This window comes from Enterobacter sp. KBR-315C3_2022, from assembly GCF_041399425.1.
Taxonomy (GTDB): domain Bacteria; phylum Pseudomonadota; class Gammaproteobacteria; order Enterobacterales; family Enterobacteriaceae; genus Enterobacter.
This window is the reverse complement of sequence record NZ_JBGKEB010000005.1, coordinates 1-57,671: the sequence shown is the minus strand read 5'-3', so window position 1 is coordinate 57,671 and position 57,671 is coordinate 1. Positions and strand designations below refer to the sequence as shown.

The 57,671-nt window shown below is 57.1% G+C and carries 49 protein-coding genes and 1 tRNA gene (1 of these 50 running past the window's edge); 29 read left to right on the top strand and 21 right to left on the bottom strand.

Features of this window, described 5'->3' with window-relative positions; genetic code table 11:
• The 4 genes from ytfR to AB8804_RS07330 all read left to right on the top strand — a co-directional run.
• On the top strand, positions 1-587 hold the end of the coding sequence (ytfR, locus tag AB8804_RS07345; protein WP_371184726.1) for a galactofuranose ABC transporter, ATP-binding protein YtfR. It extends 916 nt beyond the left edge of the window; 587 of the gene's 1,503 nt are visible here — the last part of the coding sequence; the start codon falls outside the window, past its left edge; it ends in the stop codon at positions 585-587.
• Between the two features lie 10 nt (positions 588-597).
• Positions 598-1,623 (top strand): galactofuranose ABC transporter, ATP-binding protein YtfT, encoded by a 1,026-nt coding sequence (gene ytfT, locus AB8804_RS07340; protein WP_371184724.1) that lies wholly within the window; start codon positions 598-600, stop codon positions 1,621-1,623.
• The gene (yjfF, locus tag AB8804_RS07335) at positions 1,610-2,590 is read left to right on the top strand and encodes a galactofuranose ABC transporter, permease protein YjfF (protein ID WP_371184721.1); all 981 of its coding nucleotides are present in this window, start codon (positions 1,610-1,612) and stop codon (positions 2,588-2,590) included. Before ytfT ends, yjfF begins: the two co-directional genes overlap by 14 nt.
• Before the next feature lie 68 nt (positions 2,591-2,658).
• Positions 2,659-4,227, top strand: a complete 1,569-nt coding sequence (locus AB8804_RS07330) for a methyl-accepting chemotaxis protein (RefSeq protein ID WP_371184719.1) — start codon at positions 2,659-2,661, stop codon at positions 4,225-4,227.
• A 44-nt stretch (positions 4,228-4,271) separates the two neighbouring features.
• Here the strand turns inward: AB8804_RS07330 and fbp are convergent, their stop codons facing one another.
• Positions 4,272-5,270: a class 1 fructose-bisphosphatase gene (gene fbp / locus AB8804_RS07325; protein ID WP_371184717.1), complete on the bottom strand. Its 999-nt coding sequence runs from the start codon at positions 5,268-5,270 to the stop codon at positions 4,272-4,274.
• Positions 5,271-5,449: 179 nt separating this feature from the next.
• Here fbp and mpl point away from each other — a divergent pair, with 179 nt between their 5' ends.
• Complete coding sequence (gene mpl, locus AB8804_RS07320; protein WP_371184714.1) at positions 5,450-6,826, top strand: UDP-N-acetylmuramate:L-alanyl-gamma-D-glutamyl-meso-diaminopimelate ligase; 1,377 nt, start codon at positions 5,450-5,452, stop codon at positions 6,824-6,826.
• Between the two features lie 94 nt (positions 6,827-6,920).
• Here the strand turns inward: mpl and yjgA are convergent, their stop codons facing one another.
• Positions 6,921-7,472: a ribosome biogenesis factor YjgA gene (gene yjgA, locus AB8804_RS07315; protein ID WP_371184712.1), complete on the bottom strand. Its 552-nt coding sequence runs from the start codon at positions 7,470-7,472 to the stop codon at positions 6,921-6,923.
• Between the two features lie 95 nt (positions 7,473-7,567).
• Between yjgA and pmbA the strand changes: the two genes are divergently transcribed.
• The 12 genes from pmbA (at position 7,568) to AB8804_RS07255 (ending at position 18,335) form a co-directional block, all read left to right on the top strand.
• Positions 7,568-8,920: a metalloprotease PmbA gene (gene pmbA / locus AB8804_RS07310; RefSeq protein ID WP_371184710.1), complete on the top strand. Its 1,353-nt coding sequence runs from the start codon at positions 7,568-7,570 to the stop codon at positions 8,918-8,920.
• 38 nt (positions 8,921-8,958) lie between these two features.
• Complete coding sequence (cybC, locus tag AB8804_RS07305; RefSeq protein ID WP_371184708.1) at positions 8,959-9,345, top strand: cytochrome b562; 387 nt, start codon at positions 8,959-8,961, stop codon at positions 9,343-9,345.
• Between the two features lie 316 nt (positions 9,346-9,661).
• Positions 9,662-10,000, top strand: a complete 339-nt coding sequence (locus AB8804_RS07300) for a glycine dehydrogenase (RefSeq protein WP_371184706.1) — start codon at positions 9,662-9,664, stop codon at positions 9,998-10,000.
• Positions 10,001-10,010: 10 nt separating this feature from the next.
• Positions 10,011-10,373 (top strand): SFCGS family glycine-rich protein, encoded by a 363-nt coding sequence (locus AB8804_RS07295; RefSeq protein WP_003830384.1) that lies wholly within the window; start codon positions 10,011-10,013, stop codon positions 10,371-10,373.
• Positions 10,374-10,375: 2 nt separating this feature from the next.
• Entirely contained in the window at positions 10,376-10,675 is a 300-nt protein-coding gene (locus tag AB8804_RS07290; protein WP_006810338.1) for a DUF4312 family protein, read from the top strand.
• Between the two features lie 23 nt (positions 10,676-10,698).
• Positions 10,699-11,475, top strand: a complete 777-nt coding sequence (locus tag AB8804_RS07285) for a DUF4311 domain-containing protein (RefSeq protein WP_371184699.1) — start codon at positions 10,699-10,701, stop codon at positions 11,473-11,475.
• 13 nt (positions 11,476-11,488) lie between these two features.
• Positions 11,489-12,130 carry a DUF4310 family protein gene (locus AB8804_RS07280; RefSeq protein WP_014068673.1) on the top strand — a complete coding sequence of 214 codons (642 nt, stop codon included), beginning with the start codon at positions 11,489-11,491 and terminating at the stop codon, positions 12,128-12,130.
• A gap of 42 nt (positions 12,131-12,172) precedes the next feature.
• Positions 12,173-13,306 (top strand): amidohydrolase/deacetylase family metallohydrolase, encoded by a 1,134-nt coding sequence (locus AB8804_RS07275; RefSeq protein WP_371184696.1) that lies wholly within the window; start codon positions 12,173-12,175, stop codon positions 13,304-13,306.
• Complete coding sequence (locus AB8804_RS07270) at positions 13,290-14,408, top strand: DgaE family pyridoxal phosphate-dependent ammonia lyase (protein ID WP_371184694.1); 1,119 nt, start codon at positions 13,290-13,292, stop codon at positions 14,406-14,408. The genes AB8804_RS07275 and AB8804_RS07270 overlap by 17 nt, the downstream gene beginning before the upstream one ends.
• Positions 14,405-15,145, top strand: a complete 741-nt coding sequence (locus tag AB8804_RS07265; protein WP_371184692.1) for a KDGP aldolase family protein — start codon at positions 14,405-14,407, stop codon at positions 15,143-15,145. Before AB8804_RS07270 ends, AB8804_RS07265 begins: the two co-directional genes overlap by 4 nt.
• A 123-nt stretch (positions 15,146-15,268) precedes the next feature.
• Entirely contained in the window at positions 15,269-16,405 is a 1,137-nt protein-coding gene (locus AB8804_RS07260; RefSeq protein WP_371184690.1) for a lactonase family protein, read from the top strand.
• A 19-nt stretch (positions 16,406-16,424) separates the two neighbouring features.
• Positions 16,425-18,335 carry a transcription antiterminator gene (locus AB8804_RS07255; RefSeq protein ID WP_371184688.1) on the top strand — a complete coding sequence of 637 codons (1,911 nt, stop codon included), beginning with the start codon at positions 16,425-16,427 and terminating at the stop codon, positions 18,333-18,335.
• A 32-nt stretch (positions 18,336-18,367) separates the two neighbouring features.
• Here AB8804_RS07255 and nrdG read toward each other — a convergent pair whose 3' ends face one another.
• From nrdG to treR, 5 genes are all read right to left on the bottom strand, one after another.
• A complete protein-coding gene (nrdG, locus tag AB8804_RS07250) occupies positions 18,368-18,832 on the bottom strand; it encodes an anaerobic ribonucleoside-triphosphate reductase-activating protein (RefSeq protein WP_371184685.1) in 465 nt (154 codons plus the stop codon).
• Positions 18,833-18,991: 159 nt separating this feature from the next.
• Entirely contained in the window at positions 18,992-21,130 is a 2,139-nt protein-coding gene (gene nrdD, locus AB8804_RS07245) for an anaerobic ribonucleoside-triphosphate reductase (protein ID WP_371184683.1), read from the bottom strand.
• A gap of 373 nt (positions 21,131-21,503) precedes the next feature.
• Positions 21,504-23,147: an alpha,alpha-phosphotrehalase gene (gene treC / locus AB8804_RS07240; RefSeq protein ID WP_371184681.1), complete on the bottom strand. Its 1,644-nt coding sequence runs from the start codon at positions 23,145-23,147 to the stop codon at positions 21,504-21,506.
• 51 nt (positions 23,148-23,198) lie between these two features.
• A complete protein-coding gene (gene treB, locus AB8804_RS07235; RefSeq protein ID WP_371184948.1) occupies positions 23,199-24,617 on the bottom strand; it encodes a PTS trehalose transporter subunit IIBC in 1,419 nt (472 codons plus the stop codon).
• Between the two features lie 128 nt (positions 24,618-24,745).
• On the bottom strand, positions 24,746-25,693 hold the full coding sequence (treR, locus tag AB8804_RS07230; protein ID WP_371184679.1) for a trehalose operon repressor TreR: 948 nt from the start codon (positions 25,691-25,693) through the stop codon (positions 24,746-24,748).
• Between the two features lie 392 nt (positions 25,694-26,085).
• Between treR and mgtA the strand changes: the two genes are divergently transcribed.
• Entirely contained in the window at positions 26,086-28,794 is a 2,709-nt protein-coding gene (gene mgtA, locus AB8804_RS07225) for a magnesium-translocating P-type ATPase (protein ID WP_371184677.1), read from the top strand.
• 209 nt (positions 28,795-29,003) lie between these two features.
• Positions 29,004-31,388, top strand: coding sequence for a beta-N-acetylhexosaminidase (locus AB8804_RS07220; protein ID WP_371184675.1), 2,385 nt, complete (start codon positions 29,004-29,006; stop codon positions 31,386-31,388).
• Positions 31,389-31,492: 104 nt separating this feature from the next.
• On the opposite strand, the gene gbpA (AB8804_RS07215) is transcribed toward AB8804_RS07220, so the two are convergent.
• The 11 genes from gbpA (AB8804_RS07215) to arcA form a co-directional block, all read right to left on the bottom strand.
• A complete protein-coding gene (gene gbpA / locus AB8804_RS07215) occupies positions 31,493-32,944 on the bottom strand; it encodes an N-acetylglucosamine-binding protein GbpA (protein WP_371184672.1) in 1,452 nt (483 codons plus the stop codon).
• A 162-nt stretch (positions 32,945-33,106) separates the two neighbouring features.
• Entirely contained in the window at positions 33,107-34,558 is a 1,452-nt protein-coding gene (gene gbpA / locus AB8804_RS07210) for an N-acetylglucosamine-binding protein GbpA (RefSeq protein WP_371184670.1), read from the bottom strand.
• A gap of 135 nt (positions 34,559-34,693) precedes the next feature.
• The gene (ridA, locus tag AB8804_RS07205) at positions 34,694-35,080 is read right to left on the bottom strand and encodes a 2-iminobutanoate/2-iminopropanoate deaminase (protein WP_014882305.1); all 387 of its coding nucleotides are present in this window, start codon (positions 35,078-35,080) and stop codon (positions 34,694-34,696) included.
• Positions 35,081-35,153: 73 nt separating this feature from the next.
• Positions 35,154-35,615 carry an aspartate carbamoyltransferase regulatory subunit gene (gene pyrI, locus AB8804_RS07200; protein ID WP_371184667.1) on the bottom strand — a complete coding sequence of 154 codons (462 nt, stop codon included), beginning with the start codon at positions 35,613-35,615 and terminating at the stop codon, positions 35,154-35,156.
• A 12-nt stretch (positions 35,616-35,627) separates the two neighbouring features.
• A complete protein-coding gene (pyrB, locus tag AB8804_RS07195) occupies positions 35,628-36,560 on the bottom strand; it encodes an aspartate carbamoyltransferase (RefSeq protein WP_371184664.1) in 933 nt (310 codons plus the stop codon).
• A gap of 34 nt (positions 36,561-36,594) precedes the next feature.
• Positions 36,595-36,699, bottom strand: coding sequence for a pyrBI operon leader peptide (locus tag AB8804_RS07190; protein WP_181573274.1), 105 nt, complete (start codon positions 36,697-36,699; stop codon positions 36,595-36,597).
• 100 nt (positions 36,700-36,799) lie between these two features.
• On the bottom strand, positions 36,800-37,279 hold the full coding sequence (locus AB8804_RS07185) for an arginine repressor (RefSeq protein ID WP_371184947.1): 480 nt from the start codon (positions 37,277-37,279) through the stop codon (positions 36,800-36,802).
• Positions 37,280-37,358: 79 nt separating this feature from the next.
• Positions 37,359-38,762: a YfcC family protein gene (locus AB8804_RS07180; RefSeq protein WP_371184662.1), complete on the bottom strand. Its 1,404-nt coding sequence runs from the start codon at positions 38,760-38,762 to the stop codon at positions 37,359-37,361.
• A gap of 47 nt (positions 38,763-38,809) precedes the next feature.
• Positions 38,810-39,814: an ornithine carbamoyltransferase gene (gene argF / locus AB8804_RS07175; RefSeq protein WP_371184660.1), complete on the bottom strand. Its 1,005-nt coding sequence runs from the start codon at positions 39,812-39,814 to the stop codon at positions 38,810-38,812.
• A 25-nt stretch (positions 39,815-39,839) separates the two neighbouring features.
• On the bottom strand, positions 39,840-40,751 hold the full coding sequence (arcC, locus tag AB8804_RS07170; RefSeq protein ID WP_371184658.1) for a carbamate kinase: 912 nt from the start codon (positions 40,749-40,751) through the stop codon (positions 39,840-39,842).
• A 10-nt stretch (positions 40,752-40,761) separates the two neighbouring features.
• On the bottom strand, positions 40,762-41,982 hold the full coding sequence (gene arcA / locus AB8804_RS07165; RefSeq protein WP_371184656.1) for an arginine deiminase: 1,221 nt from the start codon (positions 41,980-41,982) through the stop codon (positions 40,762-40,764).
• A 675-nt stretch (positions 41,983-42,657) separates the two neighbouring features.
• On the opposite strand from arcA, the gene AB8804_RS07160 reads away from it, so the two are divergent.
• The 4 genes from AB8804_RS07160 (at position 42,658) to AB8804_RS07145 (ending at position 50,004) form a co-directional block, all read left to right on the top strand.
• Positions 42,658-43,107 (top strand): YhcH/YjgK/YiaL family protein, encoded by a 450-nt coding sequence (locus tag AB8804_RS07160; protein WP_371184653.1) that lies wholly within the window; start codon positions 42,658-42,660, stop codon positions 43,105-43,107.
• A 394-nt stretch (positions 43,108-43,501) separates the two neighbouring features.
• Entirely contained in the window at positions 43,502-44,215 is a 714-nt protein-coding gene (locus tag AB8804_RS07155) for a LuxR C-terminal-related transcriptional regulator (protein WP_371184650.1), read from the top strand.
• 474 nt (positions 44,216-44,689) lie between these two features.
• Positions 44,690-45,361, top strand: coding sequence for a helix-turn-helix transcriptional regulator (locus AB8804_RS07150; RefSeq protein WP_371184648.1), 672 nt, complete (start codon positions 44,690-44,692; stop codon positions 45,359-45,361).
• 173 nt (positions 45,362-45,534) lie between these two features.
• The gene (locus tag AB8804_RS07145; RefSeq protein ID WP_371184646.1) at positions 45,535-50,004 is read left to right on the top strand and encodes an autotransporter outer membrane beta-barrel domain-containing protein; all 4,470 of its coding nucleotides are present in this window, start codon (positions 45,535-45,537) and stop codon (positions 50,002-50,004) included.
• A gap of 63 nt (positions 50,005-50,067) precedes the next feature.
• Here AB8804_RS07145 and argF (AB8804_RS07140) read toward each other — a convergent pair whose 3' ends face one another.
• The gene (gene argF / locus AB8804_RS07140; RefSeq protein ID WP_371184644.1) at positions 50,068-51,072 is read right to left on the bottom strand and encodes an ornithine carbamoyltransferase; all 1,005 of its coding nucleotides are present in this window, start codon (positions 51,070-51,072) and stop codon (positions 50,068-50,070) included.
• A complete protein-coding gene (locus AB8804_RS07135) occupies positions 51,042-51,137 on the bottom strand; it encodes a hypothetical protein (RefSeq protein WP_213826104.1) in 96 nt (31 codons plus the stop codon). Before AB8804_RS07135 ends, argF (AB8804_RS07140) begins: the two co-directional genes overlap by 31 nt.
• A 99-nt stretch (positions 51,138-51,236) precedes the next feature.
• Between AB8804_RS07135 and rraB the strand changes: the two genes are divergently transcribed.
• From rraB to AB8804_RS07105, 6 genes are all read left to right on the top strand, one after another.
• Positions 51,237-51,662 carry a ribonuclease E inhibitor RraB gene (gene rraB / locus AB8804_RS07130; protein ID WP_112013258.1) on the top strand — a complete coding sequence of 142 codons (426 nt, stop codon included), beginning with the start codon at positions 51,237-51,239 and terminating at the stop codon, positions 51,660-51,662.
• A gap of 46 nt (positions 51,663-51,708) precedes the next feature.
• The gene (gene miaE / locus AB8804_RS07125; RefSeq protein WP_371184641.1) at positions 51,709-52,467 is read left to right on the top strand and encodes a tRNA isopentenyl-2-thiomethyl-A-37 hydroxylase MiaE; all 759 of its coding nucleotides are present in this window, start codon (positions 51,709-51,711) and stop codon (positions 52,465-52,467) included.
• 30 nt (positions 52,468-52,497) lie between these two features.
• On the top strand, positions 52,498-53,229 hold the full coding sequence (locus AB8804_RS07120) for a topoisomerase II (RefSeq protein WP_371184639.1): 732 nt from the start codon (positions 52,498-52,500) through the stop codon (positions 53,227-53,229).
• A gap of 105 nt (positions 53,230-53,334) precedes the next feature.
• Positions 53,335-53,419, top strand: a tRNA-Leu gene (locus AB8804_RS07115).
• A gap of 186 nt (positions 53,420-53,605) precedes the next feature.
• The gene (locus tag AB8804_RS07110) at positions 53,606-54,862 is read left to right on the top strand and encodes an integrase arm-type DNA-binding domain-containing protein (protein WP_217969611.1); all 1,257 of its coding nucleotides are present in this window, start codon (positions 53,606-53,608) and stop codon (positions 54,860-54,862) included.
• A 231-nt stretch (positions 54,863-55,093) separates the two neighbouring features.
• The gene (locus AB8804_RS07105; RefSeq protein WP_040170604.1) at positions 55,094-56,026 is read left to right on the top strand and encodes a COG2958 family protein; all 933 of its coding nucleotides are present in this window, start codon (positions 55,094-55,096) and stop codon (positions 56,024-56,026) included.
• Positions 56,027-56,495: 469 nt separating this feature from the next.
• On the opposite strand, the gene AB8804_RS07100 is transcribed toward AB8804_RS07105, so the two are convergent.
• Positions 56,496-57,398 (bottom strand): HNH endonuclease, encoded by a 903-nt coding sequence (locus tag AB8804_RS07100; RefSeq protein WP_371184636.1) that lies wholly within the window; start codon positions 57,396-57,398, stop codon positions 56,496-56,498.
• Positions 57,399-57,671: the final 273 nt, after the last annotated feature.

Genomic DNA, 57,671 nt, shown 5'->3' with positions numbered 1-57,671 from the left:
TTTTCGGCATCAAGCCTGCCGACAGCGGCACGGCGCTGATTAAAGGCAAGCCGCAGGCGCTGCGCTCGCCGCACCAGGCGTCGTGCCTGGGCGTCGGCTTCTGCCCTGAGGATCGTAAAACGGACGGCATTATCGCCGCCGCCTCGGTGCGGGAAAATATTATTCTGGCGCTGCAGGCCCAGCGCGGCTGGCTGCGCCCGATCCCCAGACGCGAGCAAAACGCCATCGCCGAGCGCTTTATCCGCCAGCTCGGCATTCGCACGCCGAGCGCGGAGCAGCCGATTGAATTTCTCTCCGGCGGGAATCAGCAGAAGGTGCTGCTCTCCCGCTGGCTGCTGACCAAACCGCAGTTCCTGATCCTCGACGAGCCGACGCGCGGCATCGACGTCGGGGCGCACGCGGAGATCATCCGCCTGATCGAAACGCTCTGCGCGGACGGGCTGGCGCTGCTGGTGATCTCCTCCGAGCTGGAGGAGCTGGTGGGCTATGCCGATCGCGTCATCATCATGCGCGATCGCAAACAGGTGGCAGAGATCCCGCTGGATAAGCTGTCGGTTCCGGCGATCATGAATGCCATCGCGGCATAAGGAGACACGCGTGATGCCCCGTTCGCTTTCCCACACCGAGCCGAAAAAGCGCCGCTTCAGCTGGCCGACCGGCACGCCGCAAATCGCGGCGCTGCTGCTGGTGCTGCTCGTCGATAGCCTGGTTGCGCCGCACTTCTTTCAGATTGTGGTTCAGGACGGGCGGCTGTTCGGCAGCCCGATCGATATCTTAAACCGCGCGGCCCCCGTCGCGCTGCTGGCGATCGGCATGACGCTGGTGATCGCCACCGGCGGGATCGACCTCTCCGTCGGGGCGATCATGGCGATTGCCGGGGCGACCGCCGCCTCGATGACCGTCGCCGGACACAGCCTGCCGATGGTGCTGCTAGCGGCCTTAGGCACCGGCGTGCTGGCCGGACTGTGGAACGGCATTCTGGTGGCGGTGCTTAAGATCCAGCCGTTCGTCGCCACCCTGATTTTAATGGTCGCCGGGCGCGGCGTCGCGCAGCTGATCACCTCCGGGCAGATTGTTACCTTTAACTCGCCGAGCCTGGCGTGGATCGGCAGCGGCAGGCTGTTCTTCTTCCCGACGCCGGTGATGATTGCCCTGTCCACGCTGGTCGTCTTCTGGCTGTTCACCCGCAAAACGGCGCTGGGCATGTTTATTGAAGCGGTGGGGATCAACATTCGGGCGGCGAAAAACGCCGGGGTCAACACGCGGCTGATGGTGATGCTGACCTACGTGCTGAGCGGCGTCTGCGCCGCCATCGCGGGCGTGATCGTGGCCGCCGACATTCGCGGCGCGGACGCCAACAACGCCGGGCTGTGGCTCGAGCTGGACGCCATTCTGGCGGTGGTGATCGGCGGCGGCTCGCTGATGGGCGGGCGCTTTAACCTGCTGCTGTCGGTGGTGGGCGCCCTGATCATCCAGGGCATGAACACCGGGATCTTGCTCTCCGGCTTCCAGCCGGAGCTTAATCAGGTGGTAAAAGCGGTGGTCGTGCTCTGCGTGCTGATCGTGCAGTCGCCGCGCTTTGTCAGCATCATCAAGGGGATACGCGGCCATGATAAAACGTAATTTACCGTTAACCATCACGCTGGGCGTGTTTGTGCTGGGCTATCTCTACTGCCTGACCCAGTTCCCCGGCTTTGCCTCAACGCGCGTGATCTGCAACATCCTGACCGACAACGCCTTTCTCGGCATCATCGCCGTCGGCATGACCTTCGTGATCCTCTCCGGCGGGATCGATCTCTCGGTTGGCTCGGTGATCGCCTTTACCGGCGTGTTCCTCGCGAAGGCGATTGGCTTCTGGGGCATTTCGCCGCTGCTGGCCTTCCCGCTGGTGCTGGCGATGGGCTGCGCCTTTGGCGCCTTTATGGGGCTGCTGATCGACGCGCTTAAAATCCCGGCGTTTATCATTACCCTTGCGGGGATGTTCTTCCTGCGCGGCGTGAGCTATCTGGTGTCGGAGGAGTCGATCCCGATTAACCACCCTGTCTACGACACGCTCTCCAGCCTGGCGTGGAAAATTCCCGGCGGCGGACGCCTCAGCGCGATGGGCCTGCTGATGCTGGGCGTGGTAGTCATCGGCATTTTCCTCGCCCACCGCACCCGCTTTGGCAACCAGGTGTACGCCATCGGCGGCAGCGCGACGTCGGCGAACCTGATGGGGATCTCGACCCGCAGCACGACGATCCGCATCTACATGCTCTCGACCGGCCTGGCGACGCTGGCGGGGATCGTCTTCTCCATCTATACCCAGGCGGGCTACGCGCTGGCGGGCGTCGGCGTGGAGCTGGATGCGATCGCCTCCGTGGTGATTGGCGGCACGCTGCTCAGCGGCGGGGTGGGCACGGTGCTGGGCACGCTGTTCGGCGTGGCGATACAGGGGCTGATCCAGACCTACATCAACTTCGACGGGACGCTCAGCTCGTGGTGGACAAAAATCGCCATCGGCATCCTGCTGTTTATTTTCATCGCGCTGCAGCGCGGCCTGACCGTGCTTTGGGAGAATCGGCAGAGCTCGCCCGTCACGCGCGTATAAATATTCTCCGGTAGCGGCCGATACTCTCTCTTTATGCCCAGAAATATCTCGCTACCGGAAATAACATCATGCTTAAAACGCTATCGATTCGTACCGGCTTGCTTTCGTTACTGGCCGTTATGACCCTTCTGCTGCTGATCGTCAGCGGCATCGGCATTTATGCCCTCACCCAGAGTTCCGCTTCGCTTCAGCGCATCAACCACCTTCAGGGTGAGCAGATGGTGCAGCTCAATTCTGGCTACACGCTGCTCCTGCGCGCCCGAAACGAGGCCGGACAGGCCGTTCGAATGATGGAGATCGGCCTGCTGGACGATGCCACCCGATCGGTGAAGAACATCAATCAGGAGGTCGGCCAGGCGCAGAAAACGCTTAAGCGCGTGATCGACGGCGGCGTGGCGGACGAGCAGGGGCAGGCGCTGCTCGACAAGGTGGCGGCGAGCCTCGCGGCCTATAGCCAGCAGGGGATTAATCCGATGCTGAAGGCCCTTAACGCGCAGAGCGCGGACGGCTACTACGACCTGCTGGAGAATACGCTGATCCCGGTGGCGAAGCAGTTTGACAACGACATGCAGGCGTTTCAGGCCTGGAGCGAGGCGCGCGGCAGGGCGGAAGTGAGCGCCGTGCAGTCGAGTAAAACCCGGGTGCTGATCCTCATCGTGGTGGCGGCGCTGCTCACGGCGGGCATCATCGTGCTGGCCTGGCTGGCGCTGCGCCATATGCTGCTTAAGCCGCTGTCGGCCTCCATTTCGCAGCTGGAGCAGGTGGCCGCCGGGGATTTGACCCAGGCGCTCAACGCCCCGGCAAGCCAGGAGTTTAACCGCCTGAACGCGGCGATAGAGGAGATGCGCCAGTCGCTGATGGGGTCGGTTCTGCGCGTTCGCGACGCCAGCTCGCAGATCGATACCGGCAGCCGCGAGCTGACGGCGGGGAATCAGCATCTGGCTCAGAGAACCGAATCCACCGCCACCTCGCTTGAGCAGACGGCGGCCAGCATGGAGGAGATCACCGCCACGGTGAAGCTCAACGCGGACAACGCCGAGCAGGCGCACAAGCTGGCGAAGTCGGTCTCCGACACCGCCGACCACGGCAGCGAAATGGTCTGCTACGTGATTGAGAAGATGCGCGATATCTCCGGCAGCTCGGCGCGCATCGCCGACATCCTGAGCGTGATTGACGGGATCGCCTTCCAGACCAACATTCTGGCGCTGAACGCCTCCGTCGAAGCGGCGCGCGCGGGCGAGCAGGGGCGCGGCTTTGCCGTCGTTGCGGGCGAAGTGCGTAATCTCGCCAGCCGCAGCGCCGATGCGGCAAAAGAGATCCGCGCGCTGATTAGCGATTCGCAAACCCACGTGACCGAGGGCAGCGAGCTGGCCCAGCAGGCGGGCGAGACGATGGATGAAATTGCCACCGAAGTGCTGCGCATGACGAAGCTGATGCGCGAAATTGCCACCGCCTCGCAGGAGCAGAGCCGCGGCATTGAGCAGGTGAACATCGCGGTCAATCAGATGGACGAAACCGCCCAGCAAAACGCGGCGCTGGTGCAGCAATCTTCCGCGGCAACGCGCTCGCTGGAAGCGCAGTCGCGCGAGCTGATGGAGGCCATGGCTTCGTTTAAGCTGACGGCGCAAACCGCCTGAAAGAAGAGAACGGGGGAGCCGGGCGGCTCCCCTGAGGAACGGCGTTACGCGTCCGGATATTCGCGGATCATGCGCTCAACGTCTTCGACCATGTGATCATTGCCGACGAAGAACGAGCGGCGCTGGTGCAGGCTTTCCGGCACGATGTCCAGAATGCGCTGCTTGCCGTCGCTCGCTTTGCCGCCCGCCTGCTCGGCGAGGAACGCCATCGGGTTGCACTCGTACAGCAGGCGCAGCTTGCCTTCCGGGTGGCTGGCGGTGCTAGGGTAAAGATAGATGCCGCCCTTCAGCAGGTTGCGGTGGAAATCCGCGACAAGCGAGCCGATGTAGCGGGAGGTGTACGGGCGCTGGGTGGCCTTATCCTCTTCCTGGCAGAACTTGATGTACTTCTTCACGCCGTTCGGGAAGCGGATGTAGTTGCCTTCGTTGATGGAGTAGGTGTTGCCTTTCTGCGGGAAGCGCATGCGCTCCTGGCTCAGGCAGAAGACGCCCAGCGACGGGTCGTAGGTGAAGGCGTGCACGCCGCAGCCGGTGGTGTACACCAGCATGGTGGACGAGCCGTAAACCACGTAGCCCGCGGCAACCTGCTGGCTGCCCGGCTGGAGGAAGTCTTCTTCCGTCACCGGCGTGCCGACCGGGGTCACGCGGCGGTAGATAGAGAAAATAGTCCCGACGGAGACGTTAACGTCGATGTTGGACGAGCCATCCAGAGGATCCATCAGCACGACGTATTTTGCGTGCTCGCACCCTTCGAAGACGACGATTTCGTCTTCTTCCTCAGAGGCGATACCCGCCACGATGTCGCGCGCGCGCAGTGCAGCTTTCAGTTTTTCATTGGCGAACAGGTCGAGTTTCTGCTGAACCTCGCCCTGCACGTTTTCGGCACCGCTGGCACCCAGGATATCGACCAGCCCGGCCTTGTTAATATCGCGGTGGATGATCTTGGCGCCCAGCTTTATTGCCGACAGCAAAGCAGTGAGCTCGCCGGTAGCATGAGAAAACTCGTGCTGCTTTTCGACAATAAATTCACCTAACGTTTTCATAACACTTTCCCTGCATCTTATGTTGAGTAAAGCGGTTGATGTCCAACAATCTTAACAAATATTCAAATAGTAGCGCAGAGGTGAATCGCGCCAGCAAAATACGGATTTACCTGAAATGCGTTTCACACCCGCTGACATGTGAGTAAAATGTGCGCCACATTAAAGAAGGATAGTGACGTATGCGCATTCATATATTGGGGATTTGTGGCACGTTTATGGGCGGACTGGCACTGCTGGCGCGCTCTTTGGGCCACGAGGTGACAGGTTCGGACGCCAATGTGTATCCGCCAATGAGCACGCTGCTTGAGAAAGAGGGGATCTCCCTGATTCAGGGATACGATGCCGGCCAGCTGGATCCGCAGCCGGACCTGGTCATCATTGGCAACGCCATGACCCGCGGTAATCCGTGCGTTGAGGCGGTGCTGGAACGCAACATTCCGTACATGTCCGGCCCGCAGTGGCTGCATGACTTTGTGCTGCGCGACCGCTGGGTGCTGGCCGTGGCCGGTACGCACGGCAAAACGACCACCGCCGGCATGGCGACCTGGATCCTCGAAGCGTGCGGCTACAAGCCTGGCTTCGTGATCGGCGGCGTACCGGGCAATTTCGACGTCTCTGCGCGCCTCGGCGACAGCCCGTTCTTCGTGATCGAAGCGGACGAATACGACTGCGCGTTCTTCGACAAGCGCTCCAAGTTTGTTCACTACTGCCCGCGCACGCTGATCCTCAACAACCTTGAGTTCGATCACGCGGACATCTTTGACGACCTGAAAGCCATTCAGAAGCAGTTCCACCACCTGGTGCGTATCGTGCCGGGGCAGGGACGCATCATCTACCCGGAAAACGACATCAACCTGAAGCAGACCCTGGCGATGGGCTGCTGGAGCGAGCAGGAGCTGGTGGGCGAGCAGGGCCACTGGCAGGCGAAAAAGCTGAATGCGGATGCCTCCGAGTGGGAAGTGCTGCTCGACGGTGAAAAAGTGGGTGAGGTGAAGTGGGCGCTGGTAGGCGAGCACAACATGCACAACGGCCTGATGGCGATTGCCGCCGCGCGTCACGTGGGGGTTCTGCCTGCGGACGCCGCCAGCGCGCTGGGCTCGTTCATTAACGCCCGCCGCCGCCTTGAGCTGCGCGGTGAAGCCAACGGCGTGACGGTGTATGACGATTTCGCGCACCACCCGACGGCGATCCTCGCGACGCTGGCCGCGCTGCGCGGTAAGGTCGGCGGAACGGCGCGGATCCTGGCCGTGCTGGAGCCGCGCTCGAACACCATGAAGATGGGCATCTGCAAAGACGATCTCGCGCCGTCGTTAGGGCGTGCGGATGAGGTCTTCCTGCTGCAGCCGCAGCATATTCCGTGGCAGGTGGCGGAAGTGGCCGACGCCTGCATTCAGCCTGCGCACTGGAGCGCGGACGTGGATGTTTTAGCGGATATGGTGGTGAAAGCCGCCCAGCCGGGCGATCACATTCTAGTGATGAGCAACGGCGGGTTTGGTGGCATCCATCAGAAGCTGCTGGACGGCCTGGCGAAGAAGGCGGCAGCGACAGCCGTGTAAAAAAAAGCCCGGTGGCGCTAGCGCTTACCGGGCCTACTTTTCCGTGTTTTCTCCCTCGCCCCTCCGGGGAGAGGGCCGGGGTGAGGGGAACAGATTACTCTTCGTTCTCAGACAGCTCGCGCAGGTACTGGAAAATCAGGCGCGCGGACTTCGGCGGCTTATTCCCTTCTTTCTCTTTCTTCGCGTTGCGGATCAAAGAGCGCAGCTGCTGGCGGTCGGCGTCCGGCCACAGGTTCAGCACTTCCGGCACGGCGTCATCACCTTGCTCAATCAGACGATCGCGAATTTGCTCCAGCTTGTGGAACAGCGCAACCTGCTGGTTGTGGCGGTTTTTCAGCTTGTCCAGCGCCTGGCGGATCGGTTCAACGTCGCGCTGACGCAGCATTTTCCCGATAAGCTGAAGCTGGCGACGACGGCCTTCTTTTTTGATTTTCTGTGCCAGCTCAATGGCATCACGCAGATCCTGGTCGAGCGGGATCTTATCCAGCGCGTTTTTACCCAGTTCTACCATTTCCGCGCCAAGCTGTTTTAACTCTTCGGCGTCACGTTTAATTTCACTTTTACTGACCCAGATGATCTCATCATCTTCGTCTTCGATGTCATCACCGGGAACGTCGTCGAGCCAGTCTTCGGGCTGCTTAGTCATGTCAGGCTCCTTAAAAAAAGAGGCTAATGTTACCAGTTAAGACGCGCACTGAAAAACGGTTCTCTGTTAGACTTCAGTTAACTCTCTCTTACAGTATGGCATTTGCGATGAAAGTAACCTCCCAAGTTGAAGCGCAGCGTAAGATCCTCGAAGAAGCCGTCTCCACCGCGCTGACGCTCGCGTCAGGCAAATCAGATGGCGCCGAGGTGGCGGTCAGCAAAACCACCGGCATCAGCGTGAGCACCCGCTATGGCGAAGTGGAAAACGTCGAATTTAACAGCGACGGCGCGCTGGGGATTACCGTCTATCACCAGAACCGCAAAGGCAGCGCGTCATCAACCGATCTTAGCCCGGATGCGATTGCCCGTACGGTGCAGGCCGCGCTGGATATCGCCCGCTACACCTCGCCCGACCCTTACGCGGGCGTGGCGGACAAAGATCTGCTGGCCTTCGACGCCCCGGATCTCGATCTTTTCCATCCGGCGGAAGTAACCCCGGATGAAGCCATCGAAATGGCCGCGCGCGCCGAGCAGGCCTCCCTGCAGGCCGACAAGCGCATCACCAATACCGAAGGCGGCAGCTTTAACAGCCACTACGGCATCAAGGTTTTCGGCAACAGCCACGGCATGCTGCAGGGCTACTGCTCTACGCGCCACTCGCTTTCGAGCTGCGTGATCGCGGAAGAGAACGGCGATATGGAGCGTGATTACGCCTATACCATTGGCCGCGCGCTGGGCGATTTGCAGTCTCCGGAGTGGGTCGGCAAAGAGTGCGCCGAGCGCACGCTGTCGCGCCTTTCTCCGCGCAAGCTCTCCACCATGAAGGCCCCGGTCATTTTTGCCAACGAAGTGGCGACCGGCCTGTTCGGTCACCTGGTCGGTGCCATCGCGGGCGGCTCGGTTTACCGTAAATCCACCTTCCTCCTCGACTCGCTGGGCAAGCAGATCCTGCCGGAGTGGCTGACCATCGAAGAGCATCCGCACCTGCTGAAAGGCCTGGCCTCCACGCCGTTCGACAGCGAAGGCGTTCGCACCGAGCGTCGCGACATTATTAAAGACGGCGTGCTGACCCAGTGGCTGCTCACCAACTACTCCGCGCGCAAGCTGGGGCTGAAAAGCACCGGCCACGCGGGCGGCATCCACAACTGGCGCATCGCCGGACAGGGGCTGAACTTTGAGCAGATGCTCAAAGAGATGGGCACCGGCCTGGTGGTCACTGAGCTGATGGGCCAGGGCGTCAGCGGCATCACCGGCGACTACTCGCGCGGCGCGGCGGGCTTCTGGGTGGAGAACGGTGAAATCCAGTATCCGGTGAGCGAAATTACCATCGCCGGAAACCTGAAGGACATGTGGCGCAATATCGTGACGGTCGGTAACGATATTGAAACCCGCAGCAATATACAGTGTGGTTCTGTACTTCTGCCCGAAATGAAAATTGCGGGTCAATAGCGATAGCGTTTTGTTAATAATAAAAAAGGAAGTGAGCAATGCGTAAACACCTGTTAGCGATCGTCGCCGCGTCAACGCTGGTTCTTGGCTCTTCTGCGTTTGCCGCCGATCTTGAAGACAATATGGACATCCTCAGCGAAAACCTGAAGGTGGTGCAGAAAACGGACAATGCGGCGGAAATGAAGGACGCACTGACCAAAATGCGTGAAGCGGCGCTGGATGCGCAAAAAGCCACCCCGCCGAAGCTGGAAAACAAAGCGCCGGACAGCCCTGAAATGAAGGACTTCCGCCACGGCTTTGACGTGCTGGTGGGCCAGATCGACGGCGCGCTGAAGCTCGCCAACGAAGGCAAGGTGAAGGACGCCCAGGCGGCAGCCGATCAGTTCGTCGCCACGCGCAATGCGTACCATAAAAAGTACCGCTAACCGATCGCGCATCTGACACGCATCCAGCGGGGGCCATTGGCCCCCGTTTTTTTTGCCCGGTAATAAGTAAACCCTATCGCCATCACATTTTTGCGCGATTACGCCCGAACGTTTTCATCCACGCCCCGAATGTTTTTCCGCTTGAATGCGTGATATTCATCACGCAAATACAGCGATTTATCCATATTCAGCGCATTTATGTGGCACAGATCACTAGTGCGGCTCGCCTTTCCACTTTGAAGTGGAAAACAACTCGCTACAAACAATGCGCCCCCGGCGTTAGTTTTATTCCAGAGCCATTAACGGGGTAAGACCAGTGATTAACGGAGCGGTAATGAACGACGTTGGGGAACAGGCGGTGCAAACAGAACAGCTCGCTACCACCATGCTGCAGCAGGTCTATACCCTGCTCGCCGGGCACAACATCATTCCCAATGCGGTACAGGAACAAATGCTCACCTCTCACGTTCGCGCGATGGCGCACCGGTCCGTGACCGGCGAGCCGCTGCCGGAGGTTGAAGCGGACCTGTTCGACGAAATTTCACCTGATTCAATGCAACTCGCCCGCGAAGTGGTGGCGCAGTTCGGCAACCTTCCTGATGAAGAGGCCTGGCTGCTCTCCGTTCACTTTGAAGTCGCGAAAGACAACCTTTAAGGAGCAACACATGGAACAGATTACAGTCGTGATTGGCGATCGCCTGGGCAAAGGTCAGAAAGTGGCTGCCGGTGTAGAGAAAGCAGGTGGACGCGCGGTGGTCGTGCCGGGCGTGGCGGCAGACATGAAGCTGGGCGACGTGATGAAAGCGGAAAATGCCACCTTCGGCATCTCCTTCTGCGGCAGCGGCGGCGCGGGTGCCATCACCGCGCAGACCAAATATGGCTACAAGGCTAAATACGGCATGCGTTCCGTGGACGAGGGCGTCACCGCCATCAACGAAGGCTGCAACGTGCTGGGCTTCGGTTTTATGGATAAAGAAGAGCTGGGCGAGCGTCTGGTGCAGGCGTGGCAGAAGAAGCACGGCGCGTAAGCATGAAAGAACAATTCACAACCACGGTGAGGGTGAAGGGGAAGGGCGACGCCAAAGCGCGCGCCTTTGCCGACGCGCTCAACCACGTTCAGGCCGCGGTGATGAAAGCCTCACCGCATATCTTACTGCGTATTGAGCCACAGGATGTGCAGGTCGTTCAGGCGCAAGAAGCGGTGCGCAAAGAAGCCTTTTTGTTCTTCTTTCTGCGCCGGGAAAGACGCACCTACAGCGTGGAGCTGGATGTGACCGTCAACGTGACCGCTATCAATCTCGACCAGGTGGATTTCGTCACGCAACGCTGATTCTTACTACATAGGGCAGAATAATGTTCCTGATAATTTTAATAAAATCGCTCATCATCGGCGGCCTGGTTGGCGTCGGCGTTGGGGCCGGGGCTGCACGCATGTTTCATGCGCCTACCACACAGGGTATGGGCGCGTTTCGTACGTTGGGGGAACTGAACTCCTGCGAAGGGGATCCGGCTTCTCACTTCTCCTTTGGGCTGGGCTTCTTCTTTAACGCCTGGGCCTCTTCCGTGGCCGCAGGTGCCTTCACCCAGGACGTTGACCACCGCATCATCCCGAACTGGGGCGCCGCGGCGCTGATGATCAAGAACCGCAACGTCGGCGAAACGCTGCACGATCCGCGCAAAATGGCGATTGCCTGCGGCATCATCGGCATGCTGGTCGTCACCTTCCTGAACCTGACCGCCTCCTCCGTGCCCGCCGCGCTTCAGGTCACCGCCGTGAAGGTGCTGGTGCCCGCAGCAAACCTGCTGGTGAACACCGTGATGCCGGTGATCTTCTGGCTGGCGGCCATCGACGCGGGCAAAAAATCCGGCTTCTGGGCCACCGTGTTTGGCGGCGCGGCGCAGCTGATCATGGGCAACGCCGTACCGGGCCTGGTGCTGGGGATCCTGATCGGTAAAGGCGTGGAAGAGAGCGGCTGGAACCACGTCACCAAGGTGATGATGGCGGCCATCGTCGCGCTGTTCGTGCTGAGCGGCTTCTTCCGCGGCTTCGACATGAAGATGATCGAATCCTTCCATCTGACCGTGCCGAACTGGCTCGACATGATCCACAACTCGCTCAGCGGTAAATAACAGGAGCCTCTAAATGGAACAGAATAAAGGTTTTTGGTATGCCGACTGGTCGTTCCCGATCTTCGTTGGCCTGCTCTCCTCCGGCGTCTTCGCCGGGACGCACATGTACTACCTCTACGGCATCGGCGCGTTTAACGAAGTGGCCTTCGTGGCGATGCTGAAAGCGGGTATCGATACCGGCGTGTACGGCGCGGTGGCGGCGTTCGGCGCGAGCTTCCTGTTCGCGCGCATCATCGAAGGATCGCTGGTCGGTATTCTGGATATCGGCGGCGCGATCCAGACCGGCGTGGGCCTCGGCGTTCCGGCGCTGCTGCTCGGCGCGGGCATTATGTTCCCGGTGACCAACTTCATTGCCGCGCTGATTACCGGCCTGGTGATTGGCCTGGCGATTGGCTACGTCATCATCCTGGCGCGTAAGTTCACCATCAACCAGAGCAACTCGACCTACGGCGCGGACGTGATGATGGGCGCGGGCAACGCCTCCGGCCGCTTCCTCGGGCCGTTGATCATCCTCAGCGCCATGACCGCCTCCATTCCTATCGGCGTGGGGTCACTGCTGGGTGCGCTGCTGTTCTACATCTGGCAGAAGCCGATTACCGGCGGCGCGATCCTCGGTGCCATGCTGTTAGGCTGGCTGTTCCCGGTCGCTCTTTAATACCCGCGGGCGCTGCGGCGCCCGCCTTACCAGGAGAACCCCATGTTTGATTTACTCCTGCGCCGCGCGCGCCTCTCCGACGATACCCTGACCGATATCGCCATTCAGGACGGGAAAATCGCGGCGCTGGGCGAGATTAACGCACCCGCCCGTAAAACGGTTGAGCTAAACGGCGACGTGTTCGTCAGCGCAGGCTGGATCGACTCCCACGTTCACTGCTACCCCAATTCCCCGATTTACCACGACGAGCCGGACAGCGTCGGCATCGCCACCGGCGTCACTACCGTGGTGGACGCGGGCAGCACGGGCGCTGACGACGTGGACGACTTCTACGCGATGACCCGCAAAGCCGCGACGGAGGTGTACGCGCTGCTGAACATCTCCCGCGTGGGGCTGATTGCCCAGAACGAGCTGGCCAACATGGCCAATATCGACGCCGACGCGGTGAAGCAGGCGGTGAAGCGCCACCCTGATTTTATCGTCGGCCTGAAGGCGCGCATGAGCAGCAGCGTGGTCGGTGAAAACGGCATCACGCCGCTGGAGCGCGCGAAAGCCATTCAGAAAGAGAACGGCGACCTGCCGCTGATGGTGCACATCGGCAACAACCCGCCGAACCTCGACGAAATCGCCGAGCTGCTGAGCTCTGGCGACATCATCACCCACTGCTACAACGGCAAGCCGAACCGCATCCTGACGCCGTCCGGCGAGCTGCGCGCCTCCATCACCTCCGCCCTGAAGCGCGGCGTGCGTCTGGACGTCGGCCACGGTACCGCGAGCTTCAGCTTTGAGGTGGCGAAGCGCGCCATCGCGATGGGCATTCTGCCGCACACCATCAGCTCGGATATCTACTGCCGCAACCGCATTAACGGCCCGGTAGGAAGCCTGGCGAGCGTGATGTCGAAGTTTCTCGCCATCGGCATGTCATTGCCGCAGGTGATTGAGTGCGTGACCGCCAACGCCGCCGACGGCCTGCGCCTGACGCGCAAGGGGCGCATCGCGCCGGGCCTCGACGCCGACCTGACGCTGTTCACGCTGAAGCGCCAGCCGACGCTGCTGACGGACGCTGAAAACGACAGCCTGCAGGCTGAACACATTCTGGTGCCGCTTGCCGCGATCCGCGCGGGCAAGGGCTACATGACCGAACAAGGGAGCACGGAAAATGCCTTCGATTTATGAGAAGTACCATTTAAAGCAGGTTATCAACACCTCTGGCCGCATGACGGCGCTGGGCGTCTCCACGCCGCGCCCGGAAGTGGTGCAGGCGGCGATGGACGGCATGAATCATTATTTCGAGATGAAGGATCTGGTCAATAAAACCGGTGAATACATCGCCAGGCTGCTGGACGTGGAAGGGGCGACGGTCGTCTCCTGCGCCTCGGCGGGCATTGCCCAGTCCGTGGCGGCGATGCTGGTGAAAGACAGCGACTGGCTGCTGGAAAACCTGCACGTCACCCCGATTGAAAACAATGAAATCGTGCTGCCGAAGGGCCACAACGTCAACTTTGGCGCGCCGGTCGGCACCATGGTGGCGCTGGGCGGCGGCAGGCTGGTGGAAGCGGGCTACGCTAACGAATGTTCCGCCGATCAGCTGGCGGCGGCGATCACCCCGCGCACGGCGGCGATCCTCTACATCAAGTCTCACCACTGCGTGCAGAAAAGCATGCTCAGCGTCGAGCAGGCGGCGGTCGTGGCGCGCAAGCACGATCTGCCGCTGATCGTCGACGCGGCGGCGGAGGAAGATCTGCACGCCTACTACCGCTCCGGCGCTTCTCTTGTTATCTACAGCGGCGCGAAGGCGATCGAAGGGCCAACCAGCGGGCTGGTGATCGGCAGAACCCAGTACGTTGAGTGGGTGAAGCGCCAGACGGCGGGCATTGGCCGCGCGATGAAGGTGGGCAAAGAGGGCATTCTCGGCCTGACCTGCGCCATTGAACACTACCTGACGGCGACCAAGGAGAGCGGCGACGAGATGGTGGCGAAGATGACGCCGTTTATCGACGCGCTCAACACCCTGAACGGCGTCACCGCGCGCGTGGTCTGGGACAGCGCCGGACGCGACATCGCGCGTACCGAGATTAAGTTCGACGAAGCCGCAACCGGCGTCGGCACCGGTGACCTGGTGAATAAGCTCAAGCAGGGCGAATACGCCATTTACTTCCGCGGCTACAAGGCTAACGAAGGGATTATCGAAGCGGACGTGCGCAGCGTGACCGCAGACCAGCTGAACATTGTCTATCGCCGCATTAGCGAAGTATTAGGCCAGGAGAAAAAGGCATGAAACTGACCCCGAATTTTTACCGTGACCGCGTCTGCCTGAACGTGCTGGCAGGCTCAAAAGCCAACGCCAGCGCCATCTACGAGGCGGCGGAAGGCCACGTGCTGGTGGGCGTGCTCTCTAAAAACTACCCGGACGTGGCGAGCGCGGTTGCCGACATGCGCGAGTACGCGCAGCTGATTGATAACGCGCTCTCCGTGGGCCTCGGCGCGGGCGATCCGAACCAGTCGGCGATGGTGAGTGAGATCTCCCGCCAGGTGCAGCCGCAGCATGTGAATCAGGTCTTCACCGGCGTGGCGACCAGCCGCGCGCTGCTGGGGCAGAGCGAGTCCGTGGTCAACGGCCTGGTGTCGCCAACCGGCACCGTCGGCATGGTGAAAATCTCCACCGGCCCGCTGAGCAGCGCGGCACCGGACGGCATCGTGCCGGTTGAAACGGCGATTGCGCTGCTGAAAGATTTCGGCGGCAGCTCGATCAAATACTTCCCGATGGGCGGCCTGAAGTGCCGCGACGAGTACAAAGCGGTAGCGGAAGCCTGCGCGCGTCACGACTTCTGGCTGGAGCCGACCGGCGGTATCGATCTGGAAAACTACGAGGAGATCCTGCAGATCGCCCTCGACGCGGGCGTAAGCAAAATCATCCCGCATATTTACAGCTCGATTATCGACAAGGCCAGCGGCGACACGCGCCCGGAAGACGTGCGCACGCTGCTGGACATGACGAAGAAGCTGGTTAAGTAATAAAACCAACGCCCCTCACCCCGGCCCTCTCCCCAAAGGGGAGAGGGTGTCATAGTCCCCTCTCCCCTTTGGGGAGAGGGTTAGGGTGAGGGGGACATAACGCACCCACCCCAAGGAGCCACCATGCACACCCGTAACCTGCTCGTCGCTTCACTCTCTTTGCTTGCTACCGCCGCCGTCGCGCAAACCCAGTACGCCTGGGTCGGCACCTATAACCCGAACGGCGAGGGGCTGTACCGCTTTACCGTCGACCCGAACACCGGCGCGCTCGGCGATAAAACGCTGGTCAGCAAATTGCCGAACGCCGCGCAGCTTGCCGCCTCGCACGATGGCAAGACGCTGTACGTGGCAAGCGAAGTGGAGCAGGGCGTGGTGCAGGCGCTGCGCGTGGGGGATAACGGCGAACTGAGCGAGCTTAATCAGGTGGCCTCCGGCGGTGCAGGGCCGGTGTACCTGTCGCTGACGCCGAACGGCAAGCATCTGCTGGTGGCGAACTACGTCAGCGGCTCGATTGCGGTTCTGCCGGTCAACGCGGACGGCAGCCTGGGGGACGCCACGGATACCCATCAGGACAGCGGCGAACCGGGCGCGGCAAAACCGGAAGCCGCAGCGGAAGGCAGCTTTGCCATCAGCGATCACAACGGCCCGCACGCGCACATGATCGCCGCCGATCCGAGCGGGAAGTACGTGTTCTCCACCGATCTGGGGCTGGATCGCATCTATCAGTATCATTTTGACGATCGAACCGGGAAGCTGACCCCGAACGATCCGCCGTTTATCAGTGCCTCGTCGAAGGGCGCAGGGCCGCGCCACTTCGTCTTCACGCCGAAAGGCGACGCGCTGTGGCTGATTAACGAAGAGGCCTCAATGCTGACCCACTATACCGTGGCGGCAAACGGCACGCTGAAGGAGGGCAAAACGCTCTCTTCCCTGCCGGAAGGGTACAAAGGCACCAGCTTTGCCGCCGGGCTGGCGTTAAGCGCGGACGGCAGGCAGCTGTATGTGGCTAATCGTTTGCATAACAGCATCGGGCACTTTACCGTAACAGCGGACGGTACGCTCACGCACCGGGACGACGTCTGGACGCGCGGCGACTACCCGCGCACGCTGACGCTCGATAAGCAGGGCCGCTGGCTGTACGTTATGAACCAGCGCAGCGACAACATTACCCGCTTTCGCGTCGCGCAGGACGGCAGGCTGAGCGTTGAGCCGGACTATACGCCGGTCGGCAGTCCATCCCAGATGGTTATTTCACCCTAAGCAGTAAGAGGACAACGACGTGCGATTTCCGAACCAACGTTTAGCGCAACTTTTCGATCTGTTGCAAAACGAGACGCTGCCGCAGGACGAGCTGGCGCAGCGGCTGTCGGTTTCCACGCGAACCGTCCGGGCGGACATTACCGCCCTCAACGCGCTGCTGGCGAGCCACGGCGCGCAGTTCGTGCTGAGCCGCGGCAGCGGCTATCAGCTCAAAATTGACGATGCGGCGCGCTATCAGGCCCTGCAGGATTCCCACCCGCGCGCGCTGCGCATTCCGCGCACGGGAACGGAGCGCGTCCACTATCTGGTGGTGCGTTTTCTCACCTCGGCGTTTTCGCTCAAGCTCGAAGATCTGGCGGACGAGTGGTTCGTCAGCCGCGCCACGCTGCAAAGCGATATGGTCGACGTGCGCGACTGGCTGGCCCGCTACAGCCTGACGCTGGAGACCCGGCCGCGCCACGGCATGAAGCTGTTTGGCAGCGAAATGTCGATTCGTGCCTGCCTGACCGATTTGCTGTGGGAGCTGGCGCAGCAGGACAGCCTGAACCCGCTGGTCACCGAGGTGGCGCTCAACGCGGGCGTGCCGGAGCAGATGTTGACCGTGCTGCACGACGCGCTGACGCGGCACCACATTCGCCTGACCGACGAAGGCGAGCTGTTCCTGCGCCTCTACTGCGCGGTGTCGGTGCGCCGCATCAGCGAAGGCTATCCGCTGCCGGAATTTCACGCGGAAGACGTTGAGGAGAACGTGCGCGACGCGGCGAAAGAGATCGCCGCCACAATCCAGCAGCTGGCGGACAAAGCGCTTTCGCCTTCGGAGGAGAGCTGGCTGTGCGTGCACATTGCCGCGCGGCAGATCCAGGAGATTGCGCCAAGCGCGATCAATGCCGACGATGACGAAGCGCTGGTCAACTACATCCTGCGCTACATCAACACCCACTATAATTACAACCTGCTCAGCGACGCGCAGCTGCACGCGGATCTACTGACGCATATTAAAACCATGATCACCCGCGTGCGGTATCAGATCATGATCCCCAATCCGCTGCTGGATAACATCAAGCAGCACTACCCGATGGCGTGGGACATGACCCTGGCCGCGGTGTCGAGCTGGGGGAAATACACGCCGTACGTCATCAGCGAAAACGAGATTGGTTTCCTGGTGCTGCACATCGGCGTGGGGCTGGAGCGGCACTACAACGTCGGCTATCAGCGCCAGCCGCGCGTGCTGCTGGTGTGCGATGCCGGTAATGCGATGGTGCGCATGATTGAGGCGGTGCTGCAGCGTAAATACCCGCAGATTGAGATCGCCCGCACCCTGACCCTGCGCGAGTACGAGCTGGCGGACGCGATTGGCGAAGACTTCGTCATCTCCACCGCCCGCATCAGCGAAAAAGCGAAGCCGGTGGTGACGATTGCGCCGTTCCCGACGGACTATCAGCTGGAGCAAATTGGCAAGCTGGTGCTGGTGGACCGCACCCGCCCGTGGATGCTGGATAAATATTTCGACGCCGCCCACTTTCGCATCATCAACGCGCCGGTCGACCAGCAGACCCTGTTCCGCGAGCTGTGCGAGCAGCTTGAGGGCGAAGGCTTTGTCGGCGCGGAGTTTCTGGACTCCGTGATTGAGCGCGAGGCCATCGTCAGCACCATGCTCGGCGACGGCATTGCGCTTCCGCACTCGCTTGGGCTGCTGGCGCAAAAAACCGTGGTCTATACCGTGCTGGCCCCGCAGGGCATTCCGTGGGGCGACGAAACCGCGCACGTGATTTTCCTGCTCGCCATCAGCAAAAGCGAATACGAAGAGGCGATGGCGATCTACGATATTTTCGTCACCTTCCTGCGCGAGCGCGCGATGTCGCGGCTGTGCGGCTGCAAGGATTTTACGGAATTTAAGGCGGTGGCGATGGAGAGTTTGAGCCGGTTTTGAAGAGGAGGCGGATAGAGGTTATCCGCCAAAGCTCAGCGCAAATGATGCACAACCTGGTTGCTGCTGCCGCGCCAGATCAGCGCCGGGTCTTTTAAATCCTGCACGAACTTGCCGTCGACCAGGACGTTAATCAGATCTACCACTTCCATTTGCTGCGCGTTCAGCTCATCCAGCTTATAGCCCGTCCAGACCCAAATGTCTTTTCCCGCGCACTCAGTTCGAATGCGTTTCACCAGCCTGAGTATGTCCGGCACGTTTTGCGGGTGGAGCGGATCGCCGCCGGAGAGCGAAATCCCCTGGCGGTGGATGCGCGTGTCGTTCAGGTCATTGACGATCTTGTCTTCCATCTCTTTGGTAAACGGCATGCCAGAGTTCAGACGCCAGGTGCTTTTGTTGTAGCAGCCGGGGCATTCGTGAACGCAGCCTGAAACAAACAGGGTGCAGCGGGTGCCGGGGCCGTTGACGATGTCGACGGGGTAGTATTGATGGTAATTCATTTTCGCTTCTCAATTGACGCCATTACTGCGTTGGCTGCACTCTCTCACCCGGGTCACTTACTTATGTAAGCTCCCCGGGATTCGTTCGCTTGCCGCCTTGTCCTGACGCCAATTGCTTTGCGAAAAGCAGTACACCGGCAGGCAATAAATCAGACGAACTTAACCGATCTGCCCATTCCCCAGATGCTTCACGCGGCGCTTCACCTCTTCCTGCTTGCCGGCGTTGAACGGACGCGCGTCCGGGCTGCCGAGGTAGCCGCACACGCGGCGGGTGACGGAGACGCGGGCCGCATCGTGGTTGCCGCATTTCGGACAGGTGAATCCCTTGCTGGTGCACTCAAACTCGCCGGTAAAGCCGCACTCGTAGCATTCGTCGATTGGCGTGTTGGTCCCGTAGTACGGCACGCGCTGGTAGCTATAGTCCCACACGTCTTCCAGCGCCTTCAGGTTGTGCTGGATGTTCGGGTACTCGCCGTAGCAGATGAAGCCGCCGCTGGCGATCGGCGGATAGGCCGCTTCGAAGTCGATCTTGTCGTACGGGTTCACCTTTTTCTCCACGTCCAGGTGGAAGCTGTTGGTGTAATAGCCTTTATCCGTCACCCCGTTTACCACGCCGAACTCGGCGGTATCCAGGCGGCAGAAGCGATCGCACAGGTTTTCGCTCGGCGTGCTGTAGAGGCTAAAGCCGTAGCCGGTCTCGTCTTTCCACTGGTCAACCGCGTCGCGCAGGCGCTGCACAATCGCGATGCCCTTTTCGCGCAGCATTTCGCTGTCGTACATGTGCTGGTCGCCAAACAGCGCGTTGATGGTCTCGTGAATGCCGATGTAGCCGAGCGAAATCGACGCGCGGCCGTTTTTGAAGATCTCAGACACGTCGTCGTCGGCCTTCAAACGCACGCCGCAGGCGCCTTCCATATAGAGGATCGGGGCCACGCGCGCCTTCACGCCCTCCAGGCGGGCGATGCGGGTCATCAGCGCCTTACGCGCCAGCTGCAGGCGTTCGTCCAGCAGCGTCCAGAACGCCGCTTCGTTACCTTTTGCTTCCAGCGCGATGCGCGGCAGGTTCAGGCTGATCACGCCCAGGTTATTACGCCCGTCGTGGATCTGCTCGCCGTTTTCGTCTTCGTACACGCCGAGGAAGCTGCGGCAGCCCATTGGCGTTTTAAACGAGCCGGTGACTTTAACCACCTGATCGTAGTTGAGGATATCCGGGTACATGCGCTTGCTCGCGCACTCCAGCGCCAGCTGCTTGATGTCGTAGTTCGGATCGCCAAACTTGTGGTTCAGGCCGTCGCGGATGGCGAACACCAGCTTCGGGAACACCGCGGTTTTGCGGTTTTTGCCGAGGCCGGAAATGCGGTTGCGCAGGATAGACTGCTGAATCAGGCGCGATTCCCAGCTGGTGCCGAGACCAAAACCGAAGGTCACAAACGGCGTCTGGCCGTTGGCGGTGTGCAAGGTGTTCACTTCGTACTCCAGGGACTGGAACGCGTCGTAGCACTCTTTTTCGGTGCGGGCGTGCGCGTAGCCGTCGGCGTCCGGGATCTGCCACTCTTCGGCGGTTTTGCGGTGCTTGTTGAAGCTCTCGGTCACGAACGGCGCGAGCACTTCGTCAATGCGGTTAATGGTGGTGCCGCCGTAAATATGGCTGGCAACCTGGGCGATAATCTGCGCCGTAACCGCCGTCGCGGTGGAGATCGACTTCGGCGGCTCAATCTCGGCGTTACCCATCTTAAAGCCCTGGGTCAGCATGCCTTTCAGGTCGATCAGCATGCAGTTGAACATTGGGAAGAACGGCGAGTAGTCGAGATCGTGATAGTGGATCTCGCCGCGCTCGTGCGCCGACACCACGTCGCGCGGCAGCAGGTGCTGACGGGCGTAGTGTTTAGCCACGATGCCGGCCAGCAGGTCGCGCTGGGTGGGGATCACTTTACTGTCTTTGTTGGCGTTCTCGTTGAGCAGCGCCGAGTTGGTCTGCTCGACCAGGCCGCGAATTTCCTGGTTCAAACGACCGCGCTTTTCACGCTGAACGTCGCGGTCGTGGCGGTATTCAATATAGGCGCGCGCCAGCTGCTTGTAGGGGCCGGACATCAGCTGGTTTTCGACAGCGGTCTGAATATCATTGATATCCACCTGGCTGCGCTCGTTCATCTGGCTGCTAACGACTTCTGCGACGGTGGCGCAGTAATCTGCGTCATCGACTCCCGCTGCTTTAGCTGCACGCAGAATGGCTTCTTTAATGCGCTCTGATTTAAACGGCACTTTACAGCCATCACGTTTCATCACATGCGGTGTCATGATCACTCCATTTTTAAAAACAGGTTATCCACAGAGGCGGAGAAGGCAGTGCCGGATGATTTGTCAGCCAGGCCAGAGACTTCCCTCGTTCCCAACGCCTGTTATCCACAATTCCGGCCAGCGTTGGTGCCGTCTTGTTGTTGGAATAGTAGACGATAAATACAAGATATTGGGTCGGGATGCATTTTAAGTGCTACATATAGTGATTTGCATCAAACATGTTTGCGATTTTTTTGATTCAGAACAAGGTAAAAAGACGAGAGTACAAACGGCGGGCGATACAGCGTTTGTAAATGCAGAAAGGAAAAATCTGATTAATTATTCAACAAAAACAGCAAAATAAGCCGGACGCCCGCGGGCGCCCGGCAGTCGTTTACTGCTGAAGCCACCAGGCGGCTTCAAACGGACGCAGCGTTGTCGCCTGCGGCGTCGGGTAGTTGCTCATCACGGGCTGCATCTCGCCGTTGAGCAACGCTGACGGACACGCCTGCGGTTCGCCGCTGAGGTTCGCCACCACGAGCAGCGTCTCGCCCTGCCACCGGCGGCGATAGCACCAGAGGGAAGGGTGATCCGGCAGGAGATCCTCGTAATCTCCCCACGTCAGCACCGGCAGCGTTTTGCGCAGGCGAATCAGCGACTGGTAGGTGTAAAACACCGAGTCCGGATCGTCCAGCGCCGCGCGGGCGTTGACGGTTTCATAGTTATCGCAGACGCCGATCCACGGCTCGCCCTCGGTAAAGCCCGCATTGTGCGAAGCGTCCCACTGCATCGGCGTGCGGCCGTTGTCGCGGGATTTACTCGCCAGAATGGCCAGTAATTCCTCCGGATCGCGACCGTTCGCCCGCAGTTCGGCGAACATGTTCAGGCTTTCCACGTCGCGATAGTCGGTGATGCGGCTGAAGTGCGGGTTGGTCATGCCGATCTCTTCACCCTGATAGATGTACGGCGTGCCCTGCATGCCGTGCAGCACCATGCCGAGCATCTTCGCGGCAGCAACGCGGTGCTGGCCCTCGTCGCCAAAGCGCGAGACGATGCGCGGCTGGTCGTGGTTACACCAGAACAGCGCGTTCCAGGCTCTGTTGTGCATCCCCTGTTGCCAGTGGCTGAACAGGGTTTTCAGCGCCACGAAGTCCGGCTTTGCCAGCGTCCACTTCTCGCCGCCGGGATAGTCCACCTTCAGGTGGTGGAAGTTAAAGGTCATCGACAGCTCGCTGCCGTCGAGCGCGGCGTACCGCTGGCAGTTTTCCAGCGACGTTGACGACATTTCCCCCACCGTCATCAGGTTTCGCGGGGCAAAGACGTCGCGGCTCATCTCCTGCAGATAGTCGTGAACGCGCGGCCCGTCGGTGTAAAAGCGGCGACCGTCGCCGATGTCGTCGTCAGGGAAATCCTGATTTTTCGAAATCAGGTTGATCACGTCGAGGCGCAGCCCGTCCACGCCGCGATCGGCCCAGAACTCGCAGACCTTTTTCAGCTCGGCGCGCACCGCCGGGTTTTCCCAGTTGAGGTCTGCCTGCTCCGGGGCGAACAGGTGCAGATAATACTGCTCGCTCTCGGCGTGCCAGCGCCAGGCGTTGCCGCCGAACTTGGAGCGCCAGTTGTTCGGAAGCTGCTCCGGCGTGCCGTCGCGCCAGATGTAGAACTGGCGGTACGGGCTCGTTTTGTTTAGCGACTCGCGGAACCACGCGTGCTGCGTCGAGGTATGATTCAGCACCATGTCCAGCACGATGCGAATGCCGCGCTGGTGCGCCTGGGCTACCAGCTCGTCAAAGTCGTCGAGCGTGCCGTAGGCCGGGTCGATGGCGGTATAGTTCGCCACGTCGTAGCCGTTATCCACCTGCGGAGAAATGTAGAACGGCGTCAGCCAGATGGCGTCGATGCCGAGGGTTTTCAGGTAGTCCAGGCGCTGCGTCACGCCGCGTAAATCGCCGGTGCCGCGCCCGGTGGTGTCCTGGAAGCTCTTTGGGTAAATCTGATAGATGACGCCGTTTTGCCACCAGTGAGGAAGGGTATTCATAATGCGTTCCTGCAAATGCGAAGGGGCGCAACTGCGCCCCGAAAGAGAAAGTTAAACAATCTGCAGCGTGCCCTGACGGAACTTACGCTGGTAAATCACGGTGGTGAGCGCCATCGGGACGATAATCGCCACCGCCATCGCCAGCGCAAACACCTGCCAGAAGGTCGGCTGGATGGAGAGAATGCCCGGCAGGCCGCCGACGCCAATCCCGTTTGCCATCACGCCGTTCAGGCCGCAGAGCAGGCCCGCCAGCCCGGAGCCGATCATCGCGCAGAGCATCGGGAAGCGGTATTTCAGGTTGATGCCGTACATCGCCGGTTCGGTCACGCCGAGGTAGGCGGAGATCGCCGCCGGAACGGAGATCTCACGCTCGTTGTGCTTGCGGCTGACCAGAATAATGCCGGTCACCGCCGAGGCCTGCGCAATGTTAGACAGCGCGATGACAGGCCACACCGGCGTGCCGCCGAGGCTCTGAATCATCTGCATATCAATCGCCAGCGTCGTCTGGTGTACGCCGGTAATAACCAGCGGGGCGTACAGGAAGCCGAACAGCGCGGCACCAATCGGCGCGAAGCTGCCGGTCATCAGATGACGCACCGCGAAGGCCACGCCGTCGCCAATCATGCGGCCAAACGGACCGATAAACGCGTGGGCCAGGAACACCGCCAGAATCAGCGAGCAGACCGGGACGACCACCAGATAGAGATAGTCCGGCACGATGCGCTTCAGGCGCGTTTCAATAAAGCCGAGCGTCAGGCCGGCCAGCAGCGCCGGGATCACCTGCGCCTGATAGCCCACCTTGGCGATGGTAAACAGGCCGAAGTTCCACACGTCCGGCACCTGCTGACCAAGTAAGTAAGCGTTCATTAACTGCGGAGAGACCAGCGTGACGCCCAGCACGATGCCGAGGATCGGCGTGCCGCCCATCTTGCGCACCGCCGACCAGCAGATGCCCACCGGCAGATAGAAGAAGATCGCTTCGCCAATCAGCCACAGGAAGTCGTAGATGCTTTGCAGGGCGGGATACATCTGCGCCAGCGTTTTGCCGTCGCTCATCGGCACGTCGCCGATAACGTTGCGGAAGCCCAGGATCAGGCCTCCGCTGATAAGCGCAGGCAGCAGCGGGAAGAAGATTTCCGCGAAGTGGGAAATCAGCTGCTCGTGCCACTTCATATTCTGGCGCGCCGCTTTCTTCGCCTGCTCCTTATCTGCAGACGAATGCCCGGTTGTCGCCAGCAGAGCCTGATAGTAATCGCCCACTTCGGTACCAATCACCACCTGGAACTGCCCGGCGTTGGTGAAGCAGCCTTTGACCATCTTCAGTTCTTCAATGGCCTTCGGATCGGCTTTGGTCGGATCGTTTAACACAAAGCGCAGGCGGGTAATGCAGTGGCTGACGGTCGCGATGTTCTCGCGCCCGCCCACCAGGACAATCAGCCGATCGATATCGGCCTGGTTAACTTTACTCATCATGAAACCTCATGACAGATGGGGAAGGATGTAATGACCTGAGCGCAAGCCTACGCGTTAAGCGTGACGGCGGAAATGGGAACGTTCCCGAAATCGGGCGAGGATCACACTAATTCGCTTTTCGGCGTTTACGCGAGGTGGGAGGGAACGACGATCTGGCGCGGTTCGGCGCGTCCGTTTATCTGCTCGATCAGCTGCGCGGCGGCCTGCCTGCCGGACTCGGCGTAGCCGGGATCGACGGTGATAATTTCAGGGTGCAGGAACGTCATCAGCGGCGTGCTGCCGACGCTTGCCAGCTGGAGCTCGCTGACGCGCTGCTCCTGGAGATACTTGCTCGCCCCCAGCGCCAGGGTGTCCGTGGCGCAGACCAGCGCGGTGGTCTGCGGCGTCAGCACGCTGGCGACCTGCTCGTAGCCCTGCTTCATGCCCAGCCCCGGCAGGGAGGCCACGGCGGGAAGATTATGCTGCTTGCAGAATGAAAGATACGCCTCATGGCGGCGCTTGCCGGTGGTGACGTCGGAATGCGGCACGCCCAGGTAGCTGATATGGCGATGCCCGTCGTCGAACAGGCGCTGCATCAGGGTGATTATCGCCCCTTCGTCGTCGTAGCACACCGAAGCAAACCCGCTGGCGTCACGCGCCAGCAGCACCAGCGACGGCTGCCAGGGCTTGAGCATCTCGTCCTTGATGCCGGTAAAACCAAACAGCACCACGCCGTCGATGTTGCGGCGCTGGAGCATACCGAGATGCTCTTCTACCATCTGCGGCGAGAACTGGCTCTCCATCATGATCGGGTCGTAGCCCTGCTCGTAAAAGGCGGGCAGCATGGTCTGTACGGCAAGGTTTTCAGACAGGGAATCCAGGCGCGAGACGATAATCGCCACCACTTTGTCGCTCTGGCCGCGCATGGCGCGCGCGGAGCGGGAAGGGGAAAAGCCGTGCTGGTTCATCACCGCCTCGACGCGCTCGCGCGTGCGTTCGCTGACACCGCTTTCGTTGTTCAGCACGCGCGAAACGGTGGATTTACCCACGCCGCTTAAACGCGCGATGTCTTTAATCGTAAGGCGGTTCTGCATGCTGTATTCCCTGTAACAACGACAAAGTGGTCAATTGAGCCTAATGCTATAGCGCGATTTTGCTATGGGCAAAGTCTGGTTTACGTTTGGTTTATTTACCCGGCGTTATAATACCGCCCGAATCGTCACAAACGGTATGCTTAAATCCGTATACTGCGCGCCGACATCCAACTTTATCTTACCGGAGGCTTCATGGATCCCGATCCCGCACCTCTCCTGAACGGGAGAGAACGTTCTTTCCGGTAAGCCAGCCTTCTCGCTGTCTCACCGGTGCTGTGAGGCAGCGACGTATCTAACGTTCCTGCTTTAAAAATTAAAGTGCCTGTCAGGTACGGCGTTTTTGTGCCTGATGGAAAATCTGCGTCCGCCGTTGCGGATGCGGGGGAATGACTATGCTGAAAAATATTACCCGGCAGCTGCTCGACCAGCTGAGCCGCCATCTGCCGCGCCGTCTGATCGCGCGCGATCCGCTGCCAAACGCCAACACCATTGCAGGGGCGGATATTCCCGCCGGCCTGACCGCGCGCTGCCTGAACGTGGCGGCGATGGACGAAAACGAAGTCTGGCGCGCGTTTGGCGGCCATCCTGAAGGGCTGAACGCCGCCGAGGTCGAAAAAATCCGCGCCGTGCACGGCGATAACCAGATCCCGGCGCAAAAGCCGGCGCCGTGGTGGGTGCACCTGTGGCTCTGCTACCGCAACCCGTTCAACCTGCTGCTGACGGTGCTCGGCATTATCTCGTACGCCACCGAAGATCTGTTCGCCGCAGGGGTGATAGCGCTGATGGTGGGCATCTCTACGCTGCTCAACTTTATTCAGGAAGCGCGCTCGACCAAAGCGGCGGACGCCCTGAAGGCGATGGTCAGCAATACAGCCACCGTGTCGCGCGTGATTAACGATCTCGGCGAAAACGCCTGGGTTGAGCTGCCGATCGACCAGCTGGTGCCGGGCGATCTGGTGAAGCTCGCCGCGGGGGATATGATCCCGGCGGACCTGCGCATTATCCAGGCCCGCGATCTGTTCGTGGCGCAGGCGTCCCTGACCGGCGAATCGCTGCCGGTTGAGAAGGTGGCGCGTTCCCGCGAGCCCGATCAGGTGAACCCGCTCGAGTGCGACACCCTCTGCTTTATGGGCACCACGGTGGTCAGCGGCACGGCGCAGGCGATTGTGACGGCCACGGGCGGCAATACCTGGTTCGGCCAGCTGGCCGGACGCGTTACGGAGCAGGAGAGCGAGCCCAATGCCTTCCAGAAGGGCATTGGCCGCGTCAGCATGCTGCTGATCCGCTTTATGATGGTAATGACGCCAATCGTGCTGCTGATCAACGGCTACACCAAAGGCGACTGGTGGGAAGCGGCGCTGTTCGCGCTCTCCGTGGCGGTCGGCCTGACGCCGGAAATGCTGCCGATGATCGTGACCTCAACGCTGGCGCGCGGGGCGGTGAAGCTCTCTAAGCAGAAGGTGATCGTGAAGCATCTGGACGCTATCCAGAACTTTGGCGCGATGGATATTCTCTGCACCGATAAAACCGGCACGCTGACGCAGGATAAAATCGTGCTTGAGCACCATACCGACATCTCCGGCAAGCCAAGCGATCGCGTGCTTTACAGCGCCTGGCTCAACAGCCACTACCAGACCGGGCTGAAAAACCTGCTCGACGTGGCGGTGCTGGAAGGGGTGGACGAAGAGGCGGTGCGCACCCTGTCAGGGCGCTGGCAGAAGGTGGACGAAATCCCGTTCGACTTCGAGCGCCGCCGCATGTCCGTGGTGGTGAGCGAGGAGCCGGAGATTCACCAGCTGATCTGCAAAGGGGCGCTGCAGGAGATCCTTAACGTTTGCACCCAGGTGCGCCACAACGGCGAGATCGTGCCGCTGAACGACGCCATGCTGCGCCGCATCAAGCGCGTCACCGATAACCTGAACCGTCAGGGGCTGCGCGTGGTGGCGGTTGCCACCAAATTCCTGCCCGCCCGCGAGGGGGACTATCAGCGTATCGACGAATCCGATCTGATCCTCGAAGGTTATATCGCTTTCCTCGATCCGCCGAAGGAGACCACCGCGCCGGCGCTGAAGGCGCTTAAAGCCAGCGGCATCACGGTGAAAATTCTCACCGGCGACAGCGAGCTGGTGGCCGCCAAGGTGTGTCACGAAGTCGGGCTGGACGCGGGCGTCGTCGTCGTGGGCAGCGAGATCGAGCCGCTCTCCGACGACGAGCTGGCCGCGCTTGCGCAGCGCACCACGCTGTTTGCCCGCCTGACGCCGATGCATAAAGAACGAATCGTGATGCTGCTGCGTCGCGAGGGGCACGTGGTGGGCTTTATGGGCGACGGCATTAACGATGCGCCCGCGCTGCGCGCCGCGGATATTGGTATCTCCGTGGACGGCGCGGTGGATATTGCCCGCGAGGCGGCGGACATCATCCTGCTGGAAAAGAGCCTGATGGTGCTGGAAGAGGGCGTCATCGAAGGGCGCCGTACCTTCGCCAACATGCTCAAGTACATCAAAATGACCGCCAGCTCCAACTTCGGCAACGTGTTCAGCGTGCTGGTGGCGAGCGCGTTCCTGCCGTTCCTGCCGATGCTGCCGCTGCACCTGCTGATTCAGAACCTGATGTACGATGTGTCGCAGGTGGCTATCCCGTTTGATAACGTGGACGACGAGCAGATCCAGAAGCCGCAGCGCTGGAATCCGTCCGATCTTGGCCGCTTTATGCTGTTCTTCGGCCCGATCAGCTCCATCTTCGACATTCTGACCTTCTGCCTGATGTGGTTCGTGTTCCACGCCAACACGCCGGAGCATCAGACCCTGTTCCAGTCCGGCTGGTTCGTGGTGGGGCTGCTGTCGCAGACGCTGATTGTGCATATGATCCGCACGCGCCGCATTCCGTTTATCCAGAGCCGCGCCGCGTGGCCGCTGATTATCATGACCGGCATCGTGATGGCGCTCGGCATCGCGCTGCCGTTCTCGCCGCTGGCCAGCTACCTGCAGCTGCAGGCGCTGCCGCTGAGCTACTTCCCGTGGCTGGTGGCGATCCTCGCGGGCTATATGGTGCTGACGCAGATGGTGAAAGGGTTCTATGCGCGTCGGTACGGCTGGCAGTAAAACCACACCCTCACCCTAACCCTCTCCCTGGAAGGGAGAGGGAACGATTTCTCCCTCGCCCCTTTGGGGAGAGGGCCGGGGTGAGGGGATACGTTTCCTCTCAAATTCAACAACCTGTGATCCCCGTCATGCCATTTGCTTGACGACAATTTGTACGCATGTTAACAGAATGTTTTGCCTTTATTTGGCCCGTCAGATAAGGAACATTCATGTTACGGTACAGTCTCTTAACCGCCGGGCTGATGCTCGGCGCTTCCGCGCTTGCCGCCCCGGCAGGCGACCTCCCCTTAATGCCCTGGCCCGCGCAGGTCGAACGCCCGACGACCCAGGGCGCGCTGGTGCTCAGCAACGATATTTCCGTCAGCGTGAGTGGAGATGACCTCGGCGACGCGGTCAGCCGTCTGCGCCAGCGCTTCGCCCTGCAAACCGGCTGGACGCTCAGGCCTCAGGCCGATAAGCCGGAAAAACCGACCGTCCGCATCGCGATTGCGAAAAAGGTGAAGCCGCAGCCGCTGCCGGACAGCGACGAAAGCTATACGCTCACCGTCGACGCGAACGGCGTGAACATCTCCGCCAACACCCGCTTTGGCGCGCTGCGCGCCATGGAAACGCTGCTCCAGCTGGTGCAGAACGGCGCGGAAAACACCTCGCTGCCGTGGGTTACCATCAAGGATTCGCCGCGCTTCCCGTGGCGGGGCCTGCTGCTGGACTCGGCGCGCCACTTCATCCCGCTGGTGGACATCAAGCGCCAGATCGACGGCATGGCGGCGGCCAAGCTCAACGTGCTGCACTGGCACCTGACGGACGATCAGGGCTGGCGCTTCGCCTCGGCGCGCTATCCGAAGCTGACCCAGCTTGCCAGCTACGGGCTGTTTTACACCCCGGAGCAGATGCGCGAGATCGTGCGCTACGCCACCGCGCGCGGGATCCGCGTGGTGCCGGAAATCGACATGCCGGGCCACGCGTCCGCCGTTGCCGTTGCCTACCCGGAGCTGATGAGCGCGCCGGGGCCGTATGAAATGGAGCGCCACTGGGGCGTGCTGAAGCCGGTGCTCGATCCGACAAAAGCGGCGACCTACGCCTTCGCCGAGGCGATGGTCAGCGAACTGGCGGCGATCTTCCCCGATCCGTATCTGCACATCGGCGGGGATGAGGTTGACGACACCCAGTGGAAAGAGAACAAGGCGATTCAGCAGTTTATGCGCGACAATACGCTGGCGGACAGCCACGCGCTGCAGGCGTATTTCAACCGCAGGCTGGAGACGATCCTCGAAAAGCACCACCGACAGATGGTCGGCTGGGACGAGATCTACCATCCCGACCTGCCAAAAAGTATTGTGATCCAGTCCTGGCAGGGGCAGGACGCGCTGGGCCAGGTGGCGCAGCACGGCTACAGGGGCATTCTGTCCACCGGGTTTTACCTCGACCAGCCGCAGTCCACGGCCTATCACTATCGCAACGAGATCGTACCTGCGGGGCTGAACGGCATCGATACGATTGCCGATACCGACAGCGCGCAGAGCTGGACCTTCTCCATGCCGCGCCTGAAGGGCAAGCCGGTGGACGGCAGCTTCACGCTGGTGAAGGGGGACTCCGGCTGGCGCGGGTTTATCGACTTTAACGGCAAGTCCCGCCGCGCGGTGGAGAACATTCAGTGGCGCGACGATAATCAGGTCACCTTCACGGTTGACACCTGGATGGGCGAAACGCGTCCGGTCGTGACCGTGACCGACGACAGGCTGAGCGGCTATTTCCTGGTGGGCAACGCCCGCTATCCGGTCACCGGCGCGCGGCTGCAGGACGTGCCGAAAGGCGTTGCGCCGGTCGTGCCCGATCCGGCGAACGAGGCCAACCTGCTGGGAGGCGAAGCGGCACTGTGGGCGGAAAACGTGGTCGCGCCGGTGCTGGATATCAGGCTGTGGCCGCGCGCCTTTGCGGTGGCGGAGCGCCTGTGGTCCGCGAAGGACGTCAACGACGTCGACAACATGTACACCCGCCTGCAGGCGATGGACGCGTGGACCACGGTGTCGGTGGGCCTCCAGCAGCATAGCCAGCAGCAGGCGTACTTCACGCGCCTCGCGAACAATGGCGATACGCTCCCGCTGCAAATCCTCGCCCAGGCGGTCGAACCCGCGCAGTATTACACCCGCCAGCACCTGAAGTTCCAGGCCGGAAATTATCATCAGTTTGAGCCGCTAAACCGCTTTGCCGACGCGCTGAGCGCAGAGAGCAACACCGTGCGGCAGATGCAGAAATGGGCCGACCGCCTGGTCAGCGACGCGGAGGATGCCGAAAGCGCCGACGCGCTGCGCCACGTTTTCAACCGCTGGCAAAACAACACCAGCGACGCGCTGGCGCTCAGCGAAAACAGCTATCAGCTGAAGGCCGTTAAGCCGGTGATTCAGGAGGTGGATAAGCTGGCGTCGATTGGCCTGCGGCTAACGGACCTGGTGGCGCGTCAGGGGACGCTGGACGATAAGGAGATTGCCTCAATCCAGAAGGAGCTGGATAACGCGGCGCAGATTCAGGATGAGGTGGTGATCGCGGCGGTCAATCCGCTCGAGACGCTGCTGCGCGCGACGCGGAATCAGTAGAATACCCCCTCACCCCAACCCCTCTCCCCATAGGGGCGAGGGGCTCGATCGGTTCCCTCTCCCCTATGGGGAGAGGGTTAGGGTGAGGGGTACGGTTTTTCCACTCAGTTCTTCAGAACCCACGCCTCTTTCCAGTGCGTGCCGACGCCCGGCTCGAACTGGGTCGCATACTGGCTCCACTGCACGCAGTAGCCGCTGTACGGGAAAGGCTTACATTCGTAGGTCTTCCCGTCTTTTGGCTGCAGCACCACGGTGCCCGCTTTGTAGGACGCGATATTCTGTGGGAAGGTAAAGTCGTGATGGCCGGTATCGCCGGTCGCCGCGTCGTCTTCCAGCATCAGGTTCAGCACGTCCTGGGCGAACATCGTGCCGTCCTTGTTGGTCGCGTAATATTTCAGCATATGGTGGCCGGCTTCAACGTTCGTCAGGGTCAGGGTCACGTCCCGGTTGGCGTTATTCATGTCCTGCTTCAGGTAGCCTTTCTCTGCGCCCTGGTGGTTCATCACCCGCGCTTCCAGATTCACGTCGCCGTGCGTGCTGACGTGGAAGGTGACGGTCGCATTGCCATGCTCAATTTTGCTGTACTGCAAATTGGTCACGTTGATGCTTTCGTCTACCTCGGCTTTTTGCTCTTCATACGAGATCGCCACGGACGTCAGCGTGCTGCCGTCTTTAACGAAGACGCTGTTTGCGCCGTGAATCGGGTTAACGTTGCCGCTTTCGTCCTTCACGCCCACGCGCACGTCGTGCTGCGCGGCGTTAATTTTCTGCGCCAGCTCGTAAGACCACTGGTTCGCGTCGCCTTGTTCAGCAGAGCCGATGGTCATTTCGGTGCGCATGGACACCACTTCACCGTGGGCATCGAAGAAGCGCGCAATCACCTTATCGCCGGCATTGAGGTTGTTACCCGCGATGTTGCCGCTCAGCGTTTTGCTCCATTCGGAGACCGCCGCTGGGGTTTCGTCCGGGGTGACGTTGCCGCCGTTGCCGAAATCAACGTCGATGGCCTGATAGAAGCTGTTTGAGGTATCGGCAATTTCCCATACGCCGTAGATCACCTGGTAGCCGGTACGTTCCGGAACATTACACTTCATTGACTGGCGGTTTGCCGGAACCTGACCGTTGCCGTTGATGGTGCAGAACGGCGTGGACTCAAACTGCGCGCGGGTCAGCGGCTGGTTCGGATCCCAGTTCTGCTTGGTGATGTAGTAACGCCAGTTGGTGGTTCGGTGCGGCGCCGTGTGATACCAGACAAACTCATGTTGACCGGCCGTCATCGGCGTTTTGGTCCACGCGTTCAGGCTTTGCTTATCCAGCTGGGAATACTGCGAAATGCCCGCGCTGGCGAGCTGGCCGTCCGGCGGCATGCTGCCGGTTGGGAAGCCGGAGCTTTTTTCCACGCTTTGCGGTTCATACTGAACGGAGCCGCAGTCGATATTTTGCCCCAGCTTGCACATGTAGGCGCGGCTGGCAGGAGATTCAATATAACCGTGTGCAAAAGCGGAGGAAGCCGTAATTAACGTTGCAATAGACAGAGCAATTTTGGAAAGTTTCATAATTAGTCCATTAAAAAAATACATATTTTTAGCGCACCTTCAGTATATTTATGACGGCAAAAATTTCATGCCGTCCGGCGGGTAAAAATATCCAAAATAAATTCCGTTACTCCCCAAAAAATAAAAGCGGCCGAAGCCGCTTTTATTTTCATTCACGTAAAATTAATTTTTTACGGTCCACGCTTCGCTCCAGTGGGAACCTACGCCAGGTTCAAACTGGGTTGACGTGGTGCTGTACTGTTTGCAGTAGCCGCTGTACGGGAAAGGCTTACACTCATAGGTCTTGCCGTCTTTTGGCTGTAGCACAACGGTGCCGGCCTTGTAGGAAGAGATATTATCCGGGAAGGTAAAATCAGCGTTCCCGGTGTTACCGGCCGCGGCTTCGCCTTCAAGCATCATATCCAGCACATCCTGCGCGAACAGGGTGCCGTCTTTGTTCGTGGCGAAGTATTTCAGCATGTGGTGCCCGGCCTCAACGTTGGTCAGGGTCATGGTCACATCCTGATTGCTGTTGTTCATGTCCTGCTTCAGATAGCCTTTTTCCGCGCCCGGATGGTTCAGCACGTGCGCTTCAAAGTTCACATCACCCTGCGTGTTGACGTGGAACGTCACCGTCGCGGCACCGTTAGCGATTTTGCTGTAGTGCAGGTCGGTGACGGAGATGGATTCATTGACCACCGCCTTCTGCTCTTCATAAGAGATCGCCACGGATTTCAGCGCGCTGCCGTCTTTAACGAAGACGCTGTTTGCGCCGTGGACCGGGTTAACGTCGCCGTTTTCATCTTTTACGCCGACGCGAACGTCGCTGTGCGCGCTGTTAATTTTTTGCGCCAGATCGTAAGCCCACTGGTTGGCATCACCCTGCTGAGCCGAGGTGATGGTCAGCTCGGTCGCCATGGAGGCGATTTCGCCGTTGGCGTCGAAGAAGCGTGCGATGACCTTATCGCCCGCGTTGAGGTTGTTACCCGCAACCTGGCCGCTCAGCGCTTTGCTCCACACGGAGACGGCCGCTGGCGTTTCGTCCGGCGTGACGTTGCCGCCGTTGCCGAAATCAACGTCGATGGCCTGATAGAAGCTGTTGGCGGTATCGGCAATTTCCCACACGCCGTAAATCACCTGATAGCCGGTGCGCTGCGGCACGTTGCAGTTCATTGACTGCGTCATCTGGGGTGCCTGGCCGTTGCCGTTAATGCTGCAGAACGGCGTCAGTTCGAACTGATCGCGGGTCAGCGGCTTATTCGGGTTCCAGTCCTGCTTGGTGATGTAATAACGCCAGTTGGTGGTTTTGTGCGGTGCAGTATGGTGCCAGACGAACTGATGTACCCCGGCCGTCATCGGCGTTTTGGTCCAGGCGTTCTGGCTTTGCTTATCCAGCTGGGAGTAGTTGGCAATCCCGGCGCTGGCGAGTTCGCCATCCGGCGGCAGGCTTCCTGAAGGGAATCCGGAGGCGCGTTCCACGCTCTGCGGTTCATAGGAGACCAGACCGCAGTCAACGTTTTGTCCCTGCTTACACATATAGGCGCGACTGGCCGGAGATTCAATATAGCCGTGCGCAAGCGCAGAAGAGGCGACGGTTAAAGTTGCTACAGCCAATGCAATTTTGGAGATTTTCATTTTTTGTCCGAAAGGGGAATTTATAACAATGTGCGAGTGTATAAATCCTTCCGTCGGCAGGTCATCGAATTGCGAAGGTAAAAATAGCCAAAATAAAAAAAGGCAGCCGAAGCCGCCTTTATTTATTGAATGCCATTAACGACGTACGGCAATGGCCTCAATTTCAATTTTGACGTCTTTTGGCAGACGCGCCACTTCCACGCAGGAGCGCGCCGGGAAGGTGGCGTTGTGCTCGGTGAAGAAGGCTTCGTAGGTGGCGTTAACGGTCGCGAAATCGTTCAGATCCTTCACGAACACGGTGGTTTTCACGATATCGCCCACTTTCAGGCCCGCGGATTCGACGATCGCCTGCACGTTTTCCAGCGACTGACGCGCCTGCGCCGCCACGTCGGCAGGCACTTCGCCGGTTTTTGGGTTCACCGGGATCTGGCCCGAAGTGATGATCATGCTGCCCAGATCGACGCCCTGAACGTAGGGGCCGATAGCCGCAGGTGCATTTTCCGTCGCGAGTACTTTGGTCATGATTTCTCCAGAATGACAGCGTTAAGAATGTTCCCGGCCATTATAACAGCCGGGTTTTCATTACCAACCTCAATTAGTTGGCCAGCACCACATAATGAGAAAACTCTTTTTCGCAGTATTTGCATTTGAGCGCGATGTCTTCGGCGCGCTTTTTCACTGCAAAACTGGAGGAAACCGGCTCGGCGTGGCTGATGCAGTTGCTGTTCGGGCAGACCAGCACGCTGTCGATGCGATCCGGCAGGCTCGGGCGGGATTTACCCACCACGTCGTAATCGTCGATGCGGTTGACGGTGGCGTCCGGCGCGTACAGCGCCAGCTGGTTGACCTGCTCGTCGGTCAGGAAGGTATTCTCAATTTTGATCAGGTCCTTGCGGCCCATTTCACCGGACGGCAGGTTCAGGCCGATGGTGATGCGCTGGTCGGTTTCGGTCAGCTTGAACAGCGTCAGCAGCTTAAAGCCCACCTGCGCGGGGATGTGGTCAATCACGGTGCCGCGCTTGATGGCTTCAACCTGGAGTTTGTTATCGTGTGTCATTGTCGTTTCCCCTTACAGAGCTAAGTCGCGATTCAGAACCAGCGCCAGCAGCGCCTGGCGGGCGAAGATGCCGTTTCCGGCCTGCTGGAAGTACCAGGCGTGCGGCGTTTTATCCACGTCCGTGGCGATCTCATCGATGCGCGGCAGCGGGTGCAGCACCTTCATGTTGCTGCGCGCGCCCTCAAGGTCGCTGGCGCGCAGCACGAACTGCGCCTTCACGTTGGCGTATTCGGACGGGTCGAGGCGCTCCTTCTGCACGCGAGTCATGTACAGAATATCCACGCTGGCCACCACCTCTTCGATGCTGGAATGCAGGCTCCACTGAATGCCTTTCTCATCCAGCATGTCGAGGATGTACTGCGGCATCGCCAGCGCGTCCGGGGCGATGAAGAAGAAGCGGTTGCCGTTAAACTTCGCCAGCGCCTGGGTCAGGGAGTGGACGGTGCGGCCGTACTTCAGGTCGCCGACCATGGCGATGTTCAGGTTTTCCAGCGTGCCCTGGGTTTCCTGAATGGTGAAGAGATCCAGCAGGGTTTGGGTTGGGTGCTGGTTCGCGCCGTCCCCCGCGTTCAGCACCGGAATGCCGCCGGAAAACTCGGTCGCCAGGCGCGCGGCGCCCTCCTGCGGGTGGCGCATGACGATCGCGTCAACGTAGGTGCTAATCACCGAAATCGTATCCGCCAGCGTTTCGCCTTTTTTACCCAGCGAGGTGTTGCTGCTGTCCGAGAAGCCCACCACGCTGGCGCCCAGGCGGTGCATGGAGGTTTCAAAGGAGAGGCGGGTGCGCGTCGAGGCTTCGAAGAAGCAGCTCGCGATCACCTTGTGCTTCAGCAGCTCCGGTTGCGGATTCGCTTTCAATTTTGCCGCGGTTTCCAGAACCAGTTCCAGCTCTTCGCGGCTGAGGTCGTTTATGGAAATGATGTGTTTTTGATAAAGCGGATTCATGTTTATCTCCTGACGCCGGGCAAAAAAAAGCCCCTCAAATGAGGGGCTCTGGGAATAGGGTTGGCAACGGGAAGAAAAACGGCAGGCCAGCGTCTGTTTTCAGACGCGGTAAGACGTTATGTCGTACACGCTTGACCATGCTTCCTCCCGGCAAATTGTCGGGCATTATACGCACCCCGATGTTCGGATCAAGCGTTTTAATGCACGCTTTACTCAATGCAAACGGTTCTTTGTGAATACTAATGCATTCTGAGTAAATAATTAATTTGCTTATGCACCAGCGCGGTACGCTTCACCACGCGCGGGGCCACCCAGACGATACTGCTCCCGGCCACCACGCCTAAAATTTCCGGTAACTGGTGATAATCCAGAATACGCGCCACCGCGCGGCCATATCCGGCTGCCGTATGGATAAGGATAAATTCGCTATTGTGCTCCACGCTGACCACCATTTCGGAAACGGTGCGCGCGGCGTCGGGGGCCGGGCGCAGTAGCGGATTCAGCGAATAAATCTTTAGCCCTTTAGCATTTCTAATTTTTATGACTCCGAGCAACTTGAGCAGGCGCGAAACGGTGGACTGGCTGATGGTTTCGAAGCCATGTTCCTGCAGGTCGCGGCGGATCTCCTCCTGGGAGAGATAGCTTTTTTCTGCAATCAGGCGCTGGCACACCGTCAGCTGCAGTTGCTCTTTGGGAGAGTACTCCTCGTAATCCATCATATTTCCCATATCAGTTCCCGAAATAACCGGCGGCACTGCACCGATCCGTAGGCCGGACAGGCGCAGGCCATCCGGCAAATTACAACAACGCCCCGAGGCTTAACGCCGCCATGATCACCACCGTTAAGATCCCCAGCAGCGGCGCTACCCATTTCAGATAGCGCACGTAGGGCACGCGGGCAATAGCCAGCCCGCCCATGACGACGGCAGAGGTGGGGGTAACCAGGTTGACGATGCCGGAGGCGGACTGGTAGGCCGTGACCACCAGGTCGCGATTGACGTTAGCGAAATCGGCAAGCGGCGCCATGATCGGCATCGTCAGAACCGCCAGGCCGGACGATGAAGGCACAAGAAACGACAGCACCACCTCCAGCCAGTACATGACGTTGATAAACGCGACCGTGGATAACCCGCTGACCAGCCCTTCAGCGCTGTGCAAAATGGTGTGGGTAATCATGCCCTTATCCATGATCACTACGATACCGCGTGCGATGCCGATAATCAGCGCGACGCCCAGCAAATCTCGCGCGCCGTTGATAAACGTTGAGGTCAGCTCCTCTTCGCTCATGCGGGCAATCAGGCCGACGATAATGGCGCTGGCGAGAAACACCGCCGAGATCTCCGCCATCCACCACCCGAGCACCGCTACGCCGTAGATCATCACCGCGAAGGCGAGGGCGAATATCACCAGAATGATTTTGCGCACCGGGGTAAATTCCAGCGACTGCTCGCCCTTGTTGCCGAGGAAGTGCGCGAGATTCTCCTCCTGCTTATCCGCAACGATGGAGAGCGACGGATCGTTGCGTACCCTGCGGGCGTAGCGCATCACCCACGCCACGCAGATGATCCAGCCAATCACCAGCAGCGCCACGCGAAGCGCAATGCCGTTGGTAAACGGAATGCCCGCAGCGTTGGCGGCGAGCACCGTGGCGAACGGGTTAATGGTGGAGCCGAGCGTGCCGATCCCCGCGCCGAGCAGCACGGTAGAGGCGGCCACCACCGGGTCGAATCGCGCGGCGAGCATCACCGGAACGAGGAGGGTGTAAAACGGCAGCGACTCTTCGGCCATGCCGTAAATCGTCCCGCCCGCGGCAAACAGCGCCATCAGGATCGGGATCATCCACTCCTCGCGGCCCCGAAGTTTGGTCGTGACGCGCTCGATCCCGGCGTCGATGGCGCCGGTTTTGGTGACGATCCCGAGAAAGCCGCCGATGATCAGGATAAACAGCGCGACGTCGATCGCGCCCGCCTGGCCGGATTCCGGATCGTACAGCCCGGCGATCGGGGCCATCAGCACCGACACGATCCCCTGCGGATGCGCGGCAACGTGCGCGTAAGTGCCTGCAACCGGCACGTCCTTACCGAGCGCCTCATTCATCGCCATATGGTACTGCCCGGCAGGAACAATCCACGTCAGCACGGCCACGACGGCAATCAGAAAGAAGAGAATGGTGTAAGCGGAGGGAAACTTGAACTTGCCCATGATGTGCTCCTTAAACCCGGCGCACCCCGCGGCGCGCCGGGCGGTGATTAGTCGCCGAGTGTCGCCACCATGACCGCCTTAATGGTGTGCATGCGGTTTTCCGCTTCGTCGAAGACGATGGAGTGGGGGGATTCGAAGACCTCTTCCGTGACCTCCAGCCCCTTCAGGCCGTAGGCCATCTCGATCTCGCGGCCCACTTTGGTGTGCTCGTTGTGGAACGCGGGCAGGCAGTGCATGAACTTGACGTTCGGATTGCCGGTCGCCTTCATCACGTCGGCGTTGATCTGGTACGGCTTCATCAGGCTGACGCGCTCGGCCCAGGCTTCCTTCGGCTCGCCCATCGAGACCCACACGTCGGTGTAGAGGAAGTCCGCGCCGCGCACGCCCTCGCCGACGTCGTCCGTCAGGGTGATGCGCGCGCCGGTCTCTTTGGCGATGGCGCGGCACTCCTCGACCAGGCTCGCCTCCGGCCAGAAGGATTTCGGCGCCACGAGGCGGATATCCATCCCCATCTTGGCCGCGCCGACCATCAGCGAGTTGCCCATGTTGTTACGCGCGTCGCCCAGGTAGGCAAAGCTCAGCTCCGGCAGGGTTTTGCCCGGCGCGTGCTCCAGCATCGTCATCAGGTCTGCGAGGATCTGCGTCGGGTGGAATTCGTCGGTCAGGCCGTTCCACACCGGCACGCCCGCGTACTCGCCCAGCTCCTCAACGATCGCCTGCCCGTAGCCGCGATATTCGATACCGTCGTACATGCGGCCCAGCACCCGGGCGGTGTCTTTCATCGACTCCTTATGGCCGATCTGCGAGCCGCTCGGGCCGAGATAGGTGACCTGCGCGCCCTGGTCAAACGCCCCCACTTCAAAGGCGCAGCGGGTGCGGGTGGAGGTTTTTTCAAAGATCAGGGCGATGTTTTTCCCGACCAGCGTTTGTTTCTCGCGTCCGGCTTTTTTGGCCGCTTTCAGCTCGATGGCGAGGTCGATCAGGTACTGGATCTCCGCCGGGGTGTAGTCCAGCAGTTTCAGGAAGTTGCGGTTTTTCAGGTTGATGGTCATGGGTAAATCCTTTTTAAATGTGTGTTCAGTTACGAATCAACGTGCCTTTCTCGCCCGCCAGAATCTCTGCCCCGTCGACCAGCGCGCCGATCCCGGCAATGCCGTTGCAGGCTTCAACAAACTCGCGGCAGGCGGCCACTTTCGGCCCCATCGATCCGGCGTCGAACTGCATCTCTTTGAGCAGATCCGGCGTGACCTGCGCCAGCGGGAGCTGGGTCGGCTTGCCCCAGTCGAGGTACACAGCGTCGGCATCGGTGAGGATCAGCAGGGCGTCGGCCTCTATCTGGCGGGCCAGCAGCGCGGCGGAGAGGTCTTTATCGATCACCGCCTCAATGCCGCGGTAGCCGTTGGCGTTTTCCACCACCGGCACGCCGCCGCCGCCGTTGCAGATCACCAGATGGTCGCGCTGGATCAGCGCCGTGATGGCGTCGCGCTCAACGATCCGCTTCGGCTGCGGAGAGGGCACCACGCGGCGGAAGGCGCTGCCGTCGGCCTTGAAGATCCAGCCTTTCTCCGCGGCCAGCGCCTTCGCCTGCGCGTCGGTGTAGATCGGGCCGATGTACTTGGTCGGGTTGCTAAAGGCCGGATCGGCGGGGTCCACCTCCACCTGGGTAAGCAGGACGCTCACCTCGCGCTGCGGCAGGGCATTTTTCAGCGCCTGCTGGAGCATATAGCCGATCATTCCCTGGCTTTCGGCGCCGAGAACGTCGAGCGGGTAGGGGGCAACCTTGTCGTAAGCACTGTTTTGCAGCGCCAGCAGCCCGACCTGCGGCCCGTTGCCATGCACCAGCACCACGCGCCACTGCGCGGTTAATCCGGCGATGGTGCGGGCGGCCAGCTCGATGTTCTGGCGCTGGACGTCCGCTTCCAGCGGCTCGCCGCGCTTCAGCAATGCGTTACCGCCGAGCGCGACAACCAGAGTGGGTTTTCTTTCCATGATGGCTCCTTTAAATTCCGTCGCGTTCCAGCGGGCAGCTCATGCAGCGCGCACCGCCGCGTCCGCGTCCCAGCTCGTCGCCCGGGATGGGCAGCACGGTGATGCCCGCCTTGTCGTATTTCTCGTTGGTCCAGACGTTGCGCTCGTAGCCAATCACCACGCCGGGGCGGAGGGTTAGCACGTTGTTGGCATCGTTCCACTGCTCGCGTTCGGCTTCGAAGGCGTCCCCGCCGGTGGTGATCAGGCGCACCTGGCTAATGCCGAGGGCTTTCTCGATGGCGTGCAGCAGGTCGGTTTCCTGCGTGCGCACCAGGCCGCCGCGCCCGTCCGGCGTCAGCGTCCAGCACTGGGCGTCTTTGCGCACCACTTCCGGGTAGACGGAGAAGGTGTCCACGTCGATGTGGGTCATCACGGTGTCGAGGTGCATGCAGGAGCGGTGCTTCGGTAGCTCAACGGCGATCACGCGCTCGGCCTGGCGGTGTTTGAACAGGCTGTTGGCGAGGAATTCCACGCCCTGCGGGGTGGTGCGCTCGGACATGCCGATTAATACCGCGCCGCGGCCAATGACTAATACGTCGCCGCCCTCCAGCGTGGCGTGGTCGTAATTAATATTTTCATCGCCGAAATACTTAATAAAATCGCCGTCGGCAAACGCCGGGTGCCAGCGGTATATTGCGCGCAGGTTATTGGTTTCACGCTGACGCGCCGCTTTGGCCATCGGGTTAATTGAGACGCCGTTATAAATCCAGCACGAGGTATCGCGGGTAAATAAATGGTTCGGCAGCGGCTTCATAATAAAATCATTCGCCGTGTGGGTATCCACCACCATATTTTTAATCGATGCCGGAATTTCGCCGTAGGTTAATCCGCCGCTTAACCGGCGCGCCAGCTCGCGGTGCGGCATATCCGCCAGCCAGCCGCGGACGTCCCCTGCAAAGGTGGGCCCGAGGCGATAGTCGGAGATTTGCGTATCCAGCAGCCAGGATTTTGCCTCTGCAATATCAAGCGTTTGGGTAAGAAGGTCGGTTAACAGCAGGACTTCCACACCCTGCTCGCGCAGCGTGTTTGCGAAGATGTCATGCTCTTCACCCGCGCGTTCAACCGAGAGGACGTCATCAAATAACAGCTCCTGACAGTTAGACGGCGTTAAGCGCTTCAGGCTTAAATTAGGGCGGTGCAGCATAACGCTACGCAATTGACCAATTTCAGAACCGACGTAATGCTTTTCCATAATTATTCCTTTAACGTTTTTTCAGAATAAAAAGGGCATGCGCCATGGCGTTTATTTATTTCATGGCGGCTAAGCTCAATTGATTTCGAGATTTATAGTAGGCGTATAAATAATGAATAGTGTGATGCGGCTCACGCCGGTTCGGTTATTAAACGGTTTGTTTTCATTTGCATGATGCGTATCAGATAATGATTAATTGAATATTATTTGCGGGTGAATACCTAAGCATGTTTGGTCGGCATTATTTGAGGTTGTTATTATTTTGTAGATGGTAATATCCTGAAACAAATAACTAACTCTTTGATTTGTAGTGATTAATCGTTCCGCGTGGAATGGCTATGCAGAATAGGCCATTAACTATTTTTGACTTAAGGAAAATCAATAAATAATTATGGATTTTAAAAGCAAATAACCAAAGTGCCAAACTGTGAGGTGACCGCGAGTTTTGTTATTAAAGGTTGAAGATCAGGACGTTATATGCGAGCAGCGGTTAGCCTGAAATTTGCGTTATGCATAGCTTCTGCATAATTGCCTGACGGTGATTAACAGATAGTTAACACATTCTCCGATAAACATGCGCGCGCGCAAATCTTGTCGAAAAAGTGATGGTACGCCAGCCCGGATTTTCGTATAAAAGATAAAAATGAAACGACGTTTTACATTGAGGGTTTGGATATGATTATTGGCAACATCCACCACCTGCAGCCGTGGCTGCCGGAAGCGCTGCGCCAGGCTATCGAGCACGTCAAGGCGCACGTCACCGAGGCAACCCCGCTCGGCAAGCACGATATCAACGGCAACAGCCTGTTTTATCTGGTTTCTGAGGACATGACCCAGCCGTTCGCCGAACGCCGCGCCGAGTACCACGCGCGCTATCTGGATATTCAGATCGTCATGAAGGGCCAGGAAGGGATGACCTTCAGCACGCTGCCGCACGGCACGCCGGACACCGACTGGCTGGCGGACAAAGACATCGCGTTCCTGCCGGAAGGCGAGCAGGAGAAAACCGTGGTGCTCAGCGAAGGGGATTTCGTGGTGTTCTGGCCGGGAGAAGTGCACAAGCCGCTGTGCGCGGTGGGTGCGCCAGCGAAGGTGCGCAAGGTGGTGGTGAAAGTACTTATGTAAATAAGAGAAACGTAAGTCGAATTGTAGCTATAGCCAACGGTCAGGGAAAGAAAGAACATCGCTCTGGCTGTTGGATAAATTTCTTTCCATTACCAACAACACGGTTAGGCATTTACTCATCCTGGATTTTTAATCTAAACAGATATTAAACATAATTTCTATCCCTTTGAAATACAGTATAAATTATTATTTAATTTCCAGTATGGAAAATGTTTTTTTAGACCCTTAATCAAAATGAATGCTTCATTCTAGCAATGAATCACTTGCAAGCGATAAGCGGAAAAAAGAATGTTATCTTTAAGCTTTATATGATTAAAGATGATAAGTTTACATAAACAATGCTATTGTTTTGGCTCACTTCGCTCCCCAGCAAATATTCAACAATGAGGCAAACATGGTTGGTTCAACGCATATTTCGAATAAAAATCAGCTTATCTTCTCAGAGAACGGTGCCCGCCCTCCTCCTGGCGAGACGTCCCTTATTATCGTTCTCTCAGAGTGCCAGTATAGTTTTCTCGCATTACGCGTTTTGATAAATGAACTTCAGGCTGAGAATAGCAGCGACGTTACACCTTGCCCGATCATATGGTGCAAAAACACGCTTGAGATAGATCTTCCTACGCTTAAGGCCAGTCAAAATCCCATCATTTTGGTTACCGCTCACCCGGGGGCGGAAACCAATGGGCTGCTACATAAAACGCTGGCATTGTATTTTACCAAAATCATCTTTCTCACCCGTGGTATGACCGGTGTAGAGGATGATCTTCACTTCATCAGCGTATTGTCAGGATGTTCGGACGTTAAAGCGCAGCTGCTAAAAGTGATGTCGAACGACTGCCAGAGAGACGTTTTGACGCTAAGCCCTGCAGATGATATCCGGTTGTCAGACCGTGAGCAGGCTTTCACCCGCCTGGTCTGTCAGGGTCTTGATGCGAAATCGATCGCTAGTCGAATGGAGATTAGCCTACCAACCGTCTATAGCTACCGAAGAAACATATCCCGAAAAGTCGGTACCAGGAATATCGAGGAGATGATCCTGCGCTTTAACACCCTACATTTTGCTGGGAAACAGAGTAGTGCTTGTCCTGTGATAGAAGAGTTTTCGTAGGCCGTGCGCTTAAGTTGATCTAGATCAAGGTTTGTCTGTTTTTTTGCCAGCTACTCAGAGTGATTTTAAAAAGAAAATGAACGCAATTGCGATCATTTAACCAGGAATATCTGCAAAATTCTTAATGATAATCCGAATCGTACTAAATAACCGACGCCTTGCTTCAAGGTTGCTATAGGTTTACATACGTAATTCCTCCTGGATATTAAGCTGTTTTGACTCTTTTAGTCTGTTTTGTATTCTGAATGTCTGCATCCAGGAATATCTTTACGGACATTGTTAAGTTAGAAATTTCGCCTGAAAAAAAGGATGTATAGAAATATTTTTTTCTGCTAAAACTGACGCATCCAAAACGGTGCTGAACTCTTGCAATTGCGAGTCGATATACTTCTAAACTTGACTGCATTATAAGAGTGATAGCATGAGAGGGCATATAGCAAGGGAGATAACATGGTGTGACGTTGGGGGCATCCTATGAAACATAGCTTAACGCTAAACGAGAATATTTATTTTCCTCCAAGAAGACTATCTATCCGAGACGCCAGTAATCGAGCATCTACGGTTAGCGTGCTGTCACTCTGTTTTTATGATTATCTGGGGGTGAAAAATCTTCTTATGCATTATCAATCTATCTGGGGAGAGAACGAACGCGATTGCTTTGATATCAGCTGGTGTCGTACCACAATTGAAATCGATCACCATAAAATTAATCAAAGCCTAAACCCTGTGATTATTGTGGTTGATTACCCCGGTGCAGAGTCTAATTGGCTATTACACAAAACGCTGGCGGTGCATTTCTCGAGAATTATATTCCTCGGGCGTGGAAAGGAAGGCGCTGAAGGGTATGTTTATTATATATCCCTGAATCAAACATTACAGGAGATCGAAAAAAAACTTGGAGAATTAGTTATTTTGGGTACGGAAACAGGGTTGCAAAGTAACTATGGGATAGAAAATTATGACTTCACGCGAAGAGAAAAACTCTTTGTAGCGCTTATTTGTCAGGGGGCTAACGCTGATGCTATAGCGAAAAACATGAATATCAGTATTTCGACTGTTTATAGCTATCGGCGTAAGCTGTGTTTGAAAATGTCAGTTAAAAATATACAGGAGCTTATTCTGCTGATTAACAAAAGTAGCGTTTAATATATATCTGTGTAAATACATGCGAAATAATTCTTAAGGATATTATGAAGGGTTGCGAGCAATTCTCCAGGATCCTGGGTTGAGTTAACGCAGGTAGATAATCTTAATTCGTTTTGCAGTCGCTCATTTCAATGGGCAGGTACTTCTTTTTCTTTTAAAAACTGGAGGAATATATGATTCCTGGTAGAAAACTTGCGCCGCTGGCGCTGGCCGTCATTTCAGCGATATTCTGTCTGCCGGTCTCTGCTAAAGAATTTAATAATCCCGCAGGGGATGTGATAACGACGCCCTGGACTGATTCACTCCTTGCTGTAGGCATAGGGAACGGTAATAGCGGAAAATTAACCATTTTAAGCGACGTCACTACGGATAAGCTTCAGGTAGGGCTTGACTCAGCCAGGGCTATTGTTGATATCAACAATGGTGGCAGGTTAACTGTACTCAATGAAAGCTACATTGGTGGCGAATTGATGTATCAAAAAGTTATAAATAGTAATGGCCATACAAGTTTCGTCCGTTCCAATATGTTTGGTGAGGGTACATTGAATGTTTCCGGCAAGGGTAGTGAGTTCAATGCGCAATCCTTAATTATCGGCTCGAACACTGGCGACGGTACGCTAAATATTTCCGAAGGTGGGAAAGTTAATGTCGCTCATAATCTCACTCTTGCGGAGCAAGATAGTTGGGCTTACTTTGAGGATTATGAAAATGGTTCCAGAGCTATGACGACAGCCGCGCAGGGTTTTGTGAATGTTGATGGAGCAGGAAGCGAGCTCCACGTTGGCGGCAATATTATGGTAGGTGAGGCTGCAGGCTCAAACAGAATTGGCTCTGATTTTAAGGAAGGCTACAGCGCGATAACTATAACTAATGGTGGTAAAGTGCATGCTGACGGCTTTGTTGCAATTGGCGATATTCATACTGGCCTGCTGAGTTATCCCCAGGAAAATAAAAACAAAATTGTTGTGACTGGTCAGGGTTCTGAGCTTTCTTCCTCTTCTCAGATTCTGGTTGGCGTTGATCATACTCAATTGTATTACTCCCAGGAAAATCTACCCGACTTTCTTATCGTTGCGGACGGTGGGGCAGTGACAGCACCTACAGCCACGCTTGTCAAAGGTAGGATTGTCGTTGGCGGATATTCACCAGTGTCAGCCGAAGCCCCCGGAAGCGTTAACATTAATGATATTCATTTTGGTGTGGAATCAATTTATTCAGGAGGCGTGGAATTTAACCATACCGACAATGATTATATTTTTAATAGTAATATTATCAGCGACGTGGCAGGCGCGGGTTACATCTATGCATACAACGGTAATACAAAACTTACGGGAGATAATACGGCTTTCACCGGTAATGCTGTTATTCTACCGGATGGTGAAATCACCATTTCTGAGCAAAAAGAGATTGGCTCTGCGACCCTTAATATTCGCCCAGATAAATTTATCTATAATGATAGTGAGTCTGGTGGGATATTTAATATAAAGACGAATCACGACTGGGAGTTTGTTAATAAAATAGACGGATTTAATCAGTCAGTTGTAGCCAATTATCATTACTTTGGTGGCACTTTGGCCGTAGATGCTAACGGCAACCGTTTCTCAATTAAGTCCGCAGACTTAATGGAAAACTTTAGCGGAATTTTATCGCTTAAAAATACCCTTTTTGAGCTGGCTGATGTTAATACCGCAGCCCTGAAATATATGTTGCTGCGAGTGGGTGAACAAAGCGTCGTTACGCTTGGTGAGGGTCAGCAGAATATTGATCGCTTTGATATCGACGGCGGCACGGTGATTTTCGGCGATGTTGCCGCGGGTGAAAGCGTGGCTCAGAACACGATTCATACCACAGGCAGTCTGGACATTTCGGGTTCCGGTACAGTGCAGGTTAATCCTGTAGACGTGCTAAACGTCACGCCTACCGTTGCTCCGGATATACCGCTTCTTGCTCAGGATGATGGCAATGCATTGATCCTGCTTGCATCAAGCGGTGGCATCGTTAAAGGCAGCGGAGGCGGGCTGGCATTAGTGGATGCTAATGGCCAGGCGATTTCCGACGAGCGTCAGTCCAATATCGTACAAAACGGCAATGTGGCAGCTATCGGAAGCTATGACTATCGCCTTACCAGCGGTAACCATCAGGACGGGTTGTATATTAACTACGGCTTAAAGGCGGTAGAACTGTTAGCTAAAGGATCGGATGCTCTGGTTCTCAATGCTAATGGTGGTATTGGTAATGCGGCAGACCTCAGCGCTCGCGTTACAGGTGACGGCGACCTGGCGATTACCGGTAAGCCAGGCGAAACGGTTTCGCTGTCCAATGGTAATAATGACTATACCGGGAAGACGGAAGTTCGAAGCGGTGCGCTGGCGATGCATAACAACAACGTTTTGGGCAAAACGTCTTCACTGATGCTGGCTTCAAATAGCGATTTCGTTATGAACGGCCATGCGCAAACGGTGGGCACGCTGGAAGCTAATGCAGGTTCACGTATTGATCTTGGCGGCGGATCGCTGACGATTGCTAACGGTGGAACTTCTGCGGGAGCCCTTGTCGGAAAAGGGGAGCTGACCATTAGCGACGGCACGCTGAATGTTAACGGTGCAAATACCGAACTGAGTGCAGCTACAGTCGTTGCAAAAAGCGCAACGGCAAAGCTGGATAATGCACAGGGGCTGGGCAGCGGTGACATCCGTCTTGCCGGGACGCTGAGCCTGGACGGTGCTAAGGGGTCCATTAGCAATGCGTTTAGCGGTAGCGGAAACGTACAGCTTGCCAACAGTGATATTGCGCTGGCTGGGAAAAACGAGACGTTTAGCGGGCGTTTTTCTATTGATAGCCTTTCCTCTTTGGCCGCAAGCGCTGCGAGCCATCTTGGCGACGCGTCGGTAGAGAATGCGGGAACATTGCTGCTGAACGCCAGCGATGCCTGGAAGCTCGAAAACACCCTCACCGGAACGGGCAGCCTTCAAAAAACAGGACAGGGGACGGTGATCCTTACGTCTGAAAGTGCGGGACTGTCTGGATTGACCTCCGTTGTGCAAGGAGAGCTGCAGCTTGGCGACGGTCAAGACGCCGTCACGCTGGCCAGTATGCAAACGGTAGTGGGATCCGAAGGCCGTCTTTCAGGGTTTGGCGGCACGGTGGGTGATATCTTTAACCAAGGTGTTGTGAGCGTGGGTAGAAGCGCTGACGCAGGGCCTGGCAGTCTTTCAGTCGGTGGCGATTTCCGTAACAGCGGTCAGGTACGGTTCGCTGAAGGCTACTCGGTGCCCGGTAACCGTCTGGTGGTCGAAGGTGATTATGTTGGGGAGGGAGGGGCTCTCTATCTGAATACCGTACTTGGTGATGATCGATCTGCCACCGATCGGATGTTCGTTAAAGGCGATACTTCCGGTACGACCGCAGTGCATGTCACCAATGCGGGCGGTGGCGGGGCACAAACATTAAACGGCATCGAAGTTATCAGCGTGGATGGTCATTCCGAAGGTGAATTCACTCAGGGCAACAGGATCGTTGCGGGGACATATGACTACTCGCTGGTCAGAGGCCGTGATGATAACGCCAGCAACTGGTATTTAACGAGTAATCTGGTCAGCGGCGGTGGTGATAATGGGGGGGATGTCACGCCCGGCATACCTGAACCCGATAAGATCAGCGTCATCCGTCCGGAAGCCGGTGTTTATGCCGCAAATCTGGCCGCTTCGAACACTCTGTTTGCCACACGTCGTCATGAACGTACCGGCGATCGACTTTATATCGATGCGGCAAGTGGAGAATTAAAAGAAACCAGCATGTGGATGCGTAACGTGGGAGGACATACGCGCTCTAAAGCTGGAGACGGTCAGTTGAAAACAACCGAAAACAGCTATGTTCTTCAAATGGGAGGCGAACTGGCCGCAGGTAGCATTAATGGCCAGGATCGGTGGAACATAGGAGCGATGGCGGGCTATGGCCATAGCAAAAGCAACACCCGCTCTGTTCTGACGGATAACCGCGCTGAGGGTAACGTAAATGGCTACAGCGTAGGGATCTACGGCGGCTGGAACGCTGATGAAGTGAACCACTACGGCGCTTACGTCGATGGTTGGGTACAGTATGGCTGGTTTAATAACACTCTCAAAGGAAATGGAATTCAGGGCGAAAGTTGGAAGTCGTCTGGGTTCACGGCGTCGGCAGAGGCGGGTTATACCCGGTCATTAGGCCACTTTAACGGCAGTAATGGAGGGAAAACAGAGTGGCTCGTCCAGCCACAGGCGCAGGTCACTTGGATGGGCGTGCAGGCGGACGATCATCGTGAAGCCAACGGAACCAAGGTAAAAGGTCAGGGAGACGGTAACATTCAGACCCGACTGGGCTTCAGAACGATGCTGCGTGGCCATAGTGCTCTGGATGAAGGGAAATCTCGCCAGTTCCAGCCTTATGCTGAACTGAACTGGATCCATAACACCAAGTCCTTTGGGGCTGAGATGAACGGCATCAGCGTTAGCCGCCAGGGTGCGAACAATGCGGCTGAACTGAAAGTGGGCGTCGAAGGGCAAGTCAGCAAAAACCTTTCGCTTTGGGGAAATATTGGAGAGCAAATAGGCGATAAGGGCTATAGCGACACCACGGGTATGATTGGCATCAAGTATCACTTTTAACGTTAAGCCGGGAGCGCGATGCCTCCCGGCTTTTTTTTGGCGTAATCTGTGCCGATGACGTCCTCACTCCCCAAGCGTCGCCACCATCACCGCCTTGATCGTGTGCATCCGGTTTTCCGCCTGGTCGAACACGATGCTCGCCGCCGACTCAAACACCTCGTCCGTTACCTCCATCCCGCCGTGCAGATCGAACTCCTTCGCCATCTGCTTGCCGAGCGTGGTCTGGTCGTCGTGGAACGCGGGCAGACAGTGCAGGAACTTGACGTTCGGGTTGCCGGTCAGCGCCATCATCTGCGCGTTCACCTGGTAGCCGCGCAGCAGCGCAATCCGCTCTGCCCACTTCTCTTTCGGCTCGCCCATCGACACCCAGACGTCGGTATAGATAAAGTCTGCGCCCTTCACGCCCGCCGCGACGTCTTCCGTCAGGGTGATTTTCCCGCCGTTTTTCTCGGCCAGCGCGCTGCACTCCGCTACCAGGCTCGCGTCCGGCCAGCAGGCCTTCGGTGCCACCAGTCGCAGATCCAGCCCGGTCAGCGCCGCGGCTTCCAGCATCGAGTTGCCCATGTTGTTGCGCGCGTCGCCCGCGTAGACCAGCGTCATCTCGTTAAACGCTTTGCCCGGCAGGTGCTCCTGCATGGTCAGCAGGTCCGCCAGCAGCTGCGTCGGGTGGAACTCGTTGGTCAGCCCGTTCCACACCGGCACGCCCGCGTACTGCGCCAGCGTTTCGACCACTTCCTGGCCGTGACCGCGATACTGAATGCCGTCGTACATCCGCCCCAGCACGCGCGCGGTGTCCTTAATTGACTCTTTATGCCCAATCTGGCTGCCGCTTGGCCCTAAGTACGTGACGCGCGCGCCCTGGTCATATGCGGCAACTTCGAAAGAGCATCGTGTGCGGGTTGAGTCTTTTTCGAAGATGAGCGCGATGTTTTTACCGGTAAGCTTCTGTACTTCCTGGCCCTTTTTCTTGTCGGCCTTGAGCTTTGCGGCAAGGGTCAGCAGGGAGGTGAACTGTGCAGGGGTGAGGTCGAGCAATTTCAGAAAGTGTTTTTTGTACAGATCGGACATTTTATCCTCGCATGGCAAACGCCACTTATTGAATTAAAATTCACTTTATATGTGTAATTATTCATTTGCAACCCTGTTTCACAAATCTTTCTTACAAAGGTGGAGGCAAACACGTCCGTGTGTGAAAATAGAAGTATCTGCCGCACTTTAAAGAGGATTGAGCCATGGCAAACCCGGAACATCTGGAAGAGCAGCGCGAAGAGACGCGCCTGATTATTGAAGAACTGCTGGAAGACGGAAGCGATCCGGACGCGCTGTACACCATCGAGCACCATTTCTCTGCGGACGATTTCGACGCGCTGGAAAAGCTGGCGGTGGAAGCCTTCAAGCTGGGCTACGAAGTGACCGAGCCGGAAGAGCTGGAAGTGGAAGAGGGCGACACCGTAATCTGCTGCGATATCCTGAGCGAAGGCGCGCTGAAGGCGGAGCTGATCGACGCGCAGGTTGAACAGCTGATGAACCTGGCCGAGAAGTTTGAAGTGGAGTACGACGGCTGGGGAACCTACTTCGAAGATCCAAACGGCGAAGAGGGTGAAGAAGGCGACGACGAAGACTACGTCGACGAAGACGACGACGGCGTGCGTCACTAAGCGTTTCAGGCGGTGGCGCGCGCCACCGCTTTTTCAAGGCAGAACCATGGATTACCCGCAGATACTCGCCCCCGTTCTCAACTTCCTCCAGTGCCCGACCCCGCAAGCATGGATTGATAAAGCCCGCGACCCGGCGAACCTGCCGCTGCTGCTTACCGACCACATGGTGTGCGAGCTCAAGGCCGCCCAGACCGCGCTGCTGCTGGTGCGTAAATACGTCGCCGACGAGAGCGGTGCCGACGCGCTGCTCGATTGGCTCAAACCCTACGAACTGTTCACCTTCCGCGACGGCCCGGAGCCGGATTTTATTGCGCTTCATAAGCAGATTACTAAAAGCGTGATGCCGAAAACCGACGACCCGTGGGGCCAGGCGCTTATCGACAGCATGGTGCTGCTGATCAAAGAGGAGCTGCACCACTTCTGGCAGGTGCGCGAGACGATGCTGGCGCGTGACATTCCGTACGTCAAAATCACCGCCAGCCGCTACGCCAAAGGGATGCTGAAGGAAGTGCGCACTCACGAACCCCTGACGCTGATCGACAAGCTCATCTGCGGCGCCTACATCGAGGCCCGTTCGTGCGAGCGCTTCGCCGCGCTGGCTCCGTTCCTCGACGACGATTTGCAGACGTTCTATCTTTCGCTTCTGCGCTCGGAGGCGCGGCATTATCAGGACTATCTGACGCTTGCCCAAAATGTGAGCGACAAGGATATCTCGCATCGGGTGCAGCATTTTGGCGAAATTGAAGCCACACTTATCTCAACACCGGACAACGAGTTTCGCTTCCACAGCGGCGTGCCGGTGTAAACCGGCAGAGCTAAAGGATAAGGATGCGAGATGAATAAAACGTGGATTCGTATTGTTCTGGTTACCGTGATTGCGGCCGCAGTGGCCTTCTGGGTCTATTTCGACAAGCAGCGTCAGCAGCAAACCCCCGAGCAGCAGCTTGATACCACCCTCAACGCGATGCCCGCCTGGCAGGTGATTAAAGAGCAGGAGCCCGCGTTCCAGCAGCGCATCCGCGAGCAGATCCTCACCATGCAGAAGATGGGGGAGTCTGAACAGCACATCATCGACGTGATCCAGCCGCAGATTTTGACGCTGCAGATGTCGCGCCTGCAGCACGCCCCGGACGCCAACGTGGTGGATTACATGAAGGCCAACATGGAGCAGACCGCCGCCATCCAGAAGGTGAGCGACGACGCCTGCTTCCGCTTCCTCTACCCGGCGGTGAAGGGCGGCGTGAACCCGATGCGCGTGCTGGATAAACCGATGATGGCCCGCCGGATGCAGGCCGACGCGGACATGATGCGCGCGGCCTACGGTAAAAACCGCCACACCGTGACGCCGGCAGAGCGTGAAGCCGCCGTGGCGGACGTGCGGCCGATTATGAAAGGGCTGGCGGATAAGTACGGCGAGGACATCCAGCTGCTGCAGATGCCGGAGAACGCGGTGGGCAAGGAGAAGCTCTCCTGCGATATGGTGCAGGAGATGTGGGCGAAGGTGCTGAAGCTGCCGGAGCATAACGCTGCAGGCGTGATTCGCCTGGCGGTGTCCGAGCTGGACTGACGGCTGCGCTGGTTTTTTGGGCACTTAGCGTAGGTTTAGCGCGTCGTCGCTTGCATGGCGGCGCGCGACAGGTATAATCCACAACGTTTCCGCATCCCCTTCAGTGCCGAAGTGGCGAAATCGGTAGACGCAGTTGATTCAAAATCAACCGTAGAAATACGTGCCGGTTCGAGTCCGGCCTTCGGCACCATCGGAACATCAATAGACGTCAACGGACGTCTTTTTTTGTGCCTGAAATCCAGTATTTACCTATCTTTCCCGCTATAGTAACTCTCTCAAGGTCAACCGACTTCAACGTACATCTACCAACAGATGTTGGTACAGATGATGGTATTTCTGGTTCGATAATGCTTGTACCAACAGGGAGGGGATAAGCATGGCTCTAACAGATATCAAAGTCAGAACAGCCAAGCCAATGGAGAAGCAATACAAGCTTACTGATGGCAACGGTATGCACCTTCTTGTTCATCCAAATGGCTCTAAGTACTGGCGTTTGCAGTACCGATTTGGCGGAAAGCAAAAGATGCTGGCTCTGGGGGTTTACCCTGACGTGTCACTCGCTGATGCAAGGGCTCGCCGTGAAGAAGCTCGTAAGCTTTTGGCAAACAGCATTGATCCGGGAGACAAAAAGAAAAATGATAAGGTTGAGTTGGAAGAGGCGCGTACTTTCGAACAGCTAGCTGTTGAATGGCATGCCACAAATAAAAAGTGGTCGGAAGAACATAGCCGACGAGTGCTGAAAAGCCTGGAGGACAATCTCTTTCCAGCTATTGGCAAACGTAATATAGCCGAACTTAAAACACGGGATTTGTTAGCCCCGATAAAAGCCGTAGAGATGTCTGGACGTCTTGAGGTCGCGTCACGACTGCAACAGCGAACTACGGCAATTATGCGTTATGCCGTACAGAGTGGTTTGCTTGATTATAACCCGGCACAGGAGATGGCCGGTGCTGTTGCTTCAAGTAACCGGCAGCATAGGCCTGCGCTAGAGTTGAGACGTATTCCCGAACTGCTTCAGCGCATTGATAACTATACCGGCAGGCCTTTGACTCGTCTTGCCGTTGAGTTAACCCTCCTTGTCTTCATCCGCTCCAGCGAATTGCGTTTTGCTCGTTGGTCTGAGATCGATTTTGAAACATCAATGTGGACGATACCCGCAGAGCGCGAGGCTATCGAAGGGATAAAGCACTCCCAACGCGGCTCAAAAATGCGTACACCTCATTTGGTGCCGTTATCTCGTCAGGCGTTAGCAATCCTTAAACAGGTGCACAAACTTAGTGGCGATCGCGATTTTGTTTTCATTGGCGATCACGACCATCGTAAACCGATGAGTGAAAATACGGTAAACAAGGCTCTGCGCGTTATGGGTTATGACACTAAGATAGAGGTTTGTGGGCATGGTTTCAGGACGATGGCATGTAGCTCGTTGATAGAATCGGGATTGTGGTCAAGGGATGCGGTTGAACGGCAGATGAGCCATATGGAGCGTAACTCTGTGCGTGCGGCTTATATTCATAAGGCCGAGCATCTGGATGAGCGCAGACTGATGCTGCAGTGGTGGGCTGATTTTCTTGATGCGAATCGTGAGAAGGCGGTGAGTCCGTTTGATTTTGCCAAATTAAGCATGGAATGATTAGATGTATTTAAGGTATGTGTCTGACATACCTTATTTTTTCTTTAACATGGCTTCTGATGCGGTGCTCGTTTTTGTAATGAAATCTGTTGTTCAATGCCAAAAAATCATATTGTAAGCTTGGTTCAAGTGATAGGTAGTTTTACACTGTTTCATCAGAAAAGCAGCATCTGAGATTTAGCCATTCATTCAGATAGAAGCTTTCTTACTGTTACATCAAAGGCAGGAGCCATGACTAGTCGCCCACAGATGATTATTAATGTTCTTCAGGCTAATCCTGATGAGCAATTTACAGCCCGTCAGCTTGCCCAAAAAATCATTGATCACTATGGCGCAGAGCTTGCTGTAAAGCGTCAAAATCCTAGATTCGCCAGTGATGAAGATTTCTTGAGTCAAATAGCTGCTGAAGTCGGTGGGAGCAGAACAGTTCAGGCAAAAGCGATGTGTCCTCAGGTTATGACGCGTGACAAACCTCGGCCCAGACTTTATTACTGGGGTAAGGAAATCGACAATGGCGTGCAACAAGAGTCATCTTTTGATATTGCTCCGACTCCGTCTGCTGAGACGGTAGCTTTTTCTGAGCATGCTCTTTACCCGCTTTTGATTGAGTACCTTTCTGAGGAAGAAGAATTACTTTGCCGTCGTATCGATGAAAAGCGTTCAAGCAATAACAAAGGTCTTGGGGCAAACCATTGGCTTTATCCTGATATTGTTGCATTGCAGCCTCTCGATAAAGGTTGGGATAGCGTCGTGCAAAACTGTGTACGGTATAGCGAAGGGCGTTTAACCCGTCTGTGGTCTTTTGAAGTAAAACGTCAGCTTAACCGTAGCAATGTTCGAGAATGTTTCTTCCAAGCTGTGAGCAATTCAAGCTGGGCCCATTTTGGTTATCTCGTCGCGACCGAAATAAATGAAGATAAGCAGCGTGGCGTAGAAAGAGAACTGCAGATGTTGTGTGCATTGCATGGTATTGGCGTGATCCTTCTTAATCCGCAAGATCCCGGTAATAGCCAAACTCTGATTCCTGCACGAGAGCGAACCAGTATTGATTGGCAATCCGTCAACCGCTTGGTGGTAGAGAACAAGGATTTTAAAGAGTTTATCGATCTGGTATCCGATTATCACCAGACAGGAAAAATACACAAAGCGCTCTGGAATAGATAATTCGCTCTAATGTTTCAATAAGAAATATAATTGCGAAATAGGCTTAATGTGAATGGATGAACAGCGAGGTATTTAGAATTAGTAAGATTTAAAAGTTCTTTCCGCGAATTGATGGGATAGTAAATATGATAAAGGTGAGCGTGTGCGTGCTCACCAAATGCAATAGAATAAATTTATACAAATGGGGGTAGTTTACCAAAACTGTTCTTTTAAAAAACATCGCTTATTTTTGCGATTATTAGCTAATAAACTACAATCTGCAATGTGGCAAAAAAATATTACTAACTGTGATTTATATCGGGTAGTGGGGTGTTTAGAACAACCAGAGGCAAACACCCGTGCAGTGAAAGGTATCGATGGTGATGTAAAGCTCAATTGCGCTCTGTGGGCTATGGCTAAGAATATGCTTTATCTACTCCGATATAACGAAAATTAGGCCTTACCAAAAAGATAAGACCTAATTTAAGAATTATATTGGGCCATACAAAGCTTCAATAAAGAGGTTAGAAGGTAATCCAACCACCAATGGTGTAATGCTGATACGAGACTTATCAATATGATTAACAATACCTAATCCAGCAAAATTCCCACGCCCACCTGAAGGTCGGAATTGGACAAAAGCAGTTGTAGTAGTAACCCATCGAGGATCAATAATAAGCGTTGCCTTTATCCCTGAAAAATAGGTGTAGATTTGCGGATCTTTCGAAGCATCCCCACGAATAGCCTGTGCATATGCGCCTAAAGAACTGGGCATTTCTATATTCTTTGTGCGGAATTGCTGATCGAAGGCAACAATTGCCCCCCTGGCCTGATTTCCAATCTCTACTAGCTTTTCAGCAGTAATGGCTTTTACCTCTATCTTTTTAAAGAGATTTTCAAATGCCATCATCAGGTAATTTAAATTCCATCCTAACTCGTGTAATGCAATAATTTTATTGTATTCAGACAGATCAACTTTAATGCCTGCGTGGGCGGCTAGGGTTAACAGCCTTGGAATATTTAGATAGTAAAAATTATGTAATTTGGTCTTCCAGGGATTTTCAACTTTAAATTTTTCTTCTAACCAAAGGGAATGCTCTCGTTGGATTTTATGAAGACGCTCTATAGGGAAATTGTCTACCCCAGAGTCAATTTCTGTGTGATGATTACAACAAAGAAGTAACAAGTTTGATTCATGATTCCTTTGCTTAGGATTCAGTGGTGAATCTCCTCTTGGGCCTTCTGGCTGCTCTGCAACAATATGAGCCACCTCTCCAATAAACTGAGATGATAGTCCATTTTCGTCTTCTACTAGGAGCCTTTCCCTGCAAATTGCGCAGCAGCCACCATCTCTGACCCAAACAATCCGTTTTACTCTTTGGCTAATGGGCATAGCACGTTTACCTAACTAATAGAATGGATTACCTTCCATTTTAACCTTGCTAATCAGTTTAGGTCCACTGTAAGTACACCCAATTTAGTTCCACGCGCTTGTGTTCAAGAATCTTTTGTATTTAGGTGAGTTAGATGAAATAACTCCGTAAGGGGGGCCCATTGTATGAACCGGTCACATGGGTAACACTTTAAACCGGGCACATGGGTAACAGGTTATAACGGTACGGTAAACAGCTGATGGAGGTTTACCGTGCCCTGGACTGAGACTGTT

Coding starts and splice junctions, on each gene's coding strand:
- yjfF (WP_371184721.1), top strand. CDS start 1,610: ATGATAAAACGTAATTTACCGTTAACCATCACGCTGGGCGTGTTTGTG.
- AB8804_RS07330 (WP_371184719.1), top strand. CDS start 2,659: ATGCTTAAAACGCTATCGATTCGTACCGGCTTGCTTTCGTTACTGGCC.
- fbp (WP_371184717.1), bottom strand. CDS start 5,270: ATGAAAACGTTAGGTGAATTTATTGTCGAAAAGCAGCACGAGTTTTCT.
- mpl (WP_371184714.1), top strand. CDS start 5,450: ATGCGCATTCATATATTGGGGATTTGTGGCACGTTTATGGGCGGACTG.
- yjgA (WP_371184712.1), bottom strand. CDS start 7,472: ATGACTAAGCAGCCCGAAGACTGGCTCGACGACGTTCCCGGTGATGAC.
- pmbA (WP_371184710.1), top strand. CDS start 7,568: ATGGCATTTGCGATGAAAGTAACCTCCCAAGTTGAAGCGCAGCGTAAG.
- cybC (WP_371184708.1), top strand. CDS start 8,959: ATGCGTAAACACCTGTTAGCGATCGTCGCCGCGTCAACGCTGGTTCTT.
- AB8804_RS07295 (WP_003830384.1), top strand. CDS start 10,011: ATGGAACAGATTACAGTCGTGATTGGCGATCGCCTGGGCAAAGGTCAG.
- AB8804_RS07290 (WP_006810338.1), top strand. CDS start 10,376: ATGAAAGAACAATTCACAACCACGGTGAGGGTGAAGGGGAAGGGCGAC.
- AB8804_RS07285 (WP_371184699.1), top strand. CDS start 10,699: ATGTTCCTGATAATTTTAATAAAATCGCTCATCATCGGCGGCCTGGTT.
- AB8804_RS07280 (WP_014068673.1), top strand. CDS start 11,489: ATGGAACAGAATAAAGGTTTTTGGTATGCCGACTGGTCGTTCCCGATC.
- AB8804_RS07275 (WP_371184696.1), top strand. CDS start 12,173: ATGTTTGATTTACTCCTGCGCCGCGCGCGCCTCTCCGACGATACCCTG.
- AB8804_RS07270 (WP_371184694.1), top strand. CDS start 13,290: ATGCCTTCGATTTATGAGAAGTACCATTTAAAGCAGGTTATCAACACC.
- AB8804_RS07265 (WP_371184692.1), top strand. CDS start 14,405: ATGAAACTGACCCCGAATTTTTACCGTGACCGCGTCTGCCTGAACGTG.
- AB8804_RS07260 (WP_371184690.1), top strand. CDS start 15,269: ATGCACACCCGTAACCTGCTCGTCGCTTCACTCTCTTTGCTTGCTACC.
- nrdG (WP_371184685.1), bottom strand. CDS start 18,832: ATGAATTACCATCAATACTACCCCGTCGACATCGTCAACGGCCCCGGC.
- nrdD (WP_371184683.1), bottom strand. CDS start 21,130: ATGACACCGCATGTGATGAAACGTGATGGCTGTAAAGTGCCGTTTAAA.
- treC (WP_371184681.1), bottom strand. CDS start 23,147: ATGAATACCCTTCCTCACTGGTGGCAAAACGGCGTCATCTATCAGATT.
- treB (WP_371184948.1), bottom strand. CDS start 24,617: ATGAGTAAAGTTAACCAGGCCGATATCGATCGGCTGATTGTCCTGGTG.
- treR (WP_371184679.1), bottom strand. CDS start 25,693: ATGCAGAACCGCCTTACGATTAAAGACATCGCGCGTTTAAGCGGCGTG.
- mgtA (WP_371184677.1), top strand. CDS start 26,086: ATGCTGAAAAATATTACCCGGCAGCTGCTCGACCAGCTGAGCCGCCAT.
- AB8804_RS07220 (WP_371184675.1), top strand. CDS start 29,004: ATGTTACGGTACAGTCTCTTAACCGCCGGGCTGATGCTCGGCGCTTCC.
- gbpA (WP_371184672.1), bottom strand. CDS start 32,944: ATGAAACTTTCCAAAATTGCTCTGTCTATTGCAACGTTAATTACGGCT.
- gbpA (WP_371184670.1), bottom strand. CDS start 34,558: ATGAAAATCTCCAAAATTGCATTGGCTGTAGCAACTTTAACCGTCGCC.
- ridA (WP_014882305.1), bottom strand. CDS start 35,080: ATGACCAAAGTACTCGCGACGGAAAATGCACCTGCGGCTATCGGCCCC.
- pyrI (WP_371184667.1), bottom strand. CDS start 35,615: ATGACACACGATAACAAACTCCAGGTTGAAGCCATCAAGCGCGGCACC.
- pyrB (WP_371184664.1), bottom strand. CDS start 36,560: ATGAATCCGCTTTATCAAAAACACATCATTTCCATAAACGACCTCAGC.
- AB8804_RS07190 (WP_181573274.1), bottom strand. CDS start 36,699: ATGGTCAAGCGTGTACGACATAACGTCTTACCGCGTCTGAAAACAGAC.
- AB8804_RS07185 (WP_371184947.1), bottom strand. CDS start 37,279: ATGATGGATTACGAGGAGTACTCTCCCAAAGAGCAACTGCAGCTGACG.
- AB8804_RS07180 (WP_371184662.1), bottom strand. CDS start 38,762: ATGGGCAAGTTCAAGTTTCCCTCCGCTTACACCATTCTCTTCTTTCTG.
- argF (WP_371184660.1), bottom strand. CDS start 39,814: ATGACCATCAACCTGAAAAACCGCAACTTCCTGAAACTGCTGGACTAC.
- arcC (WP_371184658.1), bottom strand. CDS start 40,751: ATGGAAAGAAAACCCACTCTGGTTGTCGCGCTCGGCGGTAACGCATTG.
- arcA (WP_371184656.1), bottom strand. CDS start 41,982: ATGGAAAAGCATTACGTCGGTTCTGAAATTGGTCAATTGCGTAGCGTT.
- AB8804_RS07160 (WP_371184653.1), top strand. CDS start 42,658: ATGATTATTGGCAACATCCACCACCTGCAGCCGTGGCTGCCGGAAGCG.
- AB8804_RS07155 (WP_371184650.1), top strand. CDS start 43,502: ATGGTTGGTTCAACGCATATTTCGAATAAAAATCAGCTTATCTTCTCA.
- AB8804_RS07150 (WP_371184648.1), top strand. CDS start 44,690: ATGAAACATAGCTTAACGCTAAACGAGAATATTTATTTTCCTCCAAGA.
- AB8804_RS07145 (WP_371184646.1), top strand. CDS start 45,535: ATGATTCCTGGTAGAAAACTTGCGCCGCTGGCGCTGGCCGTCATTTCA.
- argF (WP_371184644.1), bottom strand. CDS start 51,072: ATGTCCGATCTGTACAAAAAACACTTTCTGAAATTGCTCGACCTCACC.
- AB8804_RS07135 (WP_213826104.1), bottom strand. CDS start 51,137: ATGAATAATTACACATATAAAGTGAATTTTAATTCAATAAGTGGCGTT.
- rraB (WP_112013258.1), top strand. CDS start 51,237: ATGGCAAACCCGGAACATCTGGAAGAGCAGCGCGAAGAGACGCGCCTG.
- miaE (WP_371184641.1), top strand. CDS start 51,709: ATGGATTACCCGCAGATACTCGCCCCCGTTCTCAACTTCCTCCAGTGC.
- AB8804_RS07120 (WP_371184639.1), top strand. CDS start 52,498: ATGAATAAAACGTGGATTCGTATTGTTCTGGTTACCGTGATTGCGGCC.
- AB8804_RS07110 (WP_217969611.1), top strand. CDS start 53,606: ATGGCTCTAACAGATATCAAAGTCAGAACAGCCAAGCCAATGGAGAAG.
- AB8804_RS07105 (WP_040170604.1), top strand. CDS start 55,094: ATGACTAGTCGCCCACAGATGATTATTAATGTTCTTCAGGCTAATCCT.
- AB8804_RS07100 (WP_371184636.1), bottom strand. CDS start 57,398: ATGCCCATTAGCCAAAGAGTAAAACGGATTGTTTGGGTCAGAGATGGT.